The sequence below is a fragment of the Centipeda periodontii DSM 2778 genome (assembly GCF_000213975.1).
Lineage (GTDB): Bacteria > Bacillota > Negativicutes > Selenomonadales > Selenomonadaceae > Centipeda > Centipeda periodontii.
In genome coordinates this window covers 1,002,555-1,050,854 of sequence record NZ_GL892076.1, presented here as the reverse complement: position 1 = coordinate 1,050,854, position 48,300 = coordinate 1,002,555, and the positions used below count along the sequence as shown (strand labels likewise).

The following is a 48,300-nucleotide window of genomic DNA, read 5'->3' as shown; positions in this document are numbered from 1 at the left end:
GCGAGCCGATAGGGGCGCTCGTGCAACAGCCCCTCCTCCGTGCTGCAGATAATTTTAGAGCTGCGGACCCGCAGGAACGAGTACCCTGCCCTCTTCGTTGCCCTCATACTTCTTGAAGTTCTTGATGAAGCGCGCAGCGAGATCCTTCGCTTTCTCATCCCACTCCGTACGGCTTGCATAGGTGTCGCGCGGATCGAGGATCTTCGGATCAACGCCCGGCAGCTCCGTCGGAACCTCAAAGTCGAAATACGGGATCTTCTTCGTCGGTGCGCTGTCGATCGAGCCGTCTTGGATCGCATGGATGATGCCGCGCGTATCCTGAATCGAGATGCGCTTGCCCGTGCCGTTCCAGCCCGTGTTCACGAGATAGGCGCGCGAGCCGTGCTCCTCCATCTTGCGGACGAGCTCATCTGCATACTTCGTCGGATGGAGTTCGAGGAACGCCTGTCCAAAGCATGCCGAGAACGTCGGTGTCGGCTCCGTGATGCCGCGCTCCGTGCCCGCGAGCTTCGAGGTGAAGCCCGAGAGGAAGTAGTACTTCGTCTGCTCCGGCGTCAGGATGGAAACCGGCGGCAGAACGCCGAACGCATCTGCCGAGAGGAAGATGACGTGCTTTGCGTGCGGTCCGGCGGACTTGTCCGCAACGTGACCGAGCACGATATTCTCAATGTGATTGATCGGATACGAAACGCGCGTATTCTCTGTGACCGTCTTGTCCGCGAAATCGACGCGACCTGCGAGATCGACCGTAACGTTTTCAAGGAGCGCATTGCGGCGGATCGCCTGATAGATGTCCGGCTCTGCCTCGGGATCGAGGTTGATGACCTTTGCATAGCAGCCGCCCTCGTAGTTGAAGACGCCCTCGTCATCCCAGCCGTGCTCATCATCGCCGATGAGGAGGCGCTCGTTATCGGTCGAAAGCGTAGTCTTGCCCGTGCCGGAAAGTCCGAAGAACAGCGTCGTGTTCTGCCCCTGCTTGTCCGTGTTTGCCGAGCAGTGCATGGAGGAGATGCCCTTGAGCGGAAGGTAGTAGTTCATCATCGAGAACATGCCCTTCTTCATCTCGCCGCCGTACCACGTGTTGACAATGATCTGCTCACGGCTCGTGAGGTTGAACATGACCGCAGTCTCGGAGTTGAGCCCGAGATCGCCGAAGTGCATGACGCGCGCCTTTGCCGCGTTGTAGACGACAAAATCAGGCTTGAACTCCTCGAGTTCCTTCTCCGTCGGACGAATGAACATGTTCGTGACAAAGTGCGCCTGCCAGGGAACCTCCACGATAAAGCGAACCGCCATGCGCGTATTCACATTCGCACCGCAAAATGCGTCAACGACAAAGAGGCGCTTGTTGCACAGCTCACGGATCGCGATGTCGCGCACGGTGTTCCACGCCTTCTGCGTCGCACGATGGTTGTCGTTCTTATACTCGTCGGACGTCCACCAGACGGTATCATGTGAGGTCTCGTCATCAACGATGTACTTGTCCTTCGGAGAGCGACCCGTGTAGATGCCCGTCATGACATTGACGGCGTCCTTCATCTCCGTCACCTGTCCGCGCTCATATCCCTCGAGATCGGGGCGCAGCTCCTCACGGAACAGCTGGTCATAGTCGGGGTTGTGAACAATCTCCGTCGTGCCTGTGATGCCGTACTGTGTCAGATCGATCTTTGCCATTATGATAACCTCTTTCCCCAAAAAAAGTTTGGCTATATTGATGTGAGGCAAAATTGCCTCAATATCATACAAGATGATTCAGCGTACTTTGTGAAAATTCTTCACATAGTCCGGAAATCCTTCTTTATCATGAAAAATTTTTATTGTTTTCTTATTTCTTCTTATGCACGAGCGAAGGAGAGGACCTCCGCACGCATGTCGTCCTTCGCGCAGATTCCCTTGTGCAGTACGGATGCCGTACGCAGCGCGGCGAGGCGCGGAGGAACTGCCATCCCGCTCCGCGCATGCAGGCGCTCCATCTGTGCGAACTCGTCCATCCCCGCCGTATCCTCGCCAAGCGCATGGAGCACGCTTGCGCCGAATTTGTACGGGCTTGCCGTCGAGAGCACAATCATCGGACGCGTATCTCCCGTTTCGCGCCGATACGCCTCTGCCGCACGATAGGCTACTGCCGTATGTGTGTCGAGTGTGTAATGCGTCCGCTCATAGACCGCGCGAATCTCCTGCTCCGTCGCAGCATCGTCCGCAAATGCCGCCCAGAAATTCTCTTTCAGCGCAGGGAGCAGACGGCTCGCGTCATACTTCCCGACCTCTGTGAGCTGCTTCATCCATGCGGCGACCTCAGCCGTATCCTCCGTCAGATGATAGAGCAGACGCTCAAGGTTGCTCGAGATGAGGATGTCCATCGACGGCGACATCGTCTGATAGAAATCGCGCTTGCGGTCATAGATGCCCGTCTGCAAAAAATCCGTGAGCACATTGTTCGCGTTCGATGCGCAGACGAGTTTGCCGACGGGCAGCCCCATGCACTTTGCATAGTAGCCCGCGAGAATGTTGCCGAAATTCCCCGTCGGCACGGTGAAGTTCACCGCATCACCCGTTGCGATTTTTTTCTCCGCGAGAAGGTCTGCATACGCACTGAAATAGTAGACAATCTGCGGCACGAGGCGCCCCCAGTTGATCGAGTTCGCCGACGAGAGCTTCGTGTGAAGCGCCGCGAGCTCCTGCACCATCGCCGCATCGCCGAAGATCTCCTTCACGCCGCGCTGCGCATCGTCGAAGTTGCCGCGCACCGCCACAACGGCGACATTCTCCCCCGCCTGCGTCACCATCTGGAGGCGCTGCACGGGGCTGACGCCGCCGTCGGGATAGAACACCATGATGCGGATGCCCTCGGCATCGGCGAAGCCCTCGAGCGCCGCCTTGCCCGTATCGCCCGATGTCGCAACAAGGATGAGGATTGTATCCCGCTCCCCCTCCTTCACGCGTGCCGTACTCATGAGCTGCGGCAGAAGCTGCAGCGCCATATCCTTGAACGCGCTCGTCGGACCGTGCCACAGCTCAAGCACCTCAAGATCTCCGACCGCACGCACGGGCGCACGTCGCACGTCGTCAAACGTACGCCCATAGGCACGCTCCACACAGCCGCGCAGTTCCTCCTCCGTATAGTCCGTCAGGAAAAGGCGAAGGATGCGCACGGCACGCTCCTCATAGGAAAGAGGAACCAACGCCTCGATCTCGGAGAGTGTCATCTGCGGGAACGAATCCGGCACAAAAAGCCCGCCGTCCGAGGCAAGCCCTTTTAGAATTGCCGCAGCGGAGGAAACGCGTTCCTTCGCACCGCGCGTGCTGAAATAATCCATTGTATACATCCTTTCTCTTGGGCAGGAAGATTCATCTGTGCTATACTATGGCATGGGTTTCTCAAAGATCAGCGCACAAGTTTTGCCGTGGTCGCGTTCGCAGCACGAACGAGCTCACACGGAGCGAGGGCAAGCTGCTCACCGCGCCGTCCGGCACTCACGCAGATACTGTCATGCTGCAGGATGCTCTCATCGCAGCAGACGGGATACGGCTTCTTTGCCCCCAGCGGCGAACATCCGCCGCGCACATAGCCTGTGAGGTCAAAGACCTCCTTGAGATGAACCATCTCCGCGCGCTTGTTGCCGCTTGTGGCGGCTGCTGCCTTGAGATCGAGCTCGCACGCACCCGGGATGACCGCCATGAACACACCCGTCCGGTCGCCGCGCACAACGAGCGTCTTGTAGATGCGCTCCAACGGGATGCCGGTCACCTCTGCCACATGCGCCGCCGAGAGATCGCTCTCATCGACGGGATAGGTCAGAAGCTCGTAGGAAATGCCAAGGCGATCCAAGATACGTGCCGCATTGGTCTTTGGAATTTTCTTCTTTGCCATATTACTCACCACTCCGGATTATACCATTGAGCCGGAATAAAAATCAAACGCTATCGCGTTTGGAAGGGAGCATCACTATGAAAATTGCACTCATCTCCATGGAAGTCGTCCCCGGTCGTCCCGATCGGAACGCTGCAACAATGCGCGGAAAGATTGCAGAGGCAAAGGCGGCGGGTGCCGACCTCGCCCTTTTCCCCGCACTCAGTCTCTCGGGGCTCTTCCTCGGCGGCGTGTGGAAACAGCCCGCATTCCTGCGCGACTGCGCGGCATACGCCGAGGAGATTGCCGCTGCGGCAGATGGCATCACCGTCGTCTTTGGAAACGCAGCAGAGGCAGAGATCTGCACGGACGTGCGCCGCACACTCATGGAGGCGCGGGACGGCGTACTGTGTGAGGTCGCACATTCACCGCTGCACGGTGCGGGAAATCAGTTTGCTCCACTCCTCTATGAGATGCCGAACGAGAACATCATCCTCGCCGCAGATGCGAGTCCCTTCCCCATTTGCTTCGGCGCATCCGCCCTTGCCAAGACAGCACACGAAAAGCGAAAAAATATTTTCTACATCAACACCCTCGGACTTCAAGACAAGGGCAAGACGGTCTACGCATTTCCCGGTCGAGCGTATGTATTCAGCGCTGCAGGCGAACGCGTCACCATGTCCCCTGCCTACACGGAGGGTATAACCGTCGTTGACACGGACGCGCTTCCCGTTCCCATTTTGTCTCACGCAGAGCCGCCCATCGCTCCCATCCATCGGATGCTGCGCTACGCCGTGCAGAAATTTCTCGCACGCATCCATATGGAGCGCGTCGTCATCGGTATCTCGGGCGGCATTGACTCCGCCGTCGCCGCCGCCCTCTACGTGGACGCGATCGGCGCAGAGAATGTCCTGCTCATCAATATGCCGAGCCAGTTCAACTCCGCAACGACGAAGGGACTCGCGGCACAGCTCGCGGACAATCTCGGCTGCCGTCATATGATCGTCCCGATCGAAGAGAGCGTCGCACACACCGTCACGCAGCTGACGGAAATCCCCATCATGGGCAAGCCCGCAGCCGAGGGTGAACATCTCACGATCTCCTCGTTTGTACGCGAGAATATACAGGCGCGCGACCGCAGCGGACGCGTCCTCTCCACCGTCGCAGCCGCGTGGGGCGCGGGCTTTACCTGCAACGCGAACAAGGCGGAGTCCACCGTCGGCTACGCGACCCTCTACGGAGATCAGGCAGGCTTCCTCTCCGCACTCGCCGACCTCTGGAAGTATCAGGTCTACGATCTCGCACGCTATCTGAACGAAGCGGTCTACGGACGAGAGGTCATCCCGCAGGGCATCATCGACATCGTGCCAAGTGCAGAACTCTCCGACGCGCAGAACGTCGACGAGGGCAAGGGCGATCCCATCCGCTACCCATATCACGATCATCTCTTCCGCGCCTTTGCGGAAAACAACGAAACACCCGAAGACATTCTTGCACACTACGCAGAAGGGAATCTTGACGCACATATCGGATGTGAACACGGACTTGTCGGCACGTACTTCCCGACAACCGCAGACTTCATCGCCGACCTCGAACGTTGGTGGAGACTCTACACGGGCATGGCAGTCGCCAAGCGCATCCAGTCGCCGCCGCTGCTGTCCGTCACCGGTCGTGCATACGGCAGCGACCATCCCGAGTCCCAGATCGGCGCCTATGAGACGATTGCCTATCGTACGCTGAAGGAAAAACTGCTCAAGAAATAAATGTGGTACTTACGCAGGTGGTTGTCGTACGAAGCAAAAACTTCGTGCAACAGCCCTTTTTCTCTTCCATAAAGAAATAATTGAGAGAATTTCTCATTTACAAGGTAAAATTTTTGTGCTATTCTAAATACAAATGAAAGGACGGTGTTTCCATGAACATCCAGAAAAATTATGTAAAATTGCTGCTCACTCTCGCACTCGCCCTGACTGCACTGATCGCCGTCGGTTGCGGCGGAGGCAATGATAAGGCGGCAGACACAAAGAAGACTGTGACGGTCACTACCTCGTTCCTACAGGATATGACCAAGCAGCTTGCGGGCGACTATGTGAACGTCGAGCTGATTATTCCTGCGGGCGAGGATCCACATCTCTACGTCGCACAGCCTGCCGACCTTGAGAAGATCAAGAAGGCGGATCTCCTCCTCTATCATGGTCTGCACTTCGAGGGCAAGATGGCAGAAGTGCTTGAGAAGAAGGGCGTCGCCGTCACGAAGAATTTTGCGGACGCGAACATCAACTATATGGAGGAGGACGGCAAAAAGATCGTCGACCCGCATTTCTGGTTCGATGTCGCCCTCTACAAGCAAGCAACGGAGGCTGCTGCAGCCGAGCTGATCAAACTCGTTCCCGCGCACGAGAAGGAAATTCAGGAAAATCTGAAGAAATACCTCGCTGATCTCGATGCGCTCGATGTGGAGATCACGGAGAAGATCGCACAGATCCCCGAGGGACAGCGGAACCTCGTCACGCCGCACGACGCATTCAACTACTTCTCTCACCGCTACCATGTGAACGTCATTGCGCCGCAGGGCGTCAGCACGGACTCCGAGGTCGCAAACGCCGACATCGAAAAGACGGCGAACTACATTGTCGATCACAAGGTCAAGGCGGTCTTTGCCGAGAGTACGACGAACCCCGAGCGCATGAAGAAGCTGCAGGAGGTCTGCAGGACAAAGGGCTTCGATGTGGAGATCGTCGGCGGTGAGGGCAATGAGCTCTTCTCCGACTCGCTTGCACCCGAGGGACAGAAGGGCGACACCTATATCACAATGTACCGTAGCAATGTCGATCTGATTGTTTCGCATTTGAAGTAGTACTGCCCTCCTTAGGTGAAAAAGGGCTGTTGCACGAACGCCCCTATCGGCTCGTTGCGCTCGCCACTTCCCCCGTGCGACACGGGGGAGGGGGACCGCGTAAGCGGTGGAAGGGGCGCTTTGAACGATCAGCAGCAACATTTACATAAGTAAAGATACTATGAGCGAGGTGATACTCAATGCAACAAAGCAGCGTGATCCACGTCGAAGATCTCACAATGGCATACCGCGAAACGCCTGTGCTCTGGGACATCGACCTCGATATCCCGGCGCGTGTGCGCTGTGCGATCGTGGGACCAAACGGCGCGGGAAAATCGACCCTCCTCAAGGGCATCCTCGGTCTGTTGAAGCCCGTCTCGGGTGCAGTGCGCCTCTGGGGCAAGCCGCTCTCCGCCGTCCACAAGCAGATTGCCTACGTGCCGCAGCGTGGCTCGGTGCACTGGGACTTTCCGACGACCGTCTTTGATGTCGTACTCATGGGGCGCTACGCCCATCTCGGACTCGTACGCCGCCCCGGCAAAGAGGATCACGCACGAGCGATGGACGCCCTCGAAAAGATGAAGATGGCGGACTTCGCCGACCGCCAGATCTCGGAGCTGTCGGGCGGACAGAAGCAGCGTGTCTTTATCGCGCGTGCGCTCGCACAGGATGCGCAACTCTATATCATGGACGAACCGCTTGCGGGCGTCGATGAGACGACGGAGCGCATCATCATGGACAAATTCATCGACTTGCAGAAAGAGAAACGCACCGTCATCGCCGTGCATCACGACCTCAGCACACTCGATTCCTACTTTGACTATCTCGTCGTGCTCAACCGCACAGTGAAGGCATGCGACTATCTCAGCAATCTCGACAAAGAGGCGGCGCTTGCGCTTGCCTACCGGCTCAAGGAGTGACGACGATGGACATTCTGATGAACTACACCTTTCAGATCGTCGCGCTCGGCAGCGTCATCCTCGCCGTCGCTGCTGCTCCCATCGGCGCATTCAGCGTCTACAAGGGGCAAAGTCTGATCGGCGACGCGATCGGACACTCGACCTTCCCCGGCATCATTCTCGCCTACATGGCGTTCGCGACGCGCAGCCCCGTCGTCCTTCTCCTAGGCGCAATCGCTGCGGGCGCGGCAAGCTACACACTCATCCAGCTCGCACACAGGGACAAGCGCCTCGGACTCGACGCAAATCTCGCCATCTTCCTCTCGGGCTTCTTCGGTCTCGGCATGGCGCTCAAGAGTTTTATTCAGGGCAATCCCGACTACGCAGGTGCCTCACAGGCAGGACTCGGCACATACATCTTCGGTCAGGCGGCATACATGCTTGAGGCGGACGTGCAGCTCATCTGCATTGTCTCCGCCGTCGTCCTCTTCCTGCTCCTGCTCTTTTACAAAGAGCTGAAACTCTTCGTCTTTGACGCAGAGTATGCGGAGGTCGTTGGGCTGCCCTGCCGGCTACTGAACATCCTGCTGCTCATCATGACGATTGCCGTCATCGGCATCGGAATCAAAGCCGTCGGCGCAATCCTCATCAGTTCCTTTCTCATCATCCCCTGCGTGGCGGCAAATCAATGGTCAAACAGCCTCTCGCGCGTCCTCGTCCTGAGCAGCCTGATCGGTGCGGTCTCTGCGCTCGTTGGCACATACATCAGCACACTTGAGCAGGGCATGTCGACGGGACCCTCCATCATTCTCATCGCCTCGCTGATTGCCTTTTTCTCGATTTTGTTCGGGACGAAGGGGATTCTCGGCAGGACACTCAAACGGAGGCAGGAGCATGGATGACGCACTTCTCGTACTTCTCCTGACGGCGGCGGCGTGCGCGCCGCTCGGCGTCTTTCTCATCCTGCGCCGCCTCTCCATGATGGCGGATGCGATCAGTCACACGGTACTGCTCGGCATCGTGCTCGCGTTTTTCCTCACGCATGACCTCGGCTCGCCGTGGCTGCTCTTCGGCGCGGCGCTGATGGGTGTGATCACGGTATCGCTGGTCGAACTCCTCGGCAAGACCAGTCTCGTCAAATACGACGATGCCATCGGCGTCATCTTCCCGCTCCTCTTTGCGCTCGCCGTCATTCTCATCAGCAAATACGCGGGCAACGCCCACCTCGATACCGATATGGTGCTGATGGGCGAGGTCATCTACGCGGGGCTGAACACGGTGGAGATCGGCGGCGTGGAGATTGCCGCCTCCGCACTCAAGATGGGCGGGTTGATTGCGGTCATCGCTGCGTTTATCACCGTATTCTACAAGGAACTCAAGGTCTCCACATTTGACGGTGAGTACGCGCGTCTCATCGGTATCCCGACGGGCATCTTCTTCTATGCCTTTATGTCGCTGACCTCGCTCACCACGGTTGCAGCATTCGACGCGGTCGGCGCAATTCTCGTCATTTCATTCTTTATTGCGCCCGGAGCGACGGCACTGCTCTTTACAAAGCATCTGTCGCACACCCTGCTGCTCGCGCTGCTCATCAGCATCGTAAACTCGGTCATTGGCTATGCGCTCGCCGTGCATATGAACGCCTCGATTGCCGGGCTCTGCGCCGTCATGAATATGCTCGTCTACGTGCTCGCCCTGCTCACAAGCCCCAAGGGCGCGATTACGTCCTACATCCGCCGCCTGCAGAGCATCCGGCAGATGCAGCGCGACCTCTTCCTCCTCCATATCGGCAGACATACCGCCGAGAACATGGAGAGTGCAGAGAACCATATGGATGAGATCGCCGACCATCTGAAATGGAACGAGTCGAAGGTGCGCCGTGTCAGCCGCGAACTCATCGACCGTCATCTCCTCCACCGCGAGGGCAGTTACTACCTGCTCACCGATGCGGGTGCAGCGCAGTACACGGCGCTGTGCAAGCGGTACTATATCTGAAGAATGCAAAACAAAGACCGTTGGACAAAGCAGATTCGCCAACGGTCTTTTCGTTATGCAGTTACGTTATGCGGTAAATTATCAGCGATTTCCTAAATGATTGATTCAGAATCCGATGCGAACGCCGAGATTCGCTTTCCATTTTTCGCTGATGACATCCGCGCCCGCCGTGCGGCTGAACTCTCCATAGAGATCTGCTCTGCCGACGCGCCGCGTGAAGCCCAGTCCGTACTCAAAATAGCTGTCCTGCGCCGAGTAACTGCGGTCAATAGAGGTCGATCCGTACTGTGCGCGCATGTGGAGGTCGGCCTTGAACTCGTGCAGATAGCCGAGTTTCAGATAGACCGAACCGCGCTCGTCCTCATAGCCGACCTGCGTGCCGATGCGCCCGATGAGCGTGGTGACGGCACCGTTCGAGATACGTGCGCCCGACAAATCTCCCGCGCGCATTGTGTAGTCTGCCGCGCCGATGTGTCCATAATTCAGCTCCGCCTGCGGCGTCCAGTAGAAATGCGGGGTAATGGCGATGCGATGTCCGTATTCGACGGAGATGTTCCAGCCGTTCACACCGTAGCCGCCCGTGTATGCCGTGCCGTCAAAGACAGCAGTCGCATCATTCGTCATGCGCCCATATTTCACGATCGCGTCAAGATAATCGCCGCGTTTGCCCATGTAGCTGCCGTACACGCCAAAGAAGTGTGCCCGATAGCTGCCGTCGAGATCGCTGTTGCGTGCACTGCCGTTCATCATTGAGGCGGCAAAGCCCGTGAAGAGTGTGCCGCCGCCAAGCGGAACGGCGCGGTCAATGCCAACCTGCACACCGCTGTAACGGCCCTCGGTGGGATAGGTGCCGAACTCGTTCCTGCCGCCGTAGCCGCGCACCCATGCGCCGGACTCTCCACCCGCACGCAGTGCGCCCATACGCCGATGCAGATCGTTGTTCTCGCCGCGCCATGCACTGAGCTGGGCGAGTGCCATATCCATGAGAAGGTCAGCCGTGCGCAGTGCGGGGCCGGGTGTCGGCGGCTGTGGCTGTGGCTGTGGCTGCGGCTGCGGCTGTGGCTGCGGCTGTGGCTGCGGCTGCGGCTGTGGCTGCGGCTGCGGTTGCGGCTGCGGCTGTGGTTGCGGCTGCGGCTGTGGCTGCGGCTGTGGCTGTGGCTGTGGTTGTGGCTGCGGCTGCGGCTGTGGTTGTGGCTGCGGCTGTGGTTGCGGCTGCGGCTGTGGCTACGGTTGCGGCTGTGGCTGCGGCTGTGGTTGTGGTTGTGGCTGCGGCTGCGGCTGTGGCTGCGGTTGTGGCTGTGGCTGCGGTTGCGGCTGTGGCTGCGGCTGTGGTTGTGGCTGTGGTTGCGGCTGTGGCTGTGGCTGCGGTTGTGGCTGCGGCTGTGGCTGTGGTTGTGGCTGCGGCTGTGGCTGTGGCTGCGGTTGCGGTTGTGGTTGTGGCGTTGGAGCAGTATCCGAAATCGTAATCTTGGTCACACGCACAACCTTTCTGCCGCTCTCCGTCGCCTCGACGAGGGTCGGTTTGACCTTGAAGTCCTTCGTCAAAAGTCCCGCCGCAACCGCCTTCTTTGCGGTATACTCCGATGCCTCCACGGTGTCGCCCGTATTGTCAGAATCCAGTACGGGAACACCGCCCGCCGTCGTGGGCGCAATTACATAGTTTGTCTTATCCGCGGCATCGTTCATCTTCGGATCGAAGCCGACCTGCAGCTTATATTTATTGTTCGTTGTCGGCGTCGGATTCAGAATGCCGTTCAGAACAATCTTGTCCGCCTTGTCATTCGCGAGGTCGGTGGAGATGCGGAAGGTCGCGCCGTTCAGCGCTGCCTCTGTGTTGCTGAATGTCAGCGTGCGCGTACCTGCAGCAGCTGCACGTGCCACATTCGGCGCAGCATATGCGATGTCGATGATGCCGCCGTCTGCCGACAGATGAAAGCCGCGTGGTTTGCTCGGATCTTCACTCCAATCGGGCAAAACACCGAATCTCTCCGATGGATTGTCCGGGTTAAAGAGCGCGTACGAATCCACAGCCTCCTTGGGGTACCATGTCGCGCCCTCCGAGAGGTCGAGCAGCACACCGCCGCGTTTATGCAGTGGAATGATACTGTTCAACGGATCTTTTACCTCCGCAATCCCGCCCGCAAAGTAGGAGTCCGCCCCCTTGAGATAGAGTTTGACATAGCCGCCTCTATCATAGGTGTCAGCATCGCTGTTATCACGTTTTGTGACGAGAATATCTCCGCGCAGCTCGACCTTCCCCGCGCCATCGGGATTGACCTTCAGAACCCCCGAAAAATCCATTGTGCCGTCACCGCGGCTGAGCGCTGCAAGGATATTGCCCGTCGGATTCAGGATTTTGATGCTGCTTCCCTTGAGTTCGACCGTGCGGTTTTCATACCGTCCTGTCGAATCATCATTGACTCCCTCCACGGTAATTGTGCCGCTCGAAATATCGATATCTTCCGACACCGTCGCATCTGCCGTATAGGTCCGGGACGAGGTAATCGGCGCAGAGAGTGCCGCCGTCGGCACAAATGCCGTACCAAGTGTAAGCGCAAGGGCGATCTGTGCGCTCAGGCGCATCTGTTTGCTGTCTGTATTCGTCTTCATGTTCAACACTCCTATTCCGATGGACTTATGCTCGTCTGTTCCAGATAAAACTGCATCAGCCGTTCCGCCGCTGCGTGGAAGTAGTGCGCCGCCGCACGATAGTCCTCCGCCGCCTCGGCATGACAGCCCGCGAGGTAGGCGATGCGCGTCTCCCACGGCTCGGACGGCGTGAGATTACTCCACGGCGAGGCGTTCACCACGCGCCAATAGCGCTCATGCACGCGCGGGTCGGCGTAGTTGATCCACGGTTTTCCCTCATTGAGAAAATGCCAAATCGTATCCTGCGCGGAGAAATCCACATCCCACGGCGCAAAGGCATCCATCAGCCGCACATGATGCTGCGTGAACACGGCAAAGTTCCCATCCAAAGCGCAGTTGAGCGCATCCTGTTCGAGGAGGGGAAATGATGCACCATGCGTGCGCCACGCCTCGAGGACGCGCGCGGTCAGCCGCATGGAGCGCCAGCGTGCGAGGTCGATAAGCATGACGCCCGCGTTGAAGTAGTCCGTTCCCCTCATGCCGATGCGCTGTGCCTTGCGGGCGGCATCGCCCTCGCGTGCGGCGGCAACCGGAGCAGAGCCGAGATCATATGCATACATTTCACTGAGCTGCCCGACGCAGAGCGTATCGGCATCGAGGTAGAGAATGCGCGTCAGTTCCTGCGGCACCATCTCCGGCATAAGGATCCGTGTGAATACGCTTCGGTTGATTCGCTCGCGCGGGATCCCCTTCGGAAACGGAATCTCATCCAGTCTCGCCCGCGCATCATAGATGTGAATGTCCGCGCTCGGAAATATGCGCCGAAAGTCCTCTAATCGATCGCAGTCCGCCTCTGTAATGCCGTCACAGACGAGGTGGAATCCGATCGCCTCCCCCGCGTTCTGCAAAACAGCGGAGGTCATAACAATCCCCGCATACTTCACATAGTTCGCGTCCACACCAAACGCAATCTCACAGCGCATCATTTGCCTCCACTCTTCTGATACAATAGGATGATAGGAGCAGTCAGATTATGCTATTATTATTTTCTCATATCTGAGAGAAATATCAATAAAAGTTGTCATAAACGAGGAAAGTATGTCATGAACGCAAAATGTTTCAAATTACTCTTGCATATCTGTATTGATTTTCATAGAATATGTTAAGGAGGTTTCATCCCTATGAAAATCGCTGTACTGGACGATAATCCGAACGATCTGCACGCGCTCTGCACAATGCTTGACACGATCTGTGGGGAGCATATGCCGCGCCCCATGATACGTGCGTTTACAGATGATAAGAAATTTCTTGCGCATATGTCCTCTGCGCGTGCCGATATTGTCTTTCTCGATATCTATTTGAAGGAATGCACGGGCATTCGGATGGCACAGATTTTGCGTACATTCAATAGAAACTGCGCAATCATCTTCGTGACGACAAGCCGTGACCACGCGGTCGAGGCATTCGGCGTGACGGCGGCGCACTATCTCATCAAGCCGATGACGGAAGCAGGCATCCGTGAGGCACTGGCGCGCACGTCATTCTTTAAGAAGGATCGTCCAACCGTCACGCTCACGATTGACTACACAGAGCAGCGTGTCCCCATCGAAAATATTCGCTACGTCGATGCCGATGGGCGTCGCTGCTCGTTTCATCTGACGGACGGCACGGTGCTTACGCCCTATATGACGCTTGCACGCGTGCGCGAGCTGCTGGAACATCTGCCGATGTTCCTCTCCTGCCACCGCAGTCTGCTGGTCAATATGGACGACATCCACCAACTGACGCCGGACGGTATTCTGCTCACAGACGGCACGCGTCTCCCTATCGCAACGCGCCGCAACAGTGAGGTCGAACGAAACTACCGCGCCTATATGCTGAAGAAGATGCGCGCAGGATTTACGTGATAGGGGCTGCTGCACGAAGTTTTCCAACTTCGTCCAACAGCCCCTATTTTTCCATAGGAGTTCGTTTATGAATCTGCCGCTTTCCATCGTGTGTCTGCAGGATCCGCTTACCATCCCGCTCGTGACCGTATTCTATACGGTCATTCACGTTCTCCCCGCCAATCTGATCCGTCTCTATATCTTTCGCCGCTATTTGCGTTTTTCTCCGCTGCCAATCATTGCGGGATTGCTCATATTCATCGGGATAGAGGCCATCATCCAGATTGAGGCTGTAACGGTCTTTTCACGGCGCATCGCTTTTCCGTTTCTCTTCTTTATCTTCTTCTATCTGCTTGCGATGACGCGGGTGCCGATTGCCAAGCAAATCTGCATCCTCATCCCCCCGGGGCTGTTTTGGTTCGCTATGCAGACGGTGATCTACGCCATAGAGGATACCTATCCGATCTTTGATATTCCCTTCCTTCTCTCCGGACTTTGCACGATTGCCTGTCTCCCTGTTGTTACTCCGCTGCTCCTGTACTATGGGCGCACAATCGCCGCGCCTCTGCTCGCTGACGATTCCTTTGATGCCGTATGGTCACCGCTTGCGTGGCTGTGCGTGCTCATTCTCGCGCTGACGATTCTGCTCTCACCGTTCAATGATCTGCGGACGCATACGGCTCTCTTTGTTCGTCTGAGCGGAGCAGTCGGCGGATTCTTCTGTGTCGGACTGGCGCTCTATGCCATGAACGAACGGCTGCGGCAGCGCACGTTGCACGAGGAACTCGCACGGGAGACGGAGATGGCGGAGATCACACGTCAAAATGCCGCGCGGATGGAGGAAAACGACCGTACCACGCGCACCTTTCGCACACAATTCGCGGATATGATTGACACGGCACAGGAACTGCTGGCAAAGGGCGATCATGCAGGCATCGAACGCCTGATGGGAAACGCCGCGACCGCGATTCATACGCGTTATGCCCCCGTCTGCGCCAATGAGACGGTCAATATTCTGGTCGGGTATTGGCAGCCGTTCTTTGAGCGTCTGGGGGTGCAGATGGCGTACCGGATCGACATCGGCACGAAGAATCCGATCGATCCGCTCGACCTGACGGCGATCCTCGGCAATCTCCTCCGCAATGCTGCCGAGGCGTTGGAGCAGCTTCCATGTGATGTGCCGCGCATTCTGCGGCTTGCGCTCGTGCATCAGGCGGACACGCTCTTTCTGACGGTGGATAACAGCTTTGACGGAAAGCTGCGCTACGATACGGAGGATCATCTGCTCTCGTCGAAGCGCGGCTACAGCGAGCGGGGTGTGGGAATGGAGAGCATTCACGCAAGTCTTGCGCGGTACAATGGGACGATGGAGATTGCGGCGGAGGACGATCTCTTTGCCGTGTCGATTGTACTGACGGCAGCCATCATGCGTACATCTGATGAGGAGGTGCAGACGCATCATGAGTGACTTCGAGATTCGGCTGCTGCACACGCTCGTATGCGCCCCGCCCTTCGATCTTTTGATTTTCTATATCTTTCGCGATCGGCTGCGCTTTGCACGGTCACACGTCATCATCGGCTATGTCCTCCTGCTTGCGCTGACGCAGCTCATTCAGATGTCCTCCGTGCAGAGTATGACGCTGACGGCACTCCTCTGCCGACCGCTTGCCATCATCTATATGATGGCAGTGATACGTGACAGCCCCCTGCGCGTATTCTCGATCACGCTGCTCGTCTATCCTCTTCTGATGCTTGCGAGCACGCTTGGAGCAGCGGCGGAGCAGTTCTTCGGAGAAGGCCTGCCGCTGGGGCTGTGGAAATGCCTTCTCGTTCCCATGATGTTTCTCCTCGTCCTGCCCGCCGCACTGCACACCATGCGCCATTTGCTCACACCGATGCTGCACAAAGACGATCGACGGCTCTGGATCTATCTCTGCGGATATGAGGTGATCCTCGTGGCGCTCGCTGTCACCGCTGACCCGTCGGGCACATCGGTGCAGCCGACGATCATCGCCGCGCGGCTGCTGCTCCCGCTCGCTCTCGTCCAATACCTGCGCGTATCAAATCTCCTCACGCACTATACGGAGGAGGGCAACGCACTTCACGCGAAGCAGATTCACGAACAGATGATCCACCAATCCGAGGAGGCACGCTATCATACGATGCTCGCGCTCTGGCGCAGCTCACGCCGTATGCGCCACGACCTCAGCCATCACATGACGGTGATCGCGCAGCTCGCACACGAGGGCAGCCGTGAGCGCCTCACAGAGTATCTGGACAATCTCAGAGCGCAGTTGAGCGAGGAGTCATTGATAAAATAAATCAGGGGTTGTTGCACGAAGCTAGAAAACTTTGTGCAACAGCCCCAATTCTTTGTCCGGATCAACTTATCGAATAAAGTAAGACACGCCGGATTCAAAGATCATCTGATTCATTTCGCCCGGTACATTCTTGCAGATATCCGTTCCAATGCGCTCGGCGTGCGCCATGCGCCCGTAAATGCGCCCATCGGGGCTGGTGATGCCCTCGATGGCGTTGACGGAGCCGTTCGGATTGTACGGCTGTTCGAGCGTCGGCTCGCCCTTATCGTTGACGTACTGGGTTGCGATCTGCCCGCGTATGCGCATGTTTGCAACGGTCTTGGCGTCGGTGTAGAAGCGCCCCTCGCCATGCGATACAGCGATCGTATGCGTATCTCCAACGCTCACCCCCGAGAGCCACGGCGAAAGGTTCGACGCAACGCGCACGCGCACGGTCTGGGAAACGTGACGCCCGATGTTGTTGTAGGTGAGCGTCGGTGAATTCTCATCGAGATCGGTGATCTTGCCATACGGCAGGAGTCCGAGCTTCAGCAGTGCTTGGAATCCGTTGCAGATGCCGAGGATCAGACCGTCCTGATCGCGCAGGAGACGCTGCACTGCCTCTGTGAGTGCGGGAGCGCGGAACATCGCCGCAATGAATTTTCCCGTGCCGTCCGGCTCATCACCGCCGCTGAAACCGCCCGGCAGCATCAGGATCTGCGACCGCGCGAGCGCCGCCGCAAGTTCTGACACGGTCTCCTCGACCGCCTTCGGCGTGAGGTTCCGCACAACGAAGATCTCGGGAATCGCCCCCACACGCTCCCACGCACGCGCGGAATCGTATTCGCAGTTTGTCCCCGGAAACACGGGGATACAGACGCGCGGTTTTGCAATCTTCACGGAGCTGCCCACGATCTTCCCCTTCGTATACGGCGCATAGGTCGGGCGGTCGATCTGACGCACAACCTGAGGAATCATGGTCGGGAAGATCTTCTCGAGCGGCTCTGTATACGCGTCCTTCACATCGGCGAGCACAATCGTGTCCAGATCTGTGATGATGCTCGGCACATCGCGCGTCTTTCCAATCTCGATGGCACCCGTTCCCACGAGGTTTGCTGTCGTGTCAAAGGAGGGGGCGACCTCGAGCAGCATTGTTCCATAGAGGGGCTTGAAGAGATCATCCTGCTGAATGAACGAGGTGAACTTAAAGCCCAGATTGTTTCCGAGGCACATCTTCGAAATGGTCGCCGCAATGCCGCCGCGCCCGACACTCATCGCAGAGAACACTTTCTTTTCGACAATGAGCTCATGTATTTTCTTGAAATTGGTATTGAGCCGCGAAAAGACCGGAAGATCCTGCGCATCACGCGGAACGGGCACCATGATGACCTTGTTGCCCGGATATTTGAACTCGGGCGAGAGTGCTTCGTTTGCGTGCATGACCGCAACGGCGAAAGCGACGAGGGTCGGCGGGACGTTCAGGTTTTCAAAGGTGCCGGACATCGAATCCTTGCCGCCGATTGCGGGAATGCCCATCTCATGCTGCGCACGCAACGCGCCGAGAAGCGCCGCAAAGGGCTTGCCCCACTTCTTCGACTCCGTACCTAGGCGCTCGAAATACTCCTGCAGTGTCAGGCGCACCTTGCTCGCCTCACCACCGACGGCAACGATCTTCGCCACCGCCTCGACAATGGCGTAGACAGCTCCGTGGAACGGGCTCCACGTCGAGAGATCGGGATCAAAGCCGAATGCCATCGCCGATGCCGTATTCGTCTGTCCGTGGCGCACGGGGATTTTCGCCACCATCGCCTCCGACGGCGTCAGCTGGTACTTTCCGCCAAACGGCATAAGCACGGAAGCAGCCCCAAACGTCGAGTCGAACCGTTCCCCCAGTCCCTTTTGGCTGCACACATTGAGATCGCGCAGGTTCGTGAGCCACATATCCTCAAGATCGCGTCCCACCTGTTTCACCGCCGGTGGCACCTGCTGCAGATAGGGCGCCCTCTCATTCGGCGGATCAACGATAACGCGAACGTGCTGACGCACGCCGTTCGTCGCGAGGAAGGCGCGTGCAATGTGTACGATCGTCTGCCCACGCCACTTCATGACGAGATGCGGCTCTGCGGTCACGACAGCGACCTCGGTCGCCTCAAGATTCTCCGCGTCCGCATGGCGCAGGAATGCGGGAACATCCTTCGGTGCAAGCACGACCGCCATGCGCTCCTGTGACTCGGAAATGGCAAGCTCCGTACCGTCCAGACCCTCGTACTTCTTCGGTACGGCGTCGAGGTTGATCGTCAGCCCGTCCGCAAGCTCTCCGATCGCAACGGCAACACCGCCCGCACCGAAGTCATTGCAGCGCTTGATCATGCAGCTGACCTCAGGATTCCGGAAGAGTCGCTGAATCTTGCGCTCGGTCGGTGGATTGCCCTTCTGCACCTCTGCGCCCGAGGTGGTCAGGGAGCTCTCCGTATGCTGCTTCGAGGAGCCGGTCGCGCCGCCGATGCCGTCACGCCCCGTGCGTCCGCCGAGAAGCACGATGACATCCCCCGGTACAGGGCGCTTACGCACAACCTGCGCGGCGGGCGCCGCACCGATGACGGCACCGATCTCCATGCGCTTTGCGAGGTATCCCTTGTGATAGATTTCATGAACCTGCCCGGTCGCAAGCCCGATCTGGTTGCCGTATGAGCTGTAGCCCTCTGCCGCACCGAGCGTAATCTTCTTCTGCGGGAGTTTCCCCGGCAGTGTGTCCTCGATCGGCACGCGCGGATCGAACGCCCCCGTCACGCGCATCGCCTGATAGACATACGAACGCCCCGAGAGCGGATCGCGGATCGCGCCGCCGAGGCAGGTCGCCGCGCCGCCGAACGGCTCGATCTCCGTCGGATGGTTGTGTGTCTCGTTCTTGAACATGAGGAGCCAGTCCTCATCTTTTCCATTCACATCTACGGTGATACGGATGCTGCACGCATTGATCTCCTCGGACGCATCGAGGTCATCGAGTTTTCCCTCGGCGCGCAGCGCCTTCATCCCGATGACGGCAATGTCCATCAGCGTCATATCGCGCTGCTTGCCGCCCTGATAGAGCACCTTGCGGTCGTCCATGTAGCGCTGATAGCTCTCAATGATCGGCATGGAAAAGAATCCATTTTCGATATTCACCGAGTCAATCGCCGTGGTGAACGTCGTGTGACGGCAGTGATCCGACCAGTAGGTGTCGATCACGCGCAGCTCCGTGATCGTCGGTGCACGGTGCTCCGTATCGCGAAAATACTGCTGAACGAATTCGAGATCTTCCTCGCTCATCGCAAAGCCGTGTGCGGCATGGAAACGTTCGAGCTCGACGCGTGAGAATCCGTTGAACTGCGCGAGAACCTCCACGTCCGTCGGCATAGCAACCCGGCTCTCAAGCGTCGCAGGGATCGCAAGGGATGCCTCGCGGCTCTCCACGGTATTGATCAGATACGCCTTGATTTGCTCATAGACTCTGGTCTCCACCTTGCCAATCAGGGCGATGACGCGCGCCGTGCGCACATCGGGCCGCTCTCCTTGCGTCACAAGCTGCACGCACTCTGCCGCCGCCGCCGCCGTCGGATCGAACTGCCCCGGCAGCGGCTCGATCGCGAATATGTGTGCATCGGGAAAGACCGGCAGTGCGTCCTCATAGACCGTATCCACCGGTGGATCGGCAAAGACGATGTTCCGTACCCGAGCAAACTCCTCATCGCTCAGCCCCTCTATGTCATAGCGTGTGATGATGCGTACGGCACGCAGCTCTGTCAGGCGGAACGTCTCCACCAGATCGCTGCAGAGTCGCTGCGCGGGGATATCGAAGAACCCCTGCCGCTTCTCCACAAAGATTCGTTTGACAGCCATAGAAATCCTCCTCCTCTAATTCCGTTTCCCATACTCTATTTTATCGAAACTTAATCAAATATGCAATGATTGATTCTTCTCAAACGCATGCATACAAAAACAGGGCTGTTGCATGAAGTTTTTAGATTCATGCAACAGCCCCATCCCGCTATGAAAACCTATTCGACCGCCTTCAGCACGTAGATGCGCGACTCAAAGTCTGTGGTAAGTCCGTTCTCTGCATTCGGCTCACCCGCCGTGCCGTCCGTCGTGATGAGGCCGTAGTTCATCAGTTCATCACCATAGCAGCGCGCGCCGCTGCGGCTGTTCACGTAGAGCGTATCGGGCAGCAGCCCTGCGAGTTTCACGCGCTCAAAACGGTAGTTCACGCGGTTCAGCGTGCGGTACCAGCCGACAATCGCCGTCTTTTGATCCGCACTCACACTCATCCACACCGTTACATTTCCCTCAAAAGGACTTTGCAGGCGGTAAAACGTGCCGAACTGAAGGATCTCGCGGTACTCCTTCATAAAGACGACCTGCTCCTTGACCTCGGCGATCTCCTCCGCAGTCAGCTTATTGAGATCCAGCTCATAGCCAAACGTCCCGAAGTACGCCGTATTCGCACGCGTATGGAGCGGCGTCATGCGGTTGACCTGATGATTCGGGACAACGGAGACATGGCTGCCCATGCTGCTCACAGGATAGCACATGGATGTCCCGTACTGGATCTTCTGGCGCTCGACGGCATCGGAGTTGTCGCTCGCCCACGTCTGCGGCGCATAGTAGAGCATCCCTGGGTCGAAGCGGTTGCCGCCCGAGGCGCAGGACTCAAAGAGCACATGGGGGAAGTTCGATGTCAACCGCTCGTAGAGATCATAAAGTCCGAGGATGTAGCGATGGAACACCTCGCCCTGCTGATCTGCAGGGAGCGCATGCGACCAGCACTCGGTGATGCTGCGGTTCATATCCCATTTCACATAGGAGACCTTGCCGCTCGCGAGAATCGCCTCCATCTGCCCATAGATATTATCGACCACATCCTTGCGCGAAAAGTCGAGCACGCACTGCGAGCGCCCGAGCGACTTGCGCCGTCCCGGCACGGAAAGCACCCAATCCGGATGCGCGCGATAGAGGTCGGAGTCCTCGTTGACCATCTCGAGCTCGACCCAGATGCCGAACTTCATGCCGCGCGCCTCGATCTTCTCCGCAAGTCCGTCGATGCCGTTCGGCAGGCGGTCGCGGTTGACCGTCCAATCGCCGAGCCCCGCATAGTCGGACGTGCGTGCGCCGAACCAGCCATCGTCCAGCACAAAGAGTTCGATGCCGCACTCTGCCGCCTTGTCCGCGATTGTGAGCAGCTTCTCCTCCGTAAAGTCGAAATACGTCGCCTCCCAGTTGTTGATGAGGATCGGACGCACCTTCTCGCGCCACTGCCCGCGCACAAGCCGCGACTGATAGAGGCGGTGATAGGTCTGACTCATGCCGTTCAGCCCCTCATCCGACCAGACGAGCACCGCCTCGGGTGTCTGGAACTCCACACCAGGCACAAGTTTCCAATCGAAATCCGTGCTGTGGATGCCTGCCTGCAGTCGCGTGACACCGTGGTTGTCAACCTCTGCGAGCATCTCGAAATTGCCGCTGTAGACGAGGCTCATCGCAAGCACTTCGCCCTGCGTTTCCGTCGTCCCGCGCCGCAGGAGTGCCGCAAACGGATTGTACTGCCCCGAGGAGTGCCCGCGACGGCTGCCGATTGCCGTGATGCCCGTTGCAAGCGGACGGATCTCGACGTGACGCTCACGCGTCCACGCTCCCGTCAGCTCCATCCAGTCGTATTCCGTATCGGGCAGGTCGATCGACATACTCATGACCTTCTGCAGGTGCAGCACTTCCTGCCCATCGTTGCTATAGCGCACACTGCGCGCAATCGCACCGCCCTCGGCAAAAATTGTATAGAGGAGTTCCGCACGCAGCCCCGTGACCTCATCCTTCACCTCAACGATGAGGGTCTTTGCCTCATCGTCCGACTCCACGTAGGTCGCGGGCAGACCTGAGAGTTTCGGCTTGCCGTCCACAATACGAAATCCCATATACTGCATATCGAGGATGCGGCTGCCATTCTCCTGCAATACGTTCAACGCGGGACGGCGAAAATCCGACGAACCGTAGGTTGGCAGTTCCTGTCGAATCGCATCCAGAGAGTAGTCACGGCAATCCGCAAAGACGCACGCAGACATGCCGCGATGGACGCGCTCAAAGAGGTGCTCAAAGCCCGTGCGGTCGCGCAGCGCCTTGCCGTAGTAGAGCGATCCAAGCCCGCCGTGCGGCAGTATCATAAGGATGTAGCTGATGGAGTCGTTGAAGAGATGAAAGACCTTGCCCTGCTCATGATATACAATATTCATTGGATATCCCCCTTCGATTGCTATTTATTTTCCTCCACGCGAAAGCCCGTCGTCTCACGCTCAACCACGGTATTGGCAAGCATGACATTCTCCGTCACGTTCTCCTCGATCTGCTTCAGCATGAGTCGTGCCGCCTCCCGCCCGAGATCGGCCATATTCTGATCGATGGTCGTCAGCTTGGGCGCGGTATATCGACTGAGTGCCGTGTTGTCGTAGCCGATGACCGAGATATCCTGCGGCACACGCCGCCCCATGCGCTGACAGGCGTTGACCGCCCCCATCGCCATGAGATCGTTGCAACAAAAGATCGCCGTCGGTGCGAGATCGAGCATCATATCCATGAGGATGAACATGGTATTTTCCACCGTCTCGATGCGGTTGCCCTCGCCGACATTGACAATGTCCTCCGGATGGAACGCCCCGCGCTCCCGCATGATCTCGCGGTAGACCTTCTCCTTGATGCGGTAGGAGTCACTGTTCTCGCCCTGCACAAAGAGGATACGCTCGTGCCCGTAGCGAAAAAGGTGTGCCAGCGCCGCACGCGCCCCGCCGCGCTGATCGCTCGTCACGTATGATATGCCCGCAAGTTCGCGCGCACTGTTGACAAAGACCAGAGGCAGACGCACCGCCGTGTTCTCGTAGAACTCCGAGACTGCCGTCTCCGTATTCGGACTGACGACAATAACGCCCGAAACATTGCGTGTGATGAAGTCCCGCACACACTCCTCCTCGCGCGCCGCATCGTTCTGCGCACACGCGAGGAGCAGAGAGTACGAGCTCTGCCGCAGATGCTCCTCGATGCCGTCAAGCACCTGGGCAAAGAACATATTGTCAAAACTTGGAACAACGACGCCGATGCTTGAGGAGCGCTGCGTGTTCAGCTCGCGTGCCTGAAGATTCGGCACGTACTCAAGTTTCTTGATGGCGTTTTCCACCTTGAGCCGCGTCTTTTCTCGCACGGAATAGTTCCCGTTCACTACGCGCGAAACCGTCGCCACCGAGACGCCGGACTCCCGCGCCACATCAACGATCGTCGCCTTCATCTCGTTCCCCTCTGCTCTCCAAAATTCAGGTTTTACACGCCTGCTACACTTTCAATCCAGCGGTCGAACGCCGCCATCCCCGCCGCATCACGTTTGAACACCCCTGCATGGGTGAGCACCTGCAGGAACACCGCGCCGATCGCATCGCGCAGGATCCCGTCCACATGCTCCTCCGTCACGGCGGGATGTGCCGCGCGCAGGGTGCGGTACCAGTCCGCATGCTTCTCAAGCATCGCGACGCCTGAGATATCCTCCGTTCCCTTCAGCAGCTCCGCACGCACCTGTGCCATCTCATCCTTGAGGCGCGCGGGCAGGATTGCCAGCCCCAGCACCTCGATCAGGCCGATGTTCTCCTTCTTGATGTGGTGCACCTCCGCGTGCGGATGGAACAGTCCGAGCGGATGCTCTGCCGTCGTTCGGTTGTTGCGAAACACGAGATCGAACTCAAAGTCCGTGCCACGCCGCCGCGCGATCGGCGTGATCGTATTGTGCGGCGCGTCCGTCTCTGCAAGGATCTCTACGGAGGCATCGCTGTACGTGCGCCATGCCGCGAGAATCTTCGCCGCGAGGTCGATGAGCGCCCCCTTGTCCGAGGACGTGAGGCGCAGCGTCGACATCGGCCATTTCACACGCCCTGCACGCACATTCGGATAGTTCGCAAAGCGATATTCCTGCTCCACCGCCGCGCGCTCCATCGCGAAGGTATAACGCCCGCCCTGATAGTGATCGTGCGAGAGGATTGACCCGCCGACAATCGGCAGATCGGCATTCGACCCCGCGAAGTAATGCGGGAAAATCTCAAGGAATGCCGCCAGATTCTCGAATGTCTCACGCGAAATCACCATCGGCACATGCGCACTGTTCAGCACAATGCAGTGCTCGTTGTAGTAGGTATAGGGCGAGTATTGCAGGAACCATTCATGCCCGCCGAAATCCAACGGAATCAGACGGTGCGTCTCACGTGCGGGGTGGTTCACGCGCCCCGCATAGCCCTCGTTCTCGCGGCAGAGCAGACATTTCGGATAGGAGGAGGACTTTGCGAGCTTCGCCTTGGCGATGTCGCGCGGATCCTTCTCCGGCTTCGATAGGTTGATCGTCACATCGAGATCACCGTACTCCGTTGCCGCCTTCCACGCGATATTCTTGTCGATGCGCGTCTTGCGGATGTAGTTTGAGGCGATGCTCAGACGATAGTACCAGTCCGTTGCCTCCTGCGGCGAACGCTCATAGCGATCCTTAAAGTTCTGCACAACCTCGGACGGACGCGGCATCACGCAGTCCATGATGCGCGTATCGAAGAGATCGCGCTCATCCGTCGTGCCCTCGATCAGCCCATGATCTGCCGCATAGTCAAGCATATTCTCCAAAATCGGCGTTGCCGTTTCAAGCGTTTCATCCACCTCTTCGGGCACATATTCCTCAACGTGCAGCACATCAAGGAGGCGGTTCGCCGCATAGACCTCGTCCTCCGGCGCAATCAACCCTTTCTGACGAGCAAAGTGCAGGAGACGGCTGATTTCATGCTGAATGTCACACATGATGCATCCTCCCGTCCTAGTCCTCATACCCGTGCGGATGGCTCTCGTGCCATTTCCACGCCGTCCCGATGACCTGCTCCACATCCGTGAACTGCGGCTTCCATCCAAGCACGGAGCGTGCCTTCTCGCTCGATGCAATGAGCTGTGCAGGATCACCCGCACGGCGTGCGCCAATCTCCACCTTGATGGAGCGTCCCGTCGCCTTTTCCGCCGCCGCAATCATCTCCTTGACCGAGAATCCCTGACCGTTGCCGAGGTTGAAGATGTCGCTCGCACCGCCCTTTCTGAGGTACTCAAGCGCAAGTACATGGGCATCCGCAAGATCGACCACATGGATGTAGTCGCGCAGACACGTCCCATCCGGCGTCGGATAATCGTCACCGAACACCGTGATATGGTCGCGCCTCCCCGTCGGTACTTGCAGGATAAGCGGGATCAGATGCGTCTCCGTCTTGTGATCCTCGCCGATCGAGCCATCGGGCAATGCCCCCGCCGCGTTGAAATAGCGCAGGGAGACATAGCGCACGCCGTTCGCGCGACTCACCCACTTCATCATCTTCTCCATCGTGAGCTTCGTCTCGCCGTAGGTATTCGTCGGGCACGTCTCGTCGTCCTCATGAATCGGCACGCGCTTTGGCTCGCCGTAGGTCGCCGCCGTCGAGGAGAAGACAATCTTGTCCACGCCGTGCCGCACCATCCCTTCAAGGAGCACCTGCATCCCGTAGACATTGTTGTTGAAGTAGAGCAGCGGCTTTTCCATGCTCTCGCCGACAAGCGAATTTGCCGCGAAGTGGATGACCGCCTCGATCTTATTCTCCGTAAAAATCCTGTCGAGCACGGAGGCATCGCGAATATCGCCCTCGTAAAATTTCGCCGCAGGGTTCAGCGCGCCGCGATGCCCCGTCTGCAGGTTGTCGACAATGACGACCTCTTCGCCCTTTTCGACGAGCGCATGCACGGCATGAGAGCCGATGTAGCCCGCACCGCCGCAAACCAAGATAGCCATGAGTATGCTCCTTTCACCTTACAGGCGGCGTGCGCCGTCCGCAATATTCGCCACGTAGAAGCTCGGTGCATAGCCGATCTTCGCCGTATACGCCTCCGCCACATTCTTCTCGAATGCGGGGATTGCCTCGTCGCGCACAATGCTGACCGTGCAGCCCGCAAAACCGCCGCCCGTCATGCGCGAGCCGAGCACGCCCTCCTGCTGCCACGCAAGTTCCGCGAGCGTGTCCAGCTCCGGTCCTGTCACCTCGTAGTCGTCGCGCAGGGAGACGTGGGAATCGTTCATCAGTGCGCCGAAGCGCTTCACATCGTTCTTTTCCAGTGCCTCGACCGCCTCGAGTGTGCGGCGGTTCTCATAGACCGCATGGCGTGCGCGTCTGCGCTCGACCTCATCCTCGATTACGGCGGCGTTCTCATCAAACTCCGCGTTTGTCAGTTCGCCGAGGGACTTGATCGCCTTGACCTTTTGCAGAGCCTTGAGTGCCGCCTCGCTCTGCATCCGACGCTCGTTATACGCGGACGTGACGAGGCTGTGCGCCTTGTTCGTGTTCGTGATGACGATACTGCACCCCTTGAGGTCAAGCTTGCTGTAGCGGTACTCAAGTGTATTACAGTCGAGCAGGATTGCACAGTCCTTCTTCCCCATCCCGACCGCGAACTGATCCATGATGCCGCAGTTCATTCCGACGAACTGATTCTCCGCCTTCTGAGCGAGCTTCACGAGCTCCACGCGGTCGATGCCCAGCCCAAGCTCATCGTTTAGAATGACGCCCATCAGGACCTCGATGGAGGCAGAGGAAGACAGCCCCGCACCGTTCGGCAGATTGCCGTAGAAAAGGATGTCAAAGCCGTGTGCCGCCGCGTGTCCCGCATCCTCCATCATGCGCACGACGCCGATCGGATAGTTCGCCCAACCGTAAGCCTCGCTCTTGACCGCGCCGTGCATCGGGAACTCCACCACGCCCTGTTCCGGCAGATTCATCGAGTAGAGGCGCGATACATTGTCCGTGCGCGGCGCGACGAGCGCATACGTCCCGAGCGAAATCGCGCACGGAAAAACGTGTCCGCCGTTGTAGTCCGTGTGTTCGCCGATGAGATTCACGCGCCCCGGCGAAAAATATGCGTGCGTCTCGGCGGCGCCGAACTTCTCCCGAAACACCTCGTTCATCTCGTCCAAAATTGCCATCGTCTGCATCCTCCGTTCATCTTTGGGTAAGTATCAAAATTGTAATTAAGCGAAAGTAAACGTTTTCTTTTCCGTTTTTCATTCTATCTCTTTTTGCCAAAAAACGCAAGAGCTTTTTGAAAACTCCTGCGTTTTTTGTTTTTCCTCAAATCCCCTTCATCGTAAACGCCAGATGCCGCGTTTCGTTTTTCTGCACATACTCTACAAGCACGGGGGCGCCCCAGCTGTCGTCGCCGCCCACGCCGCACATCCCCGCCGATGCACGCAGATACGTGTGCTGTGGGCACGGCAGATCGTACGCATGGCGCGCATTCTCAAGCTCATGCGCGCTGTACGGAAGCGCCGACGCCTCGAACGGCACATCACTCGCAAGGCGAATCCCGTGTCCGCTGCGGTCTTTGACCTCGATCCAACGCACACCGCGATGATTGCCCGTCTCCTGCGGACGCAGATACGGCTCAACCTCGTCTGCCGTCGTACTCTCATAGATACCGAGCCGCGCACCCTCGCAGCGGTCGATGTAGTTCTCCTTTGGCCCGTACCCGTAGAAGCGAATGCGGTCATAGTCCGCAGAGAGCGTAAAGAGCATCGCAAAGTCCGGCATCTCGGGCAGTCCCTCTGCCGCCTCATAGTCGAGTGCAACGCGGAGCGCCCCCGTCGCATCCACCGTATAGGTGACGGTGCAGGTTGCTGCGGGCAACAATGTGAGCGCATAGGTAAAGCGTACCGTAACGCTCTGTGCGCGGCGTTCCTCCTGTCTGCCGAAGAATCCGTCCACCACCGTAAATGCAGCATCATCCACGCTGTACTCGATGCGCGTACAGCGGCGATAGAGGCTCGCAATCTTCCACTGCGCACAATCCGCCATGCGTCCGCTGCCGTAGTCGTTGTCAACAGGCGCACGCCAGAACGACGGCTGTGGCAATTCCTCGATCAGCTCCCGCCCGCCATAGCGATAGGAAACGAGATTGCCCTGCGCACTCGAGAACATAAGGGAGAAGCCCGCCCCCTGCACACCGAGATTGATGTCCCCCTGCACCACGCGCAGACTGCCCGCTGCTTCAAGCGGTGCATAAACGGGTGCAGAAGAGCACTCCACAACGACATCGCGGATCTGCAGTGCGTCACCCGTCCATGCCGGCAGAATCGTCTGACCGAATGCGACCTCATGCCCCACGCTTGCCCAACGCTCCTCCCGTGCAAGCACGAGAGACGCCGTGAGGACGTGTTCTCCGCTGCCGAATGCGGGTACGGCGCAGGGCACACAGCGCGTTTCTCCCGGCGATACAAAGGGCGCCGGCATACGCCGCTGCCAGACCTCACACCCATCCACAGCGAGAGCAAGGCGCATCTCGTAGCGATCCGCATTCGTGAACAGGCTTTTATTCACAATCTCCACACCGTTCCACGCGGGGCGCAGGGTAAAATTCTGATAGTTGAACTTCACATCCTGCAGCTTTGCCGTTCCTCGTCGGTCGGCAAAGAAAATGCCGTTGCCACTGAAGTTGTAATCCGATGGGCGGTCGCCAAAGTCGCCGCCGTAGAGAAACACGTCCTCCCCATAGCGCCCGTGCCGACGGATTGCCTGATCGCCGAAATCCCAGATAAAGCCGCCTTGATAGAGCGGTTCGCGCTCCGTCAGCTCCGTGTACTTGTGCATGCCGCCGCAGCTGTTCCCCATCGCGTGCGTATACTCGCAGCAGATAAAGGGCTTGTCCCTGTGCTCCTTGAGGAACGCCTCGATGTCCGCCGCCTTCGTATACATCTGGCTCTCCATATCGCTCGTCGCGGGATAGCTGCGATCCCAGAAAATCCCCTCGTAGTGGACGAGACGCGTAGGGTCGACGCGGCGGAAGTATTCGCTCATCTCGTAGATGTCGCGCCCGCCGCAGGACTCGTTGCCGCACGACCAGATGAGGATGCTCGGATGATTCTTGTCGCGCTCGTACATCGACTGCGCACGGTCGAGCACGGCGGGCAGCCACATCTCGTGATCCCCGGGCACGGTATCCGCGTCCTTTACACACGCGCCGTTCTTCATCCACGAGCCGTGCGTCTCAAGATTTGTCTCGTCGATGACATAGAACCCGTAAATATCGCACAGCTCGTAGAGACGGCTGCTGTTCGGATAGTGCGATGTACGGATCGCATTGATGTTCACACGCTTCAAGGCAATGAGATCCTGCGCAAAAAGCGCGGGATCCATTGTCCGCCCGTGATCGCAATCAAACTCGTGACGGTTGACCCCCTTGAACACAATGCGCTTGCCATTGATCTGCATCAGACCGTCCCTCATGCAGAACTCACGGAAGCCGACGCGTACGCGCACAACCTCCTGTAGGAGACCGTCCGCATCATAGACGCAGAGAACGGCATGGTAGAGGTACGGCTCCTCCGCACTCCACAGGTGAATCCCCGCGATGTCCGCCGAAAACTCGTACGCCTCCCCCTCGATATGCTCATTGACTTGCAGCACCTCGGCGCCGTCCGCATCATAGAGATCGAGCATAACGCCCTTGTCCCCCGCATCACCGAACGAGAGACGAATGGAGAGATGACCGTCCGCATAGTTATGAACAGGGATTGCACGGACTTCGATGTCCTCGATGTGCACAGCGGGCTTCGTATAGAGAAGTACATCCCGATAGATCCCCGAGAATCGCCAGAAATCCTGATCCTCAAGCCAGCTTGCACTCGCATAGCGGAACACCATCGCCGCCAGCTTATTCTCGCCCGTCACAAGATACGGCGTCAGATCGAAGTCCGCAGGCGTGCAGCTATCCTCACTGTAGCCGACAAAATGTCCATTGAGGAAGAGCGCGAGTGCCGCATCCACGCCGCCAAAGGAAATGAACACATTTTCCCAGTCCTCGGGCACGTTGAAATACTTCACATAGCAGCCGACGGGATTGCTGCGCGTTGGAATCTCACCCGGCGCGATACTCTCGTGCCCATCCCATGGATATGTCGTATTTGTGTAGTGCGGTACGCCGTGCCCCTCCATCTGGATGTGTGCGGGCACATGAATTGTTTCCCAGTCATGACAGTCGTAGTTCGCCGCCTCAAATCCCTGCGGGATGAGTGCCGTATTCCGCGCATAGGCAAAGTGCCATATCCCGCCGAGTGTGCGGTAGAACGAGGACACGCCGCGTGCCAGTTCCGCCTCATCGCGGTAGAAGATATGGTCGCTGTGCGCGGGCAGGCGGTTCTCCGCAAAATACTGCGGGTCTTTCAGTTTCCCAAAATCGAAGCCGCTCATATCAAGACCTCCATTTCTGCAAAGAAAGCGGTCGCTAGCGACCGCTTCCACAAATGTTACCACAGGATTACTTATTCATTTCATCCCATTTCTCCTCGAGTTCCTCCACAATGCGTGCATGCTCCGCCTCCGTAAGCGTCACCTTCGCACGATAGAGAATCGTCCCAAGCAGGATGAACACAAACGGCAGTGCAAACATGACGAGCTTGAAGTTGAAGAGGTTCTCCGGCGTGATCGTCGCCGCCGTCGCGCCGCTCGTCATGCCGACCCAGATCGCAGTCAGACCGATCAGCCCGCTTGTAATCGCACCCGCGAGCTTGTCCACCAGAGGACGCACGCAGAGGACAAGAGCCTCATCACGATGCCCGAGCTTCAGCTGCCCGTACTCGACCGTATCCGTGATCGTCATGAGCACAACGAGAAAGATCAGCGGCTGCGGCAGAGCAAAGAGACCTGCGGCAAAGAGGGTCATAAGGACGCTCGTGCCCGCCATCGCGTAGAGCACGATGCCAACGAGCATCACGGCAACCGAGCCGAAGAAGAGCCTCCGACGGCTGAACTTCTCCGTCAGCGTCGGGAAGAGAGCCACGGCGAGCAAGCCGATGATAACGTTGATGACACCGAGGAAGGAGAATTGCTTCGCGTCGCCGAGCACATAGATAAAGTAATAGAGGTTGAAATTATTGATGACATTCTGCCCAAGAACAAAAACAAGATACGCAATCGCCACCCAGAGCAGCTGATCATTCTTGATGAGGATCGAGAACACGTCCTTGAACGAGGTCTCCGTCTTGTTCTCGCGCAGCGCGGAATCCTCCTCCTTTGTCCCAAGGCCGAGGATAATCGCGCCGAGGGTTGCGATGCCGCCGCCGATGACCGCAAACGCAAACCAGCCCGCAGAGTCACCCGCACCGCCGTTCTCGTTCAGCGAGAAGTAAAGCACGACGGGCATGACGATCGCCGTGACCAGCTGACCGCCGAACACCGAACCAATACGTGCATAGGTCGCCGTCACCTCACGCTCGCGCGAGTCGAACGAGAGCGCAGGGATCATCGACCAGATGGCAACGTCCTTTGCCGAGTAGAACACATCCATGATGAGGTAGAGGACTGCAAAGAGGACGAGGTAGAGCATCGGATTCGACACCGTCAGCCCGCCCATATCCGTAAATAGGATCGCCAGCGTGATCGCCGCAACGAACGCGCCCACAATGACCCACGGCTTGAACTTGCCCCAGCGTGTCTTGGTCTTGTCGATCGTATTGCCGATGAACGGGTCGAGGAACAGCTCGCCCACGCGCAGGACAAGGATGATCGTCGTCACAATGCCGATCATATAGGCATCGTGCTCGTGGTTGTCGGAGTGGAACAGATTGCTCGTGACAAAGATCATAAAGTACGTACCGAGCATAGCATAGAACACATCATGTCCGAAGGTGCCGCAGGAATAAGCGATGCGCGGCCAGAACTTGCTCTTTTTGTCCGACATGGGAAGCCCTCCTCAGCCTTTGACCGTGCGGATGTAGGCAATGATGCCATCCGCAATCTGCGCGAGCGGCGCACGTCCCGCATTCACAACGAGGTCATAGTGTGCGCCGTCGCCCCACTTGCGCCCCGTATAGTAGTCATAGTAGCGCGCGCGTTTCTCATCCTCGCGATCCATCTCCTTGAGCGTCTTGCCCTCGTAGACCGTACGTCCGCGCTCCTCACGGTAGTCGTCGTCCGCACAGACGAAGATGGAAAACACATCGTCGCGCTTCCGGAGCGCATAGTCCGCGCAGCGCCCGAGGAAGATGCACGGACCGTCATCGGCAAGTTTGCGGATGACATTCGACTCCGCCATGAACATCCCCTGGCTGGACTCCCCCATCGCCATACCGAACGAGTGGAACGGAATGAAGCGCGATGCAAGCGGCTTCACCGTGTTCTCAAGTTCGAGCAGTTCCTTCTCATGCAGATCGTTGATGCCGAGCTTTGCCGCAGCGAGATGGACAATCTGACGGTCATAGAGATGAACCCCCAGCTTCTCAGCGAGAATGTTCGCGAGTTCCCGTCCGCCGCAGCCGTAGCGGCGGCTGATGGTGAGGATAAACTTCTTCTCCTCCATGTGACTCCCTCCTTCAAGAGCCGGAAGCAAGTACCGCTTCCTTTGTGAACAGTTTTCATTTGGATGGAAAAGGAAAAGTAAACGTTTTCTTTCTTACGGTCTTTATTATACGACTTTGTTTTCAAAAAAGCAAACGTTTTCTTTCTAAAATTTACGAATAAATACATGGGAATTGCATTAAGTGAAACCTCTTTCACTTAATGCAACAGAGAATATATTTGAACAACACGTATACACGTGTTATAATCATTTCACGAAAGGGGTGCATCATGAGAGATAAAGCTGCTCCTCCAAAATGGATGGCAAGTCGTCAATATCAATGGCAGTCATCATAAGCTGAGAAAAGGAAATGCGACAGAGATCATCCCTATCCCTATCCACAGGAAAGATGTCCCTTCAGGACTTCTCAATGCGATATTGAAGAGAACAGGATTAAAATGATCGGAGGCTTCCATGCAATACATATATCCCGCCATTATTCACGAAGATCCCGACGGACTCTGGGCGGAGTTTCCGGACCTCCCTAGCTGTCAGACCTTCGCTGACACGATGGATGAACTGCTCACAAATGCGTCAGAGGCACTTGCCTGCGAGCTGGTAGAATCACTCTCGCACAGAGACAAGCTCCCTGCAGCACGCCCCATGCAATCCATTCCAAGAGAAGAAACCTCCTATCCCACACTCATTCGCGCAAATATCAACCTTGCAAAGTCAAGTCGCTCGGTGAAAAAGACACTGACCATCCCCGCATGGCTGAACGACCGCGCCCGCGCACAGGGAATCAACTTCTCCAAAACACTGCACGATGCACTGCTCGAAAAAATTGGATAGCTCCATAGAAAAAGCTGCCATAAAGAGACAAATCCTTTATGGCAGTTTTTAAGTTCTCTCGTTTCGCTTACTTCAGTGCATACCCGTTGTTATACATCTTATCCTGCTCTTTGCGCACCTGATAGAGCTGGGTGGAGGTGTCGAGGTCGACCATGTCGAGTGTGAGGAGTGTCCCCTTCTTGACATCGCACTTCATGCGCGTGTTCTTGTTGACGAGGGCGTAGACGACGTAGCCCTTCTCATAGGTCTCCTGCGCCGTTGCAATCGATCCGTAGGTGGTGTAGCCGCCGATGCCATCGATGGTCTCGCCCGCCTTCAGATCGCGCTTGGCGACGGTGATGCATTCGCTGACGGGACCGCCCAAGGGGATGATGGTCGGCTCATGGTCGATGACGATCTTGGCGACGGTGAGCGGCGTCTCAAGGTTGCAGAGGTGGTACGGACGATAAAGCGTCCAGAGGGGACCGGGTCCCATGCTGTGATAGCCCATCTGATAGGCGATCTCTTCGTTCTCCGTGGTGACGGTGACGAAGACACCGGGCGCAATGCCGTTGACGTACTCGACGACATGGTGTTTGTCGAGGATGCCTCCGTCCTTCTTGAGCCTAAAGATCTGATTGAGGTCGGCGCAACGATCCTTCGGCGAGGCGGCAGGACCGTGTCCGCCGATGACATCGGGAACAAATCCGGTCGCGTTCGACATCGCGGTCATCTCGACCATGGTCTTCGTACCGTCCTTGAACGAGGTGAGCATACGCGGGCTCATCTTGCGGCGCGTCGCCTCCTCGAGCACGGTGTCGGGGTTGCAGTCATAGTCAAGCTTGTTGTTCTTGCCCTTGCCCATGACGACAACTTCCATGCCCATCGCACGTGCGAAAGAGAAGAGCTCCATAACGGCGCCCGGCTCATCGCCCGCCGAGCCCGTGTAGATGACGCCGTTCTTGTCGCCGAGTTTCTTGAGGTAGCTGCCGATGACGACGTCCGTTTCCACGTCCATCATGACAACGTGCTTCTTGTTGTTCATCGCATCGATCGCGATCTTGACGCCGACCTCGGGCACGCCCGTCACATCGATCGCAACTTCGACGAGGTTCGCCTGCGAGATGAGATCTGAGTTCTCCGTCGCAACGTATTTGCCCTGCTCCATATAGCGGTTCGCTTCCTCGAGCGTCTTTGCGACAGCGATGTCCTCGTCGCTGATGCCTGCATAGTGGAAGGCGTTGATGACGTTTTCAAATTTGATGTCCGAGACGATCGCGGGCATGATGCCCTTCATAAGCGCCATCTGCGTGACCATGCCGCGTCCCATCTGACCCGCACCGACGATGCCCGCGCGGATGATTTTACCCTCTTCCTCGCGCTTGGCGAGTTTCTTGTCCATATTCAGCATTGCGAAACTCCTTTCGCCCACCCATCGGTGGAGCTATTAATGATTGATCTGTGCCTAGTATAGCACTATATTTCCATTTTTACAATATCGTATCGGTTGAATTTGTGTAAACATCAGAACAAAAAAGAGGTACGTTTCCATCTGTAAAGAAACATACCTCAGCATATTTATTTCTGCATGCCGTCGTTCTGTGCGATCACATCGAGGAAGATAAGCGGCTCATCCTTCTCGTTCCGGAGTGCGTGGGACTGTCCGGCGCGCGCGATGGTGATATCGCCCGCGTGCACAACCGTTTCATTGCCGTCACCATCCGTGAAGATTCCCTCGCCCGAGATGATGATGTACGCATCCTCGTTGACACCGTGCTTGTGCAGACCAATGGACGCCCCCTTATCGAGGCGCATCCAGCCGATCTCCTTGATGGCCTGCTCCGGCTTTGCCATGTCGCGCGTAAAGGAGAAGAGCCCATGGAGCGTACCCTTGCCTCCGGCAACATCCTGCTTGTCGAGAACGATGAGTTCGTCCTTCTGGAAGCACTGCTGTACGGTGCGATCCTGCGCTTCCTCTGCAAAAGCCGTTGCGCTGAGCATCAGACAGCCAAGTGCCATTGCCGCTGCGATTTTTTTCATCTTCATCACAATCCCACTCCTAAACATAAAAGAAATCTATGGCTTCCAAAAATATAAACTCCCTCATGAGGGTTCACAAGGGAGTTCACTTTTTATTGGTTCAGTCGGGCAGACGCGTTACATCATGCCGCCCATACCGCCCATGCCCGGCGCACCTGCCGGCATCGGAGCCTCGGGCTCCGGCTTGTCCGTGACAAGCGTCTCGGTGGTGAGCACCATCGCCGCGATCGATGCTGCGTTCTGCAGAGCGGAGCGCGTAACCTTCGCCGGATCAACGATACCCGCGCCGATCATATCGACATAGGTGTTCTCGAGCGCATTGAAGCCGATGCCGTCGCCTGCCTTCTTCACGCTGTCGACGACCACGGAGCCCTCGAGCCCCGCATTCTCCGCGATCTGGCGGACAGGAGCCTCAACCGCACGCTTGACGATCTCGACACCGACCTTCACATCGCCCTCGACACTCAGCTTATCGAGCGCCGGGAGGATGTCGATGAACGTCGTGCCGCCGCCGGCGACGATGCCCTCTTCGACCGCTGCGCGTGTCGCGTTGAGCGCATCCTCGACGCGGTACTTCTTGTCCTTCATCTCGACTTCCGTCGCTGCACCAATCTCAACGACCGCCACACCGCCGGAGAGCTTGGCGAGGCGCTCCTGCAGCTTCTCACGGTCGAAGTCAGACGTAGTGTCTGCAATCTGCTTCTTGATCTGGTCAACGCGTGCCGTGATCTGTGCCTTGTCACCTGCGCCGTCGACAATCGTCGTCTCTTCCTTCGTGGAACGCACCTGACGTGCACGGCCGAGATCCTCGAGCGTCACGCTGTCGAGCTTGCGCCCAATCTCCTCACTGATGACCGTGCCCCCCGTGAGGATTGCAATATCCTCGAGCATTGCCTTGCGGCGGTCGCCGAAGCCCGGTGCCTTTACTGCGAGTGCCTTGAACGTGCCGCGCAGCTTGTTCACAACGATGGTCGCAAGCGCCTCACCGTCGAGATCCTCGGCGATGATGACGATCTGCTTGCCCTGCTTTACAACCTGTTCGAGGACGGGCAGGATGTCCGCAACGGACGAGATCTTGCGGTCCGTGATGAGCACATACGGATCGTCCATAACGGCTTCCATCTTCTCCGTGTCTGTGACCATGTACGGGGAGATGTAGCCGCGGTCGAACTGCATACCCTCGACGACCGAGAGGTTCGTGTCCATGGACTTGGACTCCTCGACCGTGATGACACCGTCCTTGCCGACCTTCTCCATCGCCTCTGCGATGAGGTCGCCGACCTCACTGTCGCCGGAGGAGATTGCTGCAACCTGCGCGATCTTCGCCTTCGTCTCGACCTTCTGTGCCTTGCTCTTGATCTCCTCGACGAGCGTCTTGACTGCCGTCTCGATGCCCTTCTTGACGATCATCGGGTTTGCGCCCGCAACGACGTTGCGCATGCCTTCCTGAATCATCGCCTGTGCGAGCAGTGTCGCCGTCGTCGTGCCGTCGCCCGCGATGTCGTTCGTCTTCGTCGCGACTTCCTTCACGAGCTGTGCGCCCATGTTCTCGAACGGATCCTCAAGCTCGATGTCACGCGCGATCGTCACGCCATCGTTCGTAATCGTCGGCGCGCCGTACTTCTTATCGAGAACGACATTGCGTCCCTTGGGACCGAGCGTAACCTTTACCGCATTTGCCAGTGCATCCACACCGCGACCGAGTGCGCGGCGAGCCTCTTCGTCAAACAGAATCTGCTTTGCCATTTATATTGCCTCCAAATTTATCTATTACAGGATTGCCAGAATATCGCTCTCACGAACGATGAGGTAATCCTTGTCGTCTACCTTGATCTCGGAACCCGAGTACTTCGAGAAGACAACGCCGTCGCCGACCTTGACCTCCATCTCCGCACGCTCGCCGCTCTCGAGCAGCTTGCCTGTGCCAACGGCAACGACCTTGCCCTTTTGCGGCTTTTCCTTTGCCGTGTCGGGGAGCACAATGCCGCTCGCCGTTGTGACATCGCTCTCCGCGACTTCAATGACAACACGTTCGCCCAGTGGCTTAATCATGGTATCTTCCTCCTAGTTTTCATACAAATCTTTTTGATGGTGTTAGCACTCTCATTCGCTGAGTGCTAACTTACGATGTATATACTAATCGTTTTAAGTCAAAAAGTCAATAGGTATTTTGTAAAAAAGTCAAAAAAACAACAAAGAGCATGAAGGCGAAATGCTTCATGCTCCCGTTCAAGGCGCCCCTTTCACCGCTTCGCGGTCCCCCCTTCCCCGCTGCGGCGGGGCAGGCTTGGGATTTGGTTATTCTTTGAACGCCGCGACAAGATTCTTCAGGCGCACCGTCCCTTCCTTAAAGCTCTGGATCTTCGCGAGGATGTTCTCATACTCTGCCGCCATGGAAACGACCTTCTCCGCGATGCGCGTATTGCCCTCTGCGCCCTCATGGGTTGCGTTGCGGATCCCTTCCATCGCTGCATTCATCTCACTGACGGAGTCCAGCAAATGCTGTGACCGCGCCGTTGTCGCGGCAGCGTTTTTGCGGAAGTACTCCGCATCATCCTTGTACTGCACGGCAGTCTTGTCCATCAGATCATAGTCGCTGCGGATATTTTCATCGATAAAGATGAGGAGTTTGTGTGTGCCGTTCGAAAGCGCCTGCACGGAGCCGGTGACCTGTCCCGTGAGACCGCTGATCTTCTCTGCCGTCCCGCGTGACTGCTCGGCGAGTTTCCCGACCTCGCCCGCAACCACGGCGAATCCGCGCCCCGCCTCACCCGCACGCGCTGCCTCGATGCTCGCGTTCAGCGCGAGGAGGTTCGTCTGCTCGGCGATCTCGGAGATCTCGAGTGTGAGCTGCTCGATCTGCGCGACCACCTTCGCGGATTCGATCGCCTCCGCCACCGATGCCTTGGTTCCACCGTAGATCTTCCGCGTGTTCAGGCGCGACTGCTCCATGCGCGTCTGGAGATCGGTAGCACGCTGCGCAACCTCGCGCGTATATTCCTCACTCGCATGCGCTGCGTCTGCCGCGCCCTTGATCCCGTCATTCAGCTCACCGCTGAGATGTTGGACACTCGATGTGGATGCTGCTGTCTCCTCCATGCCTGCGGACATCTCCTCGGTCACGGCAGACATATCCTGCGTATCGTTGTTGAGCCCGTTCAGCATCTGCTCGAGCTCGGCGACCATCGCATCGGTTTGCTCCGCCTCCTCGTGCACCTGCTTCATAAAGCCCTGCATCTTGCCGAGTGCCTTCACCACGGTGCCGATCTCATCCGCGCGTTCAGAAAGCTCTGCCGGAATCGAACGGGAGAGATCGCCTGCAGCGACAGCGCTCAGATGATCGATGGAGGCAGCAAGGGGATCGGAGATGTTGTCGGCAATGCTCCGCGATACGAGCACGCCAAAACCGACAGCGATGAGGATGATGCCGGCAAAGAGCCAGACCGTACAATCATAGCGCGCGTTGTTCGCCTCAAAGACCTGCTTGCCTTGGAATACATTGTCCGGCGTGAGCACTGCCATATTGCTTGAGATGACGGTGAGCGAGGCGAGATTGTCAAAGATGACAACGCGGTCCTCGGGTGCCGTTCCCATATTATTGATCGCGCCGACCTTCTGTTCGGCGACGCTCAAATTCTTTTCAAGCTCCGTGATCGTCGCCTGCGCCCGTTCACTCGTGTCGATCTTCTTGAGTTCCTCCATATCGTGACGGATGGCATCGAGATTGCCCAGCACGTCATCCACAAGGATCTTTCGGTTGTCTGCCGTGAACCCCTCCTGCAGGAGGTATGGGACATTGACACTGATCCTCCTCAGGCGGTTGTTCGCATCGTTCAGATACTGTGTGGACATGAGGTTGTGGTTATACATATCGTCGAGCGACTGCTTTGCCTGATAGTTCGTATAGATGCCGACCGCAGCGACGAGGAGCAGTACCGCGAGAAGGAACAGCGACAGGATAAACACCTTTGTCCGCACAGCATAATCCTTCATCGCCTCTGCCGAGAGGAATGGAATGTTCATCGTGCTCTCCTCCTCACTTCGCCTGTGCGATATTGTCCGCTGTTATGGACGTAAAGGGAATGGCGAGATCATCGGTCGGCGGACTCCCCTTGAGGAATCCCTCCACAAGGGTAAGTGCACCCTCACCCTGCGCCTTGGCATCCTGTTTGATCGTCTGCGCCATCTCGCCCGCTTCGACGGCGGCAAGTCCCGACGGCGTTGCGTCAACCCCGGAGATCAGACACCCCTTGAGGCGGTTCGCTCCCTTGAGCGCAGCAATGGCACCAAGCGCCATCTCATCGTTGCCCGCAACCACGCCGTTGATCTCGGGGAACATATTCATCCAGAGCGTCATCGTCTTGAGCGCCTCTGCCTTGCTCCATCCCGCATCCACGAAGGAGAGCAGCTGAATGTCGGGACGCTTGTCCAGGCACGCCGCCTTAAATCCCTCCCAGCGCCCCACGGCACTGCCCTGCGTTCCATCGCCCTGCAGGTAAACGATCTTTGCATTCGGCGGCAGGTGCGCCGCCATATACTCGCCCTGCATGCGTCCCGCCTCCACATCATCGGAGTATGCACGGAGCACCTTGCCGCCCGCGACGCTGCGATTCACCGTGATGACGGGAATGCCGGCATCATTTGCCTTTTCGATGGTCTTGACAATGCTCGCACCGTCAGCTGCGAGCAGAACGATAGCACCTGCGCCCTTGCCGATCGCCTCATTCAGCTGATCAATCTGCATATTGCCGTCGTTCTTCGCATCAAGGAATTCCACCTGAATGCCGTCCGCCTTTGCCTTCGCGGCAAAGGCATCCTTGATCTGCGTACAGAAACCGTCGCGGTCATCGTAGTTCGCATAGATGACACGATCCGAACTAGCGCCCGTCAGCCCGCAGCCGACAAGCCCCAGACAGGCCGCCGACACGAGCATAAGCCCCCACTTTCTCAGATGCATGGCAAACTCTCCTAATAACGTTTTCACATTTTCTTGACCGGAATTGGCCCGCGCGAGAGCGCAATTGCCCCCGTTCGTGCAATCTCGATGATGCCGTAGTCGGACAGGAGTTCCGAGAGGGCATCGATCTTCTTTGCGTCGCCCGTCAGCTCGATGACGACGTTCTCCACGCCGACATCCACGATGCGCGCGCGGAAGATATTCACAACATCGATGATCTCGGCGCGGTTCTCCTTGGTCGCGTGCACCTTGATAAGGACAAGTTCTCGCGTGATGGACTCAAACTGGGTGAGGTTGACGATCTTCACCACATCGATCAGCTTCGAGAGCTGTGTGACCACCTGACGCAGTTCGTTCTCCGAGGCAACGGAGACGACGATGTTGATGCGCGTGACATCCGGCTCCTCCGTATAGCCGGCGGAGATGCTTTCGATGTTGAAGGCGCGGCGGCTGATAAGCCCCGCGATATGCGTCAGAACGCCGGGCTTGTTGTCAACGAGCACGGCAAGCAAGTATTTGTCCATCTTATCTACCTCCGAGCACCATCTGATCGAGTCTCTTGCCGCCCGGCACCATGGGCACGACATCCGCCTCCTCCGGTACGATTACGTCGATCAGGCGCGCTCCCTTTTCGCGAAGCACGCGCGGCAGAGTTTCCGCAAGTTCCTCACGCGTTTCGATGCGGCACCCGGCGACGCCCATCGCCTCGGCGAGCTTGACGAAATCCGTCTTGCCCTTCAGCTCCGAAGCGGAGTAGTGGTGACTGTAGAAAAGTCGCTGCCATTGCCCGACCATGCCGAGGATGGAGTTGTGCACAATGACGACCTTCACGTCGATATCATTGTCCGCCATCGTCGCAAATTCCTGACAGTTCATCATGATGCTGCCGTCACCCGTAATCAGTACGACTTCCTTCTCGGGACAGGCGAGCTTTGCGCCGATCGCGGCAGGCAGGCCGTACCCCATCGTGCCAAGTCCGCCCGAGGTCAGGAAGTGACGCGGCTCCGAACAGCCGAAGAACTGCGCTGCCCACATCTGGTGCTGCCCCACATCCGTGACACAGATCGCATCTGCGGGCACGAGTTCCCGCACGCAGCTGATGAGTTCCTCGGGGCGAATCTCCTCCGATGGTTTCCATCTGAGCGGGTGGGCACGCTCCATCGAGAGCACTTCGCCCAGCCACGGGCGGAATCTTACCCGCAGATCGTCCTCGATGGCGCGCACAGCATTCACAAATGCGGGGAGCGTCTGTCGGAGATCCCCGATGATGGGGATGTCCGCGCGCACATTCTTGTTCAGTTCGGCGGGGTCGATGTCAAAGTGCACAATCTTCGCCTTGGGTGCAAATGCCGCTGTATTCCCCGTAACACGATCACTGAAGCGCGTGCCGAGTGCAAGCAGGAGGTCGCACTCCTGAATCGCCATGTTCGAGGCGTAGGCGCCGTGCATCCCCGCCATCCCCGTATAGCCCTCGGTATCTGCCGCAACGCCGCCAATCCCCATCAGAGTTGCAACGGCAGGCATGCCCGTGAGACGGAGGATTTCACGTACGTATTCCTCTGTATCCGAAAGCACAACACCGCCGCCGACAAAGAGGAGGGGCTGACGTGCCGCGGCAAGCGCCTCTGCTGCTGCGTGCACAGTCTCCATATCAAATGGGATGTGATCCGTATAGCCGTGCAGCAGTGCTTCTGCGGGGTATTCATATTCGATCGGCGTATCGAATACATCCTTTGCCACATCGATGACGACAACGCCCGGACGCCCCGTCCGCGCGATATAGAACGCCTCCTTCACGATGCGCGGGATGTCATTCACATCCTTCACGAGATAGTTGTGCTTCGTAATCGGCGTCGTAATGCCGACAATGTCCGCCTCCTGAAACGAATCCTTGCCGATATAGGGATTCGCGACCTGTCCCGTGATGCAAACCATCGGCACGGAGTCCATATGTGCCGTCGCGATGCCCGTCACCAGATTCGTCGCACCGGGTCCCGAGGTCGCAAAGGCGACGCCGACCTTGCCGGAAGCTCTGGCGTAGCCGTCTGCCGCATGCGCTGCCCCCTGCTCGTGACGCGTCAGAACGTGCGGAAATTTCATCTTATATACTTCATCGTAGAGCGTGAGGACGGCTCCGCCCGGATAGCCGAACACGACCTCGACGCCCTCCGCTTTCAGGCTCTCCAAGAGTGCCCGTGCACCATTCATCAACAATAGAAACCCTCCTAAAGAATGAAAACACCGACCACGAAGCCCCTACAAGGGGGCTTTATGTACCAGTGCTTTCGATGGAATCCCCCATAATACTCTTCTATTATAGGACTTTCCATGCGTTTTTACAAGCGCATTGCACGTGCGTATCATAAAGACAGGGGCTGTTGTACGAAACTGAAAAACTTCGTACAACGGCCCCATCAATAGAAATCCCTCATCAATCCGTATTGCCGTCCGCCGGACGGCTTTTTTCTTTCAGTTTTTCGCGGATTTCCTTTTCCCGTTCCGCTCTCGCCGTCTCTTTGTCCTTCATGCGCTTTGCGTAGGCGCGTTTGTCGACGGCTTCCAGATACTCGTCCGGAATTCGCTCGATTGCCTTTGGCTCGACAGCGTAAAGCTTCTTGAAAAACTCCTGCGCCTCTGCCGCGTTCTCCATCTCATCATAGAGTTCTGCGGCAATCAGATAGCCGTAAGGATTCTTCGCATCCGTTTCGATCGCCTTCAGCGCATCCGCAAGAGCGCCGTCACGGTCACCGAGCATGCGGCGTACATCCGAACGGTTCAGCCATGTGTAGACATCCTTCGGATCATCCGCAACCCCCTTGTCCGCATCCGCCATTGCCTGCGCAGTGTCACCCTGCACGGCGTACGCACGCGCGCGGATGACATGGCTGAGTGCACGACTGTCATCATGGGGCGAAGAAAAGACGCGCTCCATAAGTGCCAGCGCCCGAACGCTGTCCCCATAGTCGCTGTACGCATCACTGTTCTCACGGATCTTCTTGATTGCCTTCGCATCGGCATTCTCCACCTCGGCAAGCTCTGCCGCGCGTGCGTCTGCGCGCATCTTCTCGGCGGTAAGCAGCTTCTCTCGCGCACCGCTTGCCGCTTCGCCCGCATAGGCGTCACGGACGAGCACGATCAGGCGCTCCCCTGCCCGTTCTTTCGCGAGGAAATATACGAGCAGCTCGTTCACGCGCGGGTCACCACCGAGGGTCGCGCCGCCGTCCCGTGTCAGAACGAGGTGCCAGTCCTCCGCGCGGTCGTAGTCATGAAAGGCACGTGCAAGCGCTCCGGCAACGAGATAGGCATTCTCCTGGCTGTTGTCATAGTCATCATCCGTCCACGTCACCGTGAGGAGCGGGGTTCCGTCAATGCAGACGGTCTTGCGGTCGGTGACGGTCACATGTCCCGCACTGTAGTCCGTCATAAATCCCGCGAGCTTTGCCTCGCGCCGCTCCGTCGCGGGGTGGTCGGAGAAATCGTCCTGCGGCAGGTCCTTCTGCGTCGGATCCTGATACTCCTGCAGATCCTGCGTCACATAGGTCAGATAGTAGCCCATGCGCGCCATTGCCGCCGCTCCACCGCCGGGGTTGAAACCTGCGCTCGTCATAATGCGAAAGCCGCCCTCGTCTGCCTCGTACTCCGTCGGCAGCGTGACATTCTTGGCGACGGAGTAGCCCACGAGTGCGTTGAGCTTGTTCCAGTCCATCAGACCGAAATTCATATTGAGGAAGCTCATGCCGTAGAACTGCGCCGCCGCTTTTGCATAGTTGTGCGCGCTGTGCTGACGGATGCCATGCGTCATCTCATGCCCGAGTACGGCAGCGAGTTCATCGACGTTGCCGTCGAGGCCTCGGATAAGTCCCCGATTGATCGTCACGTAGTCGGTCGGATAGCATGCCGCATTGAAGACAGCGCTGTCCGTGACTGCCCATGTAAAGGGCAGCGAGTTCACGCGGAGCACATAGTCACCGTCCTGCACGAGCCGCTCCATAATTCCGTCCACAAGTTCGATATCACGCGCATTCCGCGCACGCCCGTTTTCCGCAATATCCTGTCGCTCGCTCTGCACTTGAGCGCTGACATCATTGCCGAGCGCAAGCACCGCGCCGAGCGCCGAGTGATACGCACCGAGCACGCCGAGCGCCTGCGCCGCAATGCCCCACGCGTCAATCGCCTCCGCGCGTGCAGGCGGAAAGAGTGTCGCCGCCGCAATCACGAGAACCGAAAGCATTGTTGCCGCTGTTTTCCGCATCCTTCACCTCACATTTCTATTGCGTACGCAGTATAACAGACATTTCCTAAAACAGACTGAAAGGCGCAATACAAAAGGCACGGGCAAACGGCAGACGTGATCCGCCGCATTCGCCCGCGCCAACAGCATGTATGGTGATTACTGACGCTGATATGTCTGGAGAAAGCGCGCACTCTCAAGATCGCCGCGATCCATGCAGTAGTCGACCGCCGTCTTTCCGGACTTGTTCCGAACGTCAGGATCTGCACCCGCATCGAGCAGCATTTTGAGGATGTTCTGACGCTCTCCTGAAGACATATACTTCGCCGCAGCATTGATGAGCGGTGTTGCACCGCCCTCGCTCGTCACATAGTTTACATTGATCCCCTGTGCGATGAGATAGCGCCGAATATTCATATCATCGGATGACGACCCCAGCGTAAAAAGTGCATTGAAAAAACCCGTTCCCCCATCCCACGAAACGCCATTGATGTCCGCGCCCCAGTTGTGCAGATACTGCACGAGTGCAAGATCTCCCTTATCGGCGGCTTCTACCAAATAGGAGTGCGTGTGATTCTCTCCACGATGAAAGACATAGCCCTGCACATCCGCACCGCGCTCCAAGAGGAACTGGATCGTCGTACGGTTGTTGAGCGCCATGGCGCGCCCGAGCGGCGTCGTCCCCCGCCGTGTGTAGTAGGCATTGATGTCAACGCCCTTGTCGAGCATCAGCTGCATCGTATTGTAGTCCGCCTTCTCGATGGCAAGGAAGAACATATTTTCATCCGTTGTAAGGTCGCGATCCACAAACGGTGTGGTAATTTGTCCGGGGATGTAGACCGAGGGACGTGTACCGGGTGCCGCCGTGGGTGCAGGTGCGGTTATCGCCGGCGAAACCACGGGCGCATCCGCAAAGTATACGCCGCCCGCTTCCGCCGTCGGTGCAGACATATTGCTGCCTACGGCAAGAATCGTCGCCATCATCGTCGCGGTCATAAATTTTTTCATCGGAAATTCCCCCTCTGCTGCGAAACACATACATACAAATGTAATAGTTCGCTAAAGCAATAAGATTTCCTTCACAAAGATACTATTGTTCCGAAAAATCCCGCCGATTCTCTCTGTTTTATGCTATACTTTAGGAAGAATCTACACGAGGAGGTAATCATATGGAATTCAATGAACTCATTCAGGATCGGTTCTCCTGCCGCGCCCTGTCGGACAGAGAGATCCCACGCGAGGCGCTTAACCGCATTCTTGAGGCGGCGCGTGTTGCGCCCACGGCGGTCAACAAGCAGCCGTTCAAGATCTGGGCGGTCGAGAGCCCCGAGGCGCGGGCAAAACTCGCGGAGACGACGAACTACACCTTCGGTGCAGGCGTCTTCCTCGTGGTCGGCGGAAAGTACGAAGACGCATGGGTGCGTCAATACGACGGACGCAATTTCGCCGATGTGGATGCCTCCATCGTCGCGACCTACATCATGCTCGCCATTCACAACGAGGGACTGCGCTCGACATGGGTCGGTCACTTTGACGCGCCCAAGATGAAAGAGTTCTTCCCTCAGATGGCAGACTACGATCTCATCGCCATCTTCCCCGTCGGATATGCAACCGAGAAAGGTGTCCCCTCCCCGCGCCATGCCCAACGCAAGAATGTGGCAGAACTTGTGGAGATACTGTAGCTGTCCCTTCCAGTTTCACACAAAAATCCCCCGCCGCAACGGGGGATTTTGTATCTCAAAGGATATTCTTACTTCGTGAAGTTGAACGCGCGCTTGCCAAGATAGACCGCACTCGCGCCGAGCTGCTCCTCGATGCGCAGGAGCTGGTTGTACTTCGCGACACGCTCGGAGCGCGACGGTGCGCCCGTCTTGATCTGCCCGGTGTTGAGCGCAACCGCGAGATCGGCAATTGTCGTATCCTCGGTCTCGCCCGAACGATGGGACGTAACCGCCGTATAGCCTGCCTTGTGTGCCATCTTGATCGCTTCGAGCGTCTCAGAGACGGAGCCGATCTGGTTGAGCTTGATGAGGATGGAGTTGCCCGCGCCGAGGTCAATGCCCTTCTTCAGGCGCTCCGTGTTCGTGACGAAGAGATCGTCACCGACGAGCTGAACCTTGTGTCCGAGGGCCTTCGTCATCGTCTTCCAGCCATCCCAGTCCTCCTCATCGAGACCGTCCTCGATGGAGTAGATCGGATACTTGTCGACGAGCGACTCCCAATGCTTGATGAGGTCATCGGACGTGAACTTCTTGCCGGACTTCGGCTGATGGTAGAAGCCCTTGCCCTTCTCGCGATCCTTCCACTCGGACGACGCCGCATCCATCGCGAGCACGAAGTCCCGACCGGGCTCGTAGCCGGCATTCTTAATCGCCTTGAGGATGTGCTCGATCGTGTCCTCATCGGAGTCGAGGTCAGGCGCAAAGCCGCCCTCATCGCCGACCGCCGTCGTCTTGCCTTCCTTCTTGAGGAGCGCCTGAAGGGCATGGAACACCTCGGTCGACCAGCGCAGTGCCTCGCGGAACGTCGGAGCGCCGGCAGGCATAATCATGAATTCCTGCGTGTCCACGGAGTTCGTCGCGTGCGCACCGCCGTTGAGGATGTTCATCATCGGAACGGGCAGGACGTTCGCCTGCAGTCCGCCGAAGAAGCGATAGAGCGGAATATCCTCGGACTTTGCCGCCGCATCCGATGCCGCGATCGAAACCGCCAGAATCGCATTTGCGCCGAGCTTGGACTTATCCTTCGTGCCGTCCGCGTCGAACATCGCCTGATCGACCGCATAGATGTCGCTCGCCTCAATGCCGACAAGTGCGGATGCAATCGTCGTGTTCACATTCTCGACGGCCTTGGAAACCCCCTTGCCGCCGAACTTCGACTTATCGCCGTCACGCAGCTCAAGTGCCTCAAACTCACCCGTCGACGCACCCGAGGGAGCCGCGCCGCGACCGATCGTGCCATCCTCGAGAACGACCTCCGCCTCAACCGTCGGATTGCCGCGCGAGTCGATGATCTCACGACCGATGACCTGAGCAATTCTTAAGTAATCACGCATGAATATTCCTCCTCTTCACCAAACAAAGGGAGCATCCCCCTCCGAATACGCGAATCAATCCAGCGTATTCTCCTTCTCAATATTATACGTTTTTTCACAGGAAAAAGCAATGCAAGGAACTGCACGCAAGTTGAATTATCCATTTCTTTTCTAAGATTTTTTCAGAGTAAAGGAAGCACTGATAAATTCAGCACCATCATCTTAGCGCATCTTTTTTGCCCGCTTTTCGCCCTCGATCCTCCACATAGCTTTGGCTATGCGTCCGGTTTGCCTCCTCAATCGGACGAAAAAATCTACGCCAATCTGACGGACTTCATTTTATCAGCGATTCCTAAAATACATCCCTGATACGATCCCAAATTTATCAATGAATTTTATTCTTAATACATCTTTTTTTGTATTGTGTGACTTGGGTTACAAAATTTTCAAAAAAAATATGCTACAATACAAA

The 48,300-nt window shown here is 57.5% G+C and carries 36 protein-coding genes and 1 pseudogene; 11 read left to right on the top strand and 26 right to left on the bottom strand.

Features of this window, described 5'->3' with window-relative positions; translation table 11 throughout:
* Window positions 1-54: 54 nt before the first annotated feature.
* The 3 genes from pckA to ybaK all read right to left on the bottom strand — a co-directional run bounded on the left by pckA (window position 55) and on the right by ybaK (window position 3,871).
* Window positions 55-1,674: a phosphoenolpyruvate carboxykinase (ATP) gene (pckA, locus tag HMPREF9081_RS04610; protein ID WP_040394526.1), complete on the bottom strand. Its 1,620-nt coding sequence runs from the start codon at window positions 1,672-1,674 to the stop codon at window positions 55-57.
* Window positions 1,675-1,835: 161 nt separating this feature from the next.
* Window positions 1,836-3,326 (bottom strand): threonine synthase, encoded by a 1,491-nt coding sequence (thrC, locus tag HMPREF9081_RS04605; RefSeq protein ID WP_006305855.1) that lies wholly within the window; start codon window positions 3,324-3,326, stop codon window positions 1,836-1,838.
* A 59-nt stretch (window positions 3,327-3,385) separates the two neighbouring features.
* Complete coding sequence (ybaK, locus tag HMPREF9081_RS04600; protein ID WP_006305854.1) at window positions 3,386-3,871, bottom strand: Cys-tRNA(Pro) deacylase; 486 nt, start codon at window positions 3,869-3,871, stop codon at window positions 3,386-3,388.
* 77 nt (window positions 3,872-3,948) lie between these two features.
* On the opposite strand from ybaK, the gene nadE reads away from it, so the two are divergent.
* The 5 genes from nadE (at window position 3,949) to HMPREF9081_RS04575 (ending at window position 9,580) form a co-directional block, all read left to right on the top strand.
* Window positions 3,949-5,613: an NAD(+) synthase gene (gene nadE / locus HMPREF9081_RS04595; RefSeq protein ID WP_006305853.1), complete on the top strand. Its 1,665-nt coding sequence runs from the start codon at window positions 3,949-3,951 to the stop codon at window positions 5,611-5,613.
* 152 nt (window positions 5,614-5,765) lie between these two features.
* On the top strand, window positions 5,766-6,707 hold the full coding sequence (locus tag HMPREF9081_RS04590) for a metal ABC transporter solute-binding protein, Zn/Mn family (RefSeq protein WP_006305852.1): 942 nt from the start codon (window positions 5,766-5,768) through the stop codon (window positions 6,705-6,707).
* Between the two features lie 179 nt (window positions 6,708-6,886).
* Entirely contained in the window at window positions 6,887-7,606 is a 720-nt protein-coding gene (locus tag HMPREF9081_RS04585; protein ID WP_006305851.1) for a metal ABC transporter ATP-binding protein, read from the top strand.
* A 5-nt stretch (window positions 7,607-7,611) separates the two neighbouring features.
* Entirely contained in the window at window positions 7,612-8,487 is an 876-nt protein-coding gene (locus HMPREF9081_RS04580) for a metal ABC transporter permease (RefSeq protein ID WP_006305850.1), read from the top strand.
* Window positions 8,480-9,580, top strand: coding sequence for a metal ABC transporter permease (locus tag HMPREF9081_RS04575; protein WP_006305849.1), 1,101 nt, complete (start codon window positions 8,480-8,482; stop codon window positions 9,578-9,580). Before HMPREF9081_RS04580 ends, HMPREF9081_RS04575 begins: the two co-directional genes overlap by 8 nt.
* Window positions 9,581-9,685: 105 nt before the next feature.
* On the opposite strand, the pseudogene HMPREF9081_RS13820 reads toward HMPREF9081_RS04575, so the two are convergent.
* From HMPREF9081_RS13820 to HMPREF9081_RS04555, 3 genes and pseudogenes are all read right to left on the bottom strand, one after another.
* Window positions 9,686-10,642 (bottom strand): annotated as a pseudogene (locus HMPREF9081_RS13820) (autotransporter outer membrane beta-barrel domain-containing protein); the annotation flags it as partial.
* A 162-nt stretch (window positions 10,643-10,804) separates the two neighbouring features.
* A complete protein-coding gene (locus HMPREF9081_RS13815) occupies window positions 10,805-12,190 on the bottom strand; it encodes a hypothetical protein (RefSeq protein ID WP_006305847.1) in 1,386 nt (461 codons plus the stop codon).
* An 11-nt stretch (window positions 12,191-12,201) separates the two neighbouring features.
* Window positions 12,202-13,152 carry a glycosyltransferase family 8 protein gene (locus HMPREF9081_RS04555; RefSeq protein ID WP_040394520.1) on the bottom strand — a complete coding sequence of 317 codons (951 nt, stop codon included), beginning with the start codon at window positions 13,150-13,152 and terminating at the stop codon, window positions 12,202-12,204.
* 198 nt (window positions 13,153-13,350) lie between these two features.
* Between HMPREF9081_RS04555 and HMPREF9081_RS04550 the strand changes: the two genes are divergently transcribed.
* The 3 genes from HMPREF9081_RS04550 (at window position 13,351) to HMPREF9081_RS04540 (ending at window position 16,376) form a co-directional block, all read left to right on the top strand.
* On the top strand, window positions 13,351-14,076 hold the full coding sequence (locus HMPREF9081_RS04550) for a LytR/AlgR family response regulator transcription factor (protein ID WP_006305845.1): 726 nt from the start codon (window positions 13,351-13,353) through the stop codon (window positions 14,074-14,076).
* Window positions 14,077-14,143: 67 nt separating this feature from the next.
* The gene (locus HMPREF9081_RS04545; protein WP_006305844.1) at window positions 14,144-15,523 is read left to right on the top strand and encodes an ATP-binding protein; all 1,380 of its coding nucleotides are present in this window, start codon (window positions 14,144-14,146) and stop codon (window positions 15,521-15,523) included.
* Entirely contained in the window at window positions 15,516-16,376 is an 861-nt protein-coding gene (locus HMPREF9081_RS04540; RefSeq protein ID WP_006305843.1) for a hypothetical protein, read from the top strand. The genes HMPREF9081_RS04545 and HMPREF9081_RS04540 overlap by 8 nt, the downstream gene beginning before the upstream one ends.
* Before the next feature lie 66 nt (window positions 16,377-16,442).
* On the opposite strand, the gene HMPREF9081_RS04535 is transcribed toward HMPREF9081_RS04540, so the two are convergent.
* The 9 genes from HMPREF9081_RS04535 to HMPREF9081_RS04495 all read right to left on the bottom strand — a co-directional run bounded on the left by HMPREF9081_RS04535 (window position 16,443) and on the right by HMPREF9081_RS04495 (window position 32,756).
* Complete coding sequence (locus HMPREF9081_RS04535; RefSeq protein WP_006305842.1) at window positions 16,443-20,234, bottom strand: phosphoribosylformylglycinamidine synthase; 3,792 nt, start codon at window positions 20,232-20,234, stop codon at window positions 16,443-16,445.
* A gap of 158 nt (window positions 20,235-20,392) precedes the next feature.
* Window positions 20,393-22,618 (bottom strand): alpha-galactosidase, encoded by a 2,226-nt coding sequence (locus tag HMPREF9081_RS04530; RefSeq protein WP_006305841.1) that lies wholly within the window; start codon window positions 22,616-22,618, stop codon window positions 20,393-20,395.
* A 20-nt stretch (window positions 22,619-22,638) separates the two neighbouring features.
* Window positions 22,639-23,661 carry a LacI family DNA-binding transcriptional regulator gene (locus tag HMPREF9081_RS04525; protein ID WP_006305840.1) on the bottom strand — a complete coding sequence of 341 codons (1,023 nt, stop codon included), beginning with the start codon at window positions 23,659-23,661 and terminating at the stop codon, window positions 22,639-22,641.
* Between the two features lie 32 nt (window positions 23,662-23,693).
* The gene (galT, locus tag HMPREF9081_RS04520; RefSeq protein ID WP_040394517.1) at window positions 23,694-25,199 is read right to left on the bottom strand and encodes a UDP-glucose--hexose-1-phosphate uridylyltransferase; all 1,506 of its coding nucleotides are present in this window, start codon (window positions 25,197-25,199) and stop codon (window positions 23,694-23,696) included.
* A 16-nt stretch (window positions 25,200-25,215) separates the two neighbouring features.
* Window positions 25,216-26,205 (bottom strand): UDP-glucose 4-epimerase GalE, encoded by a 990-nt coding sequence (gene galE / locus HMPREF9081_RS04515; RefSeq protein ID WP_006305830.1) that lies wholly within the window; start codon window positions 26,203-26,205, stop codon window positions 25,216-25,218.
* Window positions 26,206-26,223: 18 nt separating this feature from the next.
* Window positions 26,224-27,390 carry a galactokinase gene (locus tag HMPREF9081_RS04510; protein WP_040394514.1) on the bottom strand — a complete coding sequence of 389 codons (1,167 nt, stop codon included), beginning with the start codon at window positions 27,388-27,390 and terminating at the stop codon, window positions 26,224-26,226.
* Window positions 27,391-27,535: 145 nt separating this feature from the next.
* Window positions 27,536-30,649: a beta-galactosidase, LacZ type gene (gene lacZ / locus HMPREF9081_RS04505; RefSeq protein WP_006305826.1), complete on the bottom strand. Its 3,114-nt coding sequence runs from the start codon at window positions 30,647-30,649 to the stop codon at window positions 27,536-27,538.
* Window positions 30,650-30,716: 67 nt separating this feature from the next.
* Window positions 30,717-32,138 (bottom strand): glycoside-pentoside-hexuronide (GPH):cation symporter, encoded by a 1,422-nt coding sequence (locus tag HMPREF9081_RS04500; protein WP_006305824.1) that lies wholly within the window; start codon window positions 32,136-32,138, stop codon window positions 30,717-30,719.
* A 12-nt stretch (window positions 32,139-32,150) separates the two neighbouring features.
* Entirely contained in the window at window positions 32,151-32,756 is a 606-nt protein-coding gene (locus tag HMPREF9081_RS04495) for a cytidylate kinase-like family protein (protein WP_006305822.1), read from the bottom strand.
* Window positions 32,757-33,032: 276 nt separating this feature from the next.
* Between HMPREF9081_RS04495 and HMPREF9081_RS14425 the strand changes: the two genes are divergently transcribed.
* Complete coding sequence (locus tag HMPREF9081_RS14425) at window positions 33,033-33,197, top strand: type II toxin-antitoxin system HicA family toxin (protein WP_071778219.1); 165 nt, start codon at window positions 33,033-33,035, stop codon at window positions 33,195-33,197.
* A 12-nt stretch (window positions 33,198-33,209) separates the two neighbouring features.
* Window positions 33,210-33,587, top strand: coding sequence for a type II toxin-antitoxin system HicB family antitoxin (locus HMPREF9081_RS04490; protein ID WP_006305821.1), 378 nt, complete (start codon window positions 33,210-33,212; stop codon window positions 33,585-33,587).
* A gap of 67 nt (window positions 33,588-33,654) precedes the next feature.
* On the opposite strand, the gene HMPREF9081_RS04485 is transcribed toward HMPREF9081_RS04490, so the two are convergent.
* The 10 genes from HMPREF9081_RS04485 to HMPREF9081_RS04440 form a co-directional block, all read right to left on the bottom strand.
* Complete coding sequence (locus HMPREF9081_RS04485; RefSeq protein ID WP_006305820.1) at window positions 33,655-34,977, bottom strand: NAD(P)H-dependent oxidoreductase; 1,323 nt, start codon at window positions 34,975-34,977, stop codon at window positions 33,655-33,657.
* A 167-nt stretch (window positions 34,978-35,144) separates the two neighbouring features.
* Entirely contained in the window at window positions 35,145-35,612 is a 468-nt protein-coding gene (locus HMPREF9081_RS04480) for a cupin domain-containing protein (RefSeq protein WP_218916821.1), read from the bottom strand.
* 111 nt (window positions 35,613-35,723) lie between these two features.
* Entirely contained in the window at window positions 35,724-37,352 is a 1,629-nt protein-coding gene (groL, locus tag HMPREF9081_RS04475; protein ID WP_006305818.1) for a chaperonin GroEL, read from the bottom strand.
* A 24-nt stretch (window positions 37,353-37,376) separates the two neighbouring features.
* Window positions 37,377-37,658, bottom strand: a complete 282-nt coding sequence (gene groES / locus HMPREF9081_RS04470) for a co-chaperone GroES (protein ID WP_006305817.1) — start codon at window positions 37,656-37,658, stop codon at window positions 37,377-37,379.
* Between the two features lie 246 nt (window positions 37,659-37,904).
* Window positions 37,905-39,629 (bottom strand): methyl-accepting chemotaxis protein, encoded by a 1,725-nt coding sequence (locus HMPREF9081_RS04465; RefSeq protein ID WP_006305816.1) that lies wholly within the window; start codon window positions 39,627-39,629, stop codon window positions 37,905-37,907.
* Between the two features lie 13 nt (window positions 39,630-39,642).
* A complete protein-coding gene (locus tag HMPREF9081_RS04460; RefSeq protein WP_040394509.1) occupies window positions 39,643-40,563 on the bottom strand; it encodes a sugar ABC transporter substrate-binding protein in 921 nt (306 codons plus the stop codon).
* Window positions 40,564-40,586: 23 nt separating this feature from the next.
* The gene (ilvN, locus tag HMPREF9081_RS04455) at window positions 40,587-41,087 is read right to left on the bottom strand and encodes an acetolactate synthase small subunit (RefSeq protein ID WP_006305814.1); all 501 of its coding nucleotides are present in this window, start codon (window positions 41,085-41,087) and stop codon (window positions 40,587-40,589) included.
* A gap of 1 nt (window position 41,088) precedes the next feature.
* Window positions 41,089-42,771, bottom strand: a complete 1,683-nt coding sequence (ilvB, locus tag HMPREF9081_RS04450; RefSeq protein ID WP_040395477.1) for a biosynthetic-type acetolactate synthase large subunit — start codon at window positions 42,769-42,771, stop codon at window positions 41,089-41,091.
* Between the two features lie 223 nt (window positions 42,772-42,994).
* On the bottom strand, window positions 42,995-44,815 hold the full coding sequence (locus HMPREF9081_RS04445; RefSeq protein WP_006305812.1) for a M48 family metalloprotease: 1,821 nt from the start codon (window positions 44,813-44,815) through the stop codon (window positions 42,995-42,997).
* A 138-nt stretch (window positions 44,816-44,953) separates the two neighbouring features.
* Window positions 44,954-45,802: an ankyrin repeat domain-containing protein gene (locus HMPREF9081_RS04440; protein ID WP_040394507.1), complete on the bottom strand. Its 849-nt coding sequence runs from the start codon at window positions 45,800-45,802 to the stop codon at window positions 44,954-44,956.
* 161 nt (window positions 45,803-45,963) lie between these two features.
* Here HMPREF9081_RS04440 and HMPREF9081_RS04435 point away from each other — a divergent pair, with 161 nt between their 5' ends.
* Complete coding sequence (locus HMPREF9081_RS04435; RefSeq protein WP_006305810.1) at window positions 45,964-46,476, top strand: nitroreductase family protein; 513 nt, start codon at window positions 45,964-45,966, stop codon at window positions 46,474-46,476.
* Window positions 46,477-46,544: 68 nt separating this feature from the next.
* On the opposite strand, the gene eno is transcribed toward HMPREF9081_RS04435, so the two are convergent.
* A complete protein-coding gene (gene eno, locus HMPREF9081_RS04430; RefSeq protein ID WP_006305809.1) occupies window positions 46,545-47,849 on the bottom strand; it encodes a phosphopyruvate hydratase in 1,305 nt (434 codons plus the stop codon).
* Between the last annotated feature and the right edge of the window lie 451 nt (window positions 47,850-48,300).

What these genes read in the sequence shown, in the direction of transcription:
- pckA (WP_040394526.1), bottom strand. Translation starts at nt 1,674, where the DNA reads ATGGCAAAGATCGATCTGACACAGTACGGCATCACAGGCACGACGGAG.
- thrC (WP_006305855.1), bottom strand. Translation starts at nt 3,326, where the DNA reads ATGTATACAATGGATTATTTCAGCACGCGCGGTGCGAAGGAACGCGTT.
- ybaK (WP_006305854.1), bottom strand. Translation starts at nt 3,871, where the DNA reads ATGGCAAAGAAGAAAATTCCAAAGACCAATGCGGCACGTATCTTGGAT.
- nadE (WP_006305853.1), top strand. Translation starts at nt 3,949, where the DNA reads ATGAAAATTGCACTCATCTCCATGGAAGTCGTCCCCGGTCGTCCCGAT.
- HMPREF9081_RS04590 (WP_006305852.1), top strand. Translation starts at nt 5,766, where the DNA reads ATGAACATCCAGAAAAATTATGTAAAATTGCTGCTCACTCTCGCACTC.
- HMPREF9081_RS04585 (WP_006305851.1), top strand. Translation starts at nt 6,887, where the DNA reads ATGCAACAAAGCAGCGTGATCCACGTCGAAGATCTCACAATGGCATAC.
- HMPREF9081_RS04580 (WP_006305850.1), top strand. Translation starts at nt 7,612, where the DNA reads ATGGACATTCTGATGAACTACACCTTTCAGATCGTCGCGCTCGGCAGC.
- HMPREF9081_RS04575 (WP_006305849.1), top strand. Translation starts at nt 8,480, where the DNA reads ATGGATGACGCACTTCTCGTACTTCTCCTGACGGCGGCGGCGTGCGCG.
- HMPREF9081_RS13815 (WP_006305847.1), bottom strand. Translation starts at nt 12,190, where the DNA reads ATGAAGACGAATACAGACAGCAAACAGATGCGCCTGAGCGCACAGATC.
- HMPREF9081_RS04555 (WP_040394520.1), bottom strand. Translation starts at nt 13,152, where the DNA reads ATGCGCTGTGAGATTGCGTTTGGTGTGGACGCGAACTATGTGAAGTAT.
- HMPREF9081_RS04550 (WP_006305845.1), top strand. Translation starts at nt 13,351, where the DNA reads ATGAAAATCGCTGTACTGGACGATAATCCGAACGATCTGCACGCGCTC.
- HMPREF9081_RS04545 (WP_006305844.1), top strand. Translation starts at nt 14,144, where the DNA reads ATGAATCTGCCGCTTTCCATCGTGTGTCTGCAGGATCCGCTTACCATC.
- HMPREF9081_RS04540 (WP_006305843.1), top strand. Translation starts at nt 15,516, where the DNA reads ATGAGTGACTTCGAGATTCGGCTGCTGCACACGCTCGTATGCGCCCCG.
- HMPREF9081_RS04535 (WP_006305842.1), bottom strand. Translation starts at nt 20,234, where the DNA reads ATGGCTGTCAAACGAATCTTTGTGGAGAAGCGGCAGGGGTTCTTCGAT.
- HMPREF9081_RS04530 (WP_006305841.1), bottom strand. Translation starts at nt 22,618, where the DNA reads ATGAATATTGTATATCATGAGCAGGGCAAGGTCTTTCATCTCTTCAAC.
- HMPREF9081_RS04525 (WP_006305840.1), bottom strand. Translation starts at nt 23,661, where the DNA reads ATGAAGGCGACGATCGTTGATGTGGCGCGGGAGTCCGGCGTCTCGGTG.
- galT (WP_040394517.1), bottom strand. Translation starts at nt 25,199, where the DNA reads ATGTGTGACATTCAGCATGAAATCAGCCGTCTCCTGCACTTTGCTCGT.
- galE (WP_006305830.1), bottom strand. Translation starts at nt 26,205, where the DNA reads ATGGCTATCTTGGTTTGCGGCGGTGCGGGCTACATCGGCTCTCATGCC.
- HMPREF9081_RS04510 (WP_040394514.1), bottom strand. Translation starts at nt 27,390, where the DNA reads ATGGCAATTTTGGACGAGATGAACGAGGTGTTTCGGGAGAAGTTCGGC.
- lacZ (WP_006305826.1), bottom strand. Translation starts at nt 30,649, where the DNA reads ATGAGCGGCTTCGATTTTGGGAAACTGAAAGACCCGCAGTATTTTGCG.
- HMPREF9081_RS04500 (WP_006305824.1), bottom strand. Translation starts at nt 32,138, where the DNA reads ATGTCGGACAAAAAGAGCAAGTTCTGGCCGCGCATCGCTTATTCCTGC.
- HMPREF9081_RS04495 (WP_006305822.1), bottom strand. Translation starts at nt 32,756, where the DNA reads ATGGAGGAGAAGAAGTTTATCCTCACCATCAGCCGCCGCTACGGCTGC.
- HMPREF9081_RS04490 (WP_006305821.1), top strand. Translation starts at nt 33,210, where the DNA reads ATGCAATACATATATCCCGCCATTATTCACGAAGATCCCGACGGACTC.
- HMPREF9081_RS04485 (WP_006305820.1), bottom strand. Translation starts at nt 34,977, where the DNA reads ATGCTGAATATGGACAAGAAACTCGCCAAGCGCGAGGAAGAGGGTAAA.
- HMPREF9081_RS04480 (WP_218916821.1), bottom strand. Translation starts at nt 35,612, where the DNA reads ATGAAGATGAAAAAAATCGCAGCGGCAATGGCACTTGGCTGTCTGATG.
- groL (WP_006305818.1), bottom strand. Translation starts at nt 37,352, where the DNA reads ATGGCAAAGCAGATTCTGTTTGACGAAGAGGCTCGCCGCGCACTCGGT.
- groES (WP_006305817.1), bottom strand. Translation starts at nt 37,658, where the DNA reads ATGATTAAGCCACTGGGCGAACGTGTTGTCATTGAAGTCGCGGAGAGC.
- HMPREF9081_RS04465 (WP_006305816.1), bottom strand. Translation starts at nt 39,629, where the DNA reads ATGAACATTCCATTCCTCTCGGCAGAGGCGATGAAGGATTATGCTGTG.
- HMPREF9081_RS04460 (WP_040394509.1), bottom strand. Translation starts at nt 40,563, where the DNA reads ATGCATCTGAGAAAGTGGGGGCTTATGCTCGTGTCGGCGGCCTGTCTG.
- ilvN (WP_006305814.1), bottom strand. Translation starts at nt 41,087, where the DNA reads ATGGACAAATACTTGCTTGCCGTGCTCGTTGACAACAAGCCCGGCGTT.
- ilvB (WP_040395477.1), bottom strand. Translation starts at nt 42,771, where the DNA reads ATGAATGGTGCACGGGCACTCTTGGAGAGCCTGAAAGCGGAGGGCGTC.
- HMPREF9081_RS04445 (WP_006305812.1), bottom strand. Translation starts at nt 44,815, where the DNA reads ATGCGGAAAACAGCGGCAACAATGCTTTCGGTTCTCGTGATTGCGGCG.
- HMPREF9081_RS04440 (WP_040394507.1), bottom strand. Translation starts at nt 45,802, where the DNA reads ATGAAAAAATTTATGACCGCGACGATGATGGCGACGATTCTTGCCGTA.
- HMPREF9081_RS04435 (WP_006305810.1), top strand. Translation starts at nt 45,964, where the DNA reads ATGGAATTCAATGAACTCATTCAGGATCGGTTCTCCTGCCGCGCCCTG.
- eno (WP_006305809.1), bottom strand. Translation starts at nt 47,849, where the DNA reads ATGCGTGATTACTTAAGAATTGCTCAGGTCATCGGTCGTGAGATCATC.